The 54,489-nt window shown below is 59.9% G+C and carries 63 protein-coding genes and 2 tRNA genes (1 of these 65 only partly in view); 29 read left to right on the forward strand and 36 right to left on the reverse strand.

Translation table 11 applies throughout. From position 1 onward, the window contains the following. Positions 1-351: 351 nt before the first annotated feature. Together ggt and O3A94_09390 are read left to right on the forward strand one after the other, a co-directional pair. Positions 352-1,941, forward strand: a complete 1,590-nt coding sequence (gene ggt, locus O3A94_09385) for a gamma-glutamyltransferase (GenBank protein ID MDA1356466.1) — start codon at positions 352-354, stop codon at positions 1,939-1,941. 52 nt (positions 1,942-1,993) lie between these two features. After that, positions 1,994-2,380 (forward strand): RidA family protein, encoded by a 387-nt coding sequence (locus O3A94_09390; GenBank protein ID MDA1356467.1) that lies wholly within the window; start codon positions 1,994-1,996, stop codon positions 2,378-2,380. Positions 2,381-2,383: 3 nt separating this feature from the next. On the opposite strand, the gene O3A94_09395 is transcribed toward O3A94_09390, so the two are convergent. The 3 genes from O3A94_09395 to O3A94_09405 all read right to left on the reverse strand — a co-directional run bounded on the left by O3A94_09395 (position 2,384) and on the right by O3A94_09405 (position 5,137). Further along, positions 2,384-3,373, reverse strand: a complete 990-nt coding sequence (locus tag O3A94_09395; GenBank protein ID MDA1356468.1) for a 2-dehydropantoate 2-reductase — start codon at positions 3,371-3,373, stop codon at positions 2,384-2,386. Further along, entirely contained in the window at positions 3,370-4,893 is a 1,524-nt protein-coding gene (locus O3A94_09400) for an acyl--CoA ligase (protein ID MDA1356469.1), read from the reverse strand. Before O3A94_09400 ends, O3A94_09395 begins: the two co-directional genes overlap by 4 nt. Positions 4,894-4,975: 82 nt before the next feature. Next, a complete protein-coding gene (locus tag O3A94_09405) occupies positions 4,976-5,137 on the reverse strand; it encodes a hypothetical protein (GenBank protein MDA1356470.1) in 162 nt (53 codons plus the stop codon). A gap of 81 nt (positions 5,138-5,218) precedes the next feature. Here O3A94_09405 and O3A94_09410 point away from each other — a divergent pair, with 81 nt between their 5' ends. Further along, positions 5,219-5,398 (forward strand): hypothetical protein, encoded by a 180-nt coding sequence (locus O3A94_09410; protein ID MDA1356471.1) that lies wholly within the window; start codon positions 5,219-5,221, stop codon positions 5,396-5,398. A gap of 360 nt (positions 5,399-5,758) precedes the next feature. Further along, positions 5,759-7,540: a GGDEF and EAL domain-containing protein gene (locus O3A94_09415; GenBank protein ID MDA1356472.1), complete on the forward strand. Its 1,782-nt coding sequence runs from the start codon at positions 5,759-5,761 to the stop codon at positions 7,538-7,540. A 55-nt stretch (positions 7,541-7,595) separates the two neighbouring features. On the opposite strand, the gene phaR is transcribed toward O3A94_09415, so the two are convergent. Then, positions 7,596-8,243 (reverse strand): polyhydroxyalkanoate synthesis repressor PhaR, encoded by a 648-nt coding sequence (gene phaR, locus O3A94_09420; GenBank protein MDA1356473.1) that lies wholly within the window; start codon positions 8,241-8,243, stop codon positions 7,596-7,598. 495 nt (positions 8,244-8,738) lie between these two features. Between phaR and O3A94_09425 the strand changes: the two genes are divergently transcribed. From O3A94_09425 to phbB (O3A94_09435), 3 genes are all read left to right on the forward strand, one after another. Then, a complete protein-coding gene (locus O3A94_09425) occupies positions 8,739-9,926 on the forward strand; it encodes an alpha/beta fold hydrolase (protein ID MDA1356474.1) in 1,188 nt (395 codons plus the stop codon). A gap of 83 nt (positions 9,927-10,009) precedes the next feature. Further along, positions 10,010-10,732 (forward strand): acetoacetyl-CoA reductase, encoded by a 723-nt coding sequence (phbB, locus tag O3A94_09430; protein ID MDA1356475.1) that lies wholly within the window; start codon positions 10,010-10,012, stop codon positions 10,730-10,732. Between the two features lie 52 nt (positions 10,733-10,784). Beyond that, the gene (gene phbB, locus O3A94_09435) at positions 10,785-11,507 is read left to right on the forward strand and encodes an acetoacetyl-CoA reductase (protein MDA1356476.1); all 723 of its coding nucleotides are present in this window, start codon (positions 10,785-10,787) and stop codon (positions 11,505-11,507) included. 22 nt (positions 11,508-11,529) lie between these two features. Here phbB (O3A94_09435) and O3A94_09440 read toward each other — a convergent pair whose 3' ends face one another. Next, complete coding sequence (locus O3A94_09440) at positions 11,530-11,958, reverse strand: cupin domain-containing protein (GenBank protein ID MDA1356477.1); 429 nt, start codon at positions 11,956-11,958, stop codon at positions 11,530-11,532. 106 nt (positions 11,959-12,064) lie between these two features. On the opposite strand from O3A94_09440, the gene O3A94_09445 reads away from it, so the two are divergent. Then, on the forward strand, positions 12,065-12,835 hold the full coding sequence (locus tag O3A94_09445) for a methyltransferase domain-containing protein (protein ID MDA1356478.1): 771 nt from the start codon (positions 12,065-12,067) through the stop codon (positions 12,833-12,835). 5 nt (positions 12,836-12,840) lie between these two features. On the opposite strand, the gene metW is transcribed toward O3A94_09445, so the two are convergent. Together metW and O3A94_09455 are read right to left on the reverse strand one after the other, a co-directional pair. Beyond that, positions 12,841-13,476, reverse strand: coding sequence for a methionine biosynthesis protein MetW (metW, locus tag O3A94_09450; protein MDA1356479.1), 636 nt, complete (start codon positions 13,474-13,476; stop codon positions 12,841-12,843). Further along, positions 13,473-14,624 (reverse strand): homoserine O-acetyltransferase, encoded by a 1,152-nt coding sequence (locus O3A94_09455; protein MDA1356480.1) that lies wholly within the window; start codon positions 14,622-14,624, stop codon positions 13,473-13,475. The genes metW and O3A94_09455 overlap by 4 nt, the downstream gene beginning before the upstream one ends. 202 nt (positions 14,625-14,826) lie before the next feature. Here O3A94_09455 and O3A94_09460 point away from each other — a divergent pair, with 202 nt between their 5' ends. From O3A94_09460 to O3A94_09475, 4 genes are all read left to right on the forward strand, one after another. Continuing rightward, a complete protein-coding gene (locus O3A94_09460; GenBank protein MDA1356481.1) occupies positions 14,827-15,219 on the forward strand; it encodes a hypothetical protein in 393 nt (130 codons plus the stop codon). A 94-nt stretch (positions 15,220-15,313) separates the two neighbouring features. Next, entirely contained in the window at positions 15,314-16,210 is an 897-nt protein-coding gene (pheA, locus tag O3A94_09465; GenBank protein ID MDA1356482.1) for a chorismate mutase, read from the forward strand. A gap of 50 nt (positions 16,211-16,260) precedes the next feature. Next, complete coding sequence (gene hisC, locus O3A94_09470; GenBank protein MDA1356483.1) at positions 16,261-17,361, forward strand: histidinol-phosphate transaminase; 1,101 nt, start codon at positions 16,261-16,263, stop codon at positions 17,359-17,361. Between the two features lie 3 nt (positions 17,362-17,364). Beyond that, entirely contained in the window at positions 17,365-18,252 is an 888-nt protein-coding gene (locus O3A94_09475) for a prephenate/arogenate dehydrogenase family protein (protein ID MDA1356484.1), read from the forward strand. A 40-nt stretch (positions 18,253-18,292) separates the two neighbouring features. Here O3A94_09475 and O3A94_09480 read toward each other — a convergent pair whose 3' ends face one another. After that, positions 18,293-19,342 carry a DUF2125 domain-containing protein gene (locus tag O3A94_09480; protein MDA1356485.1) on the reverse strand — a complete coding sequence of 350 codons (1,050 nt, stop codon included), beginning with the start codon at positions 19,340-19,342 and terminating at the stop codon, positions 18,293-18,295. A gap of 71 nt (positions 19,343-19,413) precedes the next feature. On the opposite strand from O3A94_09480, the gene O3A94_09485 reads away from it, so the two are divergent. Next, positions 19,414-19,962 carry a gamma-glutamylcyclotransferase gene (locus O3A94_09485; protein MDA1356486.1) on the forward strand — a complete coding sequence of 183 codons (549 nt, stop codon included), beginning with the start codon at positions 19,414-19,416 and terminating at the stop codon, positions 19,960-19,962. 4 nt (positions 19,963-19,966) lie between these two features. Here O3A94_09485 and O3A94_09490 read toward each other — a convergent pair whose 3' ends face one another. The 5 genes from O3A94_09490 to ftsE all read right to left on the reverse strand — a co-directional run bounded on the left by O3A94_09490 (position 19,967) and on the right by ftsE (position 25,296). Then, positions 19,967-22,273 carry an adenosylcobalamin-dependent ribonucleoside-diphosphate reductase gene (locus O3A94_09490; GenBank protein ID MDA1356487.1) on the reverse strand — a complete coding sequence of 769 codons (2,307 nt, stop codon included), beginning with the start codon at positions 22,271-22,273 and terminating at the stop codon, positions 19,967-19,969. A 116-nt stretch (positions 22,274-22,389) separates the two neighbouring features. Next, positions 22,390-23,112, reverse strand: coding sequence for a lysophospholipid acyltransferase family protein (locus O3A94_09495; protein ID MDA1356488.1), 723 nt, complete (start codon positions 23,110-23,112; stop codon positions 22,390-22,392). Continuing rightward, positions 23,109-23,711, reverse strand: coding sequence for a YdcF family protein (locus O3A94_09500; protein MDA1356489.1), 603 nt, complete (start codon positions 23,709-23,711; stop codon positions 23,109-23,111). Before O3A94_09500 ends, O3A94_09495 begins: the two co-directional genes overlap by 4 nt. A gap of 24 nt (positions 23,712-23,735) precedes the next feature. After that, entirely contained in the window at positions 23,736-24,617 is an 882-nt protein-coding gene (locus O3A94_09505; protein ID MDA1356490.1) for a cell division protein, read from the reverse strand. Position 24,618: 1 nt separating this feature from the next. Then, entirely contained in the window at positions 24,619-25,296 is a 678-nt protein-coding gene (ftsE, locus tag O3A94_09510; GenBank protein ID MDA1356491.1) for a cell division ATP-binding protein FtsE, read from the reverse strand. Between the two features lie 173 nt (positions 25,297-25,469). Here ftsE and O3A94_09515 point away from each other — a divergent pair, with 173 nt between their 5' ends. Together O3A94_09515 and O3A94_09520 are read left to right on the forward strand one after the other, a co-directional pair. Then, on the forward strand, positions 25,470-26,132 hold the full coding sequence (locus O3A94_09515; protein MDA1356492.1) for a zinc-ribbon domain-containing protein: 663 nt from the start codon (positions 25,470-25,472) through the stop codon (positions 26,130-26,132). 9 nt (positions 26,133-26,141) lie between these two features. Then, positions 26,142-26,516 (forward strand): response regulator, encoded by a 375-nt coding sequence (locus tag O3A94_09520; protein ID MDA1356493.1) that lies wholly within the window; start codon positions 26,142-26,144, stop codon positions 26,514-26,516. Here O3A94_09520 and lysA read toward each other — a convergent pair. From lysA to O3A94_09565, 9 genes are all read right to left on the reverse strand, one after another. Further along, complete coding sequence (gene lysA / locus O3A94_09525; protein MDA1356494.1) at positions 26,513-27,790, reverse strand: diaminopimelate decarboxylase; 1,278 nt, start codon at positions 27,788-27,790, stop codon at positions 26,513-26,515. The genes O3A94_09520 and lysA overlap by 4 nt on opposite strands. Before the next feature lie 28 nt (positions 27,791-27,818). After that, a complete protein-coding gene (locus tag O3A94_09530; protein ID MDA1356495.1) occupies positions 27,819-27,959 on the reverse strand; it encodes a hypothetical protein in 141 nt (46 codons plus the stop codon). Beyond that, positions 27,956-29,428: an argininosuccinate lyase gene (gene argH / locus O3A94_09535; GenBank protein ID MDA1356496.1), complete on the reverse strand. Its 1,473-nt coding sequence runs from the start codon at positions 29,426-29,428 to the stop codon at positions 27,956-27,958. The genes O3A94_09530 and argH overlap by 4 nt, the downstream gene beginning before the upstream one ends. A gap of 111 nt (positions 29,429-29,539) precedes the next feature. Further along, a complete protein-coding gene (locus O3A94_09540) occupies positions 29,540-30,091 on the reverse strand; it encodes an SCO family protein (protein MDA1356497.1) in 552 nt (183 codons plus the stop codon). A 98-nt stretch (positions 30,092-30,189) separates the two neighbouring features. Further along, positions 30,190-31,062, reverse strand: a complete 873-nt coding sequence (locus O3A94_09545; GenBank protein ID MDA1356498.1) for a 3-hydroxybutyryl-CoA dehydrogenase — start codon at positions 31,060-31,062, stop codon at positions 30,190-30,192. An 8-nt stretch (positions 31,063-31,070) separates the two neighbouring features. Further along, positions 31,071-32,024 carry an FAD-binding protein gene (locus O3A94_09550; protein ID MDA1356499.1) on the reverse strand — a complete coding sequence of 318 codons (954 nt, stop codon included), beginning with the start codon at positions 32,022-32,024 and terminating at the stop codon, positions 31,071-31,073. After that, positions 32,024-32,773 (reverse strand): electron transfer flavoprotein subunit beta/FixA family protein, encoded by a 750-nt coding sequence (locus O3A94_09555; protein ID MDA1356500.1) that lies wholly within the window; start codon positions 32,771-32,773, stop codon positions 32,024-32,026. Before O3A94_09555 ends, O3A94_09550 begins: the two co-directional genes overlap by 1 nt. 222 nt (positions 32,774-32,995) lie before the next feature. Then, the gene (locus O3A94_09560; protein ID MDA1356501.1) at positions 32,996-33,550 is read right to left on the reverse strand and encodes a cob(I)yrinic acid a,c-diamide adenosyltransferase; all 555 of its coding nucleotides are present in this window, start codon (positions 33,548-33,550) and stop codon (positions 32,996-32,998) included. Positions 33,551-33,555: 5 nt separating this feature from the next. Further along, positions 33,556-33,774, reverse strand: a complete 219-nt coding sequence (locus O3A94_09565; protein ID MDA1356502.1) for a twin transmembrane helix small protein — start codon at positions 33,772-33,774, stop codon at positions 33,556-33,558. Between the two features lie 83 nt (positions 33,775-33,857). Between O3A94_09565 and O3A94_09570 the strand changes: the two genes are divergently transcribed. Then, the gene (locus O3A94_09570) at positions 33,858-34,193 is read left to right on the forward strand and encodes a hypothetical protein (protein MDA1356503.1); all 336 of its coding nucleotides are present in this window, start codon (positions 33,858-33,860) and stop codon (positions 34,191-34,193) included. Positions 34,194-34,220: 27 nt separating this feature from the next. Here the strand turns inward: O3A94_09570 and O3A94_09575 are convergent, their stop codons facing one another. The 3 genes from O3A94_09575 to O3A94_09585 all read right to left on the reverse strand — a co-directional run bounded on the left by O3A94_09575 (position 34,221) and on the right by O3A94_09585 (position 37,322). Next, the gene (locus O3A94_09575) at positions 34,221-35,066 is read right to left on the reverse strand and encodes a cysteine hydrolase (protein ID MDA1356504.1); all 846 of its coding nucleotides are present in this window, start codon (positions 35,064-35,066) and stop codon (positions 34,221-34,223) included. Positions 35,067-35,178: 112 nt separating this feature from the next. Then, a complete protein-coding gene (gene gluQRS, locus O3A94_09580) occupies positions 35,179-36,048 on the reverse strand; it encodes a tRNA glutamyl-Q(34) synthetase GluQRS (GenBank protein MDA1356505.1) in 870 nt (289 codons plus the stop codon). Positions 36,049-36,071: 23 nt separating this feature from the next. After that, positions 36,072-37,322: a CaiB/BaiF CoA-transferase family protein gene (locus tag O3A94_09585; protein MDA1356506.1), complete on the reverse strand. Its 1,251-nt coding sequence runs from the start codon at positions 37,320-37,322 to the stop codon at positions 36,072-36,074. Positions 37,323-37,490: 168 nt separating this feature from the next. On the opposite strand from O3A94_09585, the gene O3A94_09590 reads away from it, so the two are divergent. Further along, the gene (locus O3A94_09590; protein MDA1356507.1) at positions 37,491-38,069 is read left to right on the forward strand and encodes an HNH endonuclease; all 579 of its coding nucleotides are present in this window, start codon (positions 37,491-37,493) and stop codon (positions 38,067-38,069) included. A 27-nt stretch (positions 38,070-38,096) separates the two neighbouring features. Here O3A94_09590 and O3A94_09595 read toward each other — a convergent pair whose 3' ends face one another. Genes O3A94_09595 through O3A94_09605 form a run of 3 tightly spaced genes read right to left on the reverse strand, consistent with a single transcriptional unit; the run spans position 38,097 to position 39,797 of the window. Beyond that, the gene (locus O3A94_09595) at positions 38,097-38,714 is read right to left on the reverse strand and encodes a demethoxyubiquinone hydroxylase family protein (GenBank protein MDA1356508.1); all 618 of its coding nucleotides are present in this window, start codon (positions 38,712-38,714) and stop codon (positions 38,097-38,099) included. Then, positions 38,711-39,199, reverse strand: a complete 489-nt coding sequence (locus O3A94_09600) for a disulfide bond formation protein B (protein ID MDA1356509.1) — start codon at positions 39,197-39,199, stop codon at positions 38,711-38,713. The genes O3A94_09595 and O3A94_09600 overlap by 4 nt, the downstream gene beginning before the upstream one ends. Before the next feature lie 16 nt (positions 39,200-39,215). Next, positions 39,216-39,797 (reverse strand): DedA family protein, encoded by a 582-nt coding sequence (locus tag O3A94_09605; protein MDA1356510.1) that lies wholly within the window; start codon positions 39,795-39,797, stop codon positions 39,216-39,218. Positions 39,798-39,976: 179 nt separating this feature from the next. Here O3A94_09605 and O3A94_09610 point away from each other — a divergent pair. The 5 genes from O3A94_09610 to O3A94_09630 all read left to right on the forward strand — a co-directional run bounded on the left by O3A94_09610 (position 39,977) and on the right by O3A94_09630 (position 45,105). Further along, positions 39,977-40,063 (forward strand) — tRNA-Leu (locus O3A94_09610). A 139-nt stretch (positions 40,064-40,202) separates the two neighbouring features. Further along, positions 40,203-41,543: a tetratricopeptide repeat protein gene (locus O3A94_09615; protein MDA1356511.1), complete on the forward strand. Its 1,341-nt coding sequence runs from the start codon at positions 40,203-40,205 to the stop codon at positions 41,541-41,543. Positions 41,544-41,559: 16 nt separating this feature from the next. Beyond that, positions 41,560-42,393, forward strand: a complete 834-nt coding sequence (locus O3A94_09620; GenBank protein ID MDA1356512.1) for an alpha/beta hydrolase — start codon at positions 41,560-41,562, stop codon at positions 42,391-42,393. Positions 42,394-42,515: 122 nt separating this feature from the next. Further along, a complete protein-coding gene (locus O3A94_09625; protein ID MDA1356513.1) occupies positions 42,516-43,883 on the forward strand; it encodes an amidohydrolase family protein in 1,368 nt (455 codons plus the stop codon). Between the two features lie 49 nt (positions 43,884-43,932). Next, positions 43,933-45,105 carry an acyl-CoA dehydrogenase family protein gene (locus O3A94_09630; GenBank protein MDA1356514.1) on the forward strand — a complete coding sequence of 391 codons (1,173 nt, stop codon included), beginning with the start codon at positions 43,933-43,935 and terminating at the stop codon, positions 45,103-45,105. Between the two features lie 18 nt (positions 45,106-45,123). Here O3A94_09630 and O3A94_09635 read toward each other — a convergent pair whose 3' ends face one another. Together O3A94_09635 and O3A94_09640 are read right to left on the reverse strand one after the other, a co-directional pair. Then, positions 45,124-46,065 (reverse strand): DMT family transporter, encoded by a 942-nt coding sequence (locus tag O3A94_09635; GenBank protein MDA1356515.1) that lies wholly within the window; start codon positions 46,063-46,065, stop codon positions 45,124-45,126. A 192-nt stretch (positions 46,066-46,257) separates the two neighbouring features. Further along, on the reverse strand, positions 46,258-46,455 hold the full coding sequence (locus tag O3A94_09640) for a hypothetical protein (protein ID MDA1356516.1): 198 nt from the start codon (positions 46,453-46,455) through the stop codon (positions 46,258-46,260). Here O3A94_09640 and O3A94_09645 point away from each other — a divergent pair. Then, positions 46,447-47,190, forward strand: a complete 744-nt coding sequence (locus O3A94_09645) for a VOC family protein (GenBank protein MDA1356517.1) — start codon at positions 46,447-46,449, stop codon at positions 47,188-47,190. The genes O3A94_09640 and O3A94_09645 overlap by 9 nt on opposite strands. A 71-nt stretch (positions 47,191-47,261) precedes the next feature. Here the strand turns inward: O3A94_09645 and O3A94_09650 are convergent, their stop codons facing one another. Continuing rightward, a complete protein-coding gene (locus O3A94_09650) occupies positions 47,262-48,176 on the reverse strand; it encodes an NAD(P)H-binding protein (GenBank protein ID MDA1356518.1) in 915 nt (304 codons plus the stop codon). Between the two features lie 118 nt (positions 48,177-48,294). Here O3A94_09650 and O3A94_09655 point away from each other — a divergent pair, with 118 nt between their 5' ends. Continuing rightward, the gene (locus O3A94_09655; protein ID MDA1356519.1) at positions 48,295-49,173 is read left to right on the forward strand and encodes a LysR family transcriptional regulator; all 879 of its coding nucleotides are present in this window, start codon (positions 48,295-48,297) and stop codon (positions 49,171-49,173) included. Positions 49,174-49,212: 39 nt separating this feature from the next. On the opposite strand, the gene O3A94_09660 is transcribed toward O3A94_09655, so the two are convergent. Next, positions 49,213-49,287: transfer RNA gene (locus tag O3A94_09660), tRNA-Gly, on the reverse strand. A 123-nt stretch (positions 49,288-49,410) separates the two neighbouring features. Between O3A94_09660 and O3A94_09665 the strand changes: the two genes are divergently transcribed. From O3A94_09665 to O3A94_09685, 5 genes are read left to right on the forward strand one after another with little or no spacing between them, the layout of a single operon-like run. Beyond that, complete coding sequence (locus O3A94_09665) at positions 49,411-49,923, forward strand: prolyl-tRNA synthetase associated domain-containing protein (GenBank protein MDA1356520.1); 513 nt, start codon at positions 49,411-49,413, stop codon at positions 49,921-49,923. 56 nt (positions 49,924-49,979) lie between these two features. Next, positions 49,980-50,882 carry a thioredoxin gene (gene trxA / locus O3A94_09670; GenBank protein ID MDA1356521.1) on the forward strand — a complete coding sequence of 301 codons (903 nt, stop codon included), beginning with the start codon at positions 49,980-49,982 and terminating at the stop codon, positions 50,880-50,882. Positions 50,883-50,912: 30 nt separating this feature from the next. Continuing rightward, entirely contained in the window at positions 50,913-51,584 is a 672-nt protein-coding gene (locus tag O3A94_09675; protein MDA1356522.1) for an LON peptidase substrate-binding domain-containing protein, read from the forward strand. 32 nt (positions 51,585-51,616) lie between these two features. Then, positions 51,617-51,808 (forward strand): Trm112 family protein, encoded by a 192-nt coding sequence (locus O3A94_09680; GenBank protein MDA1356523.1) that lies wholly within the window; start codon positions 51,617-51,619, stop codon positions 51,806-51,808. A gap of 10 nt (positions 51,809-51,818) precedes the next feature. Then, a complete protein-coding gene (locus O3A94_09685) occupies positions 51,819-52,190 on the forward strand; it encodes a DUF971 domain-containing protein (GenBank protein ID MDA1356524.1) in 372 nt (123 codons plus the stop codon). Between the two features lie 15 nt (positions 52,191-52,205). On the opposite strand, the gene O3A94_09690 is transcribed toward O3A94_09685, so the two are convergent. From O3A94_09690 to O3A94_09705, 4 genes are all read right to left on the reverse strand, one after another. Further along, complete coding sequence (locus O3A94_09690) at positions 52,206-53,078, reverse strand: alpha/beta hydrolase (protein ID MDA1356525.1); 873 nt, start codon at positions 53,076-53,078, stop codon at positions 52,206-52,208. Further along, a complete protein-coding gene (locus O3A94_09695; protein MDA1356526.1) occupies positions 53,075-53,911 on the reverse strand; it encodes an SDR family oxidoreductase in 837 nt (278 codons plus the stop codon). Before O3A94_09695 ends, O3A94_09690 begins: the two co-directional genes overlap by 4 nt. Positions 53,912-53,918: 7 nt before the next feature. Continuing rightward, positions 53,919-54,383, reverse strand: coding sequence for a peptide-methionine (S)-S-oxide reductase MsrA (msrA, locus tag O3A94_09700; GenBank protein MDA1356527.1), 465 nt, complete (start codon positions 54,381-54,383; stop codon positions 53,919-53,921). 84 nt (positions 54,384-54,467) lie between these two features. After that, positions 54,468-54,489, reverse strand: partial view of a UbiH/UbiF/VisC/COQ6 family ubiquinone biosynthesis hydroxylase gene (locus tag O3A94_09705; protein ID MDA1356528.1) — the 3' end only. 1,202 nt of this gene lie beyond the right edge of the window; the window shows 22 of its 1,224 coding nt (coding positions 1,203-1,224); its start codon lies off the right edge, out of view; the stop codon is at positions 54,468-54,470.

A 54,489-nucleotide genomic window follows, 5' to 3' on the forward strand; every position in this document is an offset into this window, starting at 1 on the left:
AAAACGCGCCTCACCAGCTCAAGACGGTTTCCCTTGACACTGCCCGCGCTGCGGTTGGTCGGCCCGGGCAGGTGACGCCACGGCCAAAAAAATCGCAAGCGATGCCGCAAGAGCATAGAAGATGAGTTTTCCTGATCGCCACACTGGCTTTCTCCCATTGTTGTCAAACCACCCCTGTACCCGCCAAAGCACCGTGAGGCCGTCATCGCCAAGCTAATATAATCTACCACAAACCAGAGATAAATTCTCCGTGCGCGGCAATCGATGTGGATTGGCCGCGGCTTCGTTCCGACCGTTGCAATGCCATTCTTGCCGTGCATGATGGCTCGGCTTGAGAACGAGAGGCCCCCTATGCGGAATTTTCAGTTACCCGGGCGCTCCACCGCGCATGGCATCAACGGCATGGCGGCGACCTCGCAGCCACTGGCCACAGTCACCGCCTTGGATGTGCTCAAGGCAGGCGGCAATGCGGTCGACGCGGCGGTTGCGGCCTGCGCCGTTCTCGGCGTTGTCGAACCGCAATCCACCGGAATCGGCGGCGATTGTTTTGCTCTTTATGCGCCCAAGGGCCGCATCCCACCAATCGCCATCAACGGTTCCGGACGAGCACCCCAGGCGGCCAGCGTTGAACGGTTGCAGGGGTTGGGGTTGAACCAGATCGACTATCAGAGCCCACATGCCGTGACGGTGCCCGGTGCAGTCGACGCCTGGTCGCAACTTCTGGCCGATCATGGCAGCAAGGATTTTGCCGAATTGCTGCAACCGGCAATCCGCTTTGCCGAGGACGGCTATGCCGTGTCGCCACGAGTTTCGATGGATTGGGCCGCCAATACGGAAAAATTATCTGTCTGCCCTACCGCCAGCCGCATCTTTCTTCCCGGCGGCCATGCGCCGGTCGCAGGAGAAATTCATCGCCAGCCAGAACTCGCGAACAGTCTGAAAGCGATCGCCAAGGATGGCCGCGACGCATTTTATCAGGGCGTGATCGGCGATGACATCGTTGCCCATCTAAGCGGTTTGGGAAGCCTGATGACGGCTGAAGATTTCGGCCAATATCGGGCGCAATATGTCGAGCCAATCAAAACCAATTACCGTGGTTATGAGATTTTCGAATGCCCACCCAACGGCCAGGGCATCATAGCATTGATCATCCTCAATATTCTTCAGGGGTATGACCTAGCGGCGCTCGACCCCCATGGCTGGGAGCGCCTTCATCTTGAGGCCGAGGCGACACGCCTTGCCTATCGCGACCGCGCCGTGTTGATCGCCGACCCGGACGCCGTCGATGTGCCGAGCGCGCATTTACTGTCGCCCGGCTATGCCGACGGCCTGCGCCGACTTATCGCTCGCGACAGTGCCATGGCCGCGCTTCCGGCCGCCGGAGAAACAGAGCATCGCGACACCGTCTACCTCACCGTTGTTGATAGCGAGCGCAACGCCATTTCTTTCATCAACTCAACATTTCATTCCTTCGGCAGTGGGATTTGTGCGCCGAAAAGCGGCGTGATTCTGCAAAACCGCGGTGCCAGCTTCGTGCTCGACAGTGACCACCCCAACCATATCGCGCCGGGCAAGCGGCCGATGCACACCATTATTCCGGGGATGCTGGCGGAGGGCGAGCGCGCCATCATGCCGTTCGGCGTGATGGGCGGGCATTACCAGGCCACGGGACATGCGCATTTCGTGACGAACATTGTTGATTTCGGCATGGACCCGCAGGAGGCGCTCGACGCGCCCCGCGCCTTCCATTACGAGAACGAGTTGACGGTTGAAAACGGCATCAGCCAAGCCACCGCCGCAGCGCTGGCTGAACTGGGCCATCAAGTCGAAACTGCCGCGGTGCCGCTCGGCGGCGGCCAGGCGATTCACATCGATTGGCAACGGGGCACCCTAATCGGCGGCTCAGACCCGCGCAAAGATGGTTGCGCGTTGGGCTATTGAGAGTGTTCTTCTAGCACCATCCTGCAGAAATTATTTTTAATGGGAGGACGATATGCATAAACGCCACAACCCCGACACCGTCGTCGAGGCCTTCGGCAAAAGCTATAGCCAAGCGCTCGAAGTCGATCCCAATAAGCGCTGGCTGTTTACCGCAGGCCAAGTGGGCGCAGCGCCGGACGGCAGCACGCCGGAATCCTTTGAAGACCAGGTGGCGCAGACCTGGGCCAATGTCCTGGCGCTCTTGAAGGAGGGTGGCATGGGTATCGACGATATCGTCAAGGTCACCGGTTACATTGTCGGCGCAGAAAACTTCCCGACCTATGCTGCCGAACGCAAAAAAGTAATGGCTGACGCCCGGCCCGCATCGACCGCGATTGTCGTCCCTGCTTTGGCGAAGCCGCAATGGTTGGTCGAAATCGAAGTGATTGCCGCCAAATAGCGTTCAGCCCGGATAGCAGCCGGACTCAATAGCGCGCCGGCGTACCAGGGCGTAGACGGCGTCAATTGTCGGCGTCGGGATGCGAACCAGGCGGCCAAGTTCAGCCACCGCGCCGACCAGGGCTTCGATCTCCATCGGCCGGTCCAAGGCGAGATCCTGTAGCATTGAAGTCCGGTGGGAACCAACTTGCTCAGCGCCATTGATGCGCTGATCGACATCGATGGCAAAACGCGCGCCGAGCTTTTCCGCCACGGCCTGGCCTTCGACCATCATTGCCCGCGCCAGCGCGCGGGTCTCGGTGTCGCCGGCGATGTCCTCAAGCGTCGAGCCCGTCAGCGCGCTGATCGGATTGAAGGCCAAATTGCCCCATAATTTGACCCAAATGTCGGAGCGGATATCGCTCCGCACCGGCGCCTTGAAGCCGGCCGTGATAAGCGCCCGGGAGAGAGCCTTGGCGCGCTCCGAACGGGTGCCGTCGGGCTCGCCGATGGGAAGCCGGTTTTGGCTCAAATGGGGCTGCACTTCAACGACACCTGGGGCGGTGATTTCCGCCGCCGGATAGACGACGCAGCCGATAGCGCGGTGCGGGCCAATCCGATCCCATTGCGTGCCATTTGGATCCACCGCCGTCACGCGATGGTCCGCCCATGGGCCTATCAATTTGTGAAAATACCACCATGGAATGCCATTAACCGCCGTCACCACCGCAGTATTGCGCCCGAGCAGCGGCTGCATGGCGTCGCAAACGCCGGCGACTGAATGGGCCTTCAACGTGACCAAGACAAAATCTTGTGGGCCGAGCTCGGCAGGATCGTCGGTGCAACGGGGATGCTCGGTATGCTCGGAATCGCCGACTCGGAGCGTGACGCCGTTTTTCTTCATCGCCTGCAGATGCGGGCCGCGGGCGATCAGCGACACGTCAATGCCGCCGCGCGCCAGTTCAACGCCAAGATAGGCGCCGATGGCACCGGCGCCGAAAATACAGAGTTTCACGATACCAGGCCGAGCTTTTCGGCCAAACCTATCCGCTGCAACTTGCCGGTCGCCCCTTTGGGGATTTCATCCAGGAGAATGATTTTGCGCGGCACTTTGAAAGGCGCAAGATGCTCGGCAGCAAAGTCACGAATGTCGCGCTCACTTGCTTCCGCGCCTTCGCGCAGCACGATTGCGGCGGCGACATCTTCGCCCAGCTTATCGTGCGGTACGGCAAACACGACGGCCTGGGCAATCGCCGGGTGGGTCATCAAGACGTCATCCACTTCGCGCGGCGATATTTTCTCGCCGCCGCGGTTGATGATCTCCTTGAGCCGGCCGGTCAGGGTGAGATAGCCGGCTTCGTCCATCTGGCCCTGGTCGCCAGTGCGAAACCAACCCTGGGCAAAGGCCTCGGCGTTTGCCTTTTCGTTGTTTTCATAACCCTTGGTCACATTGTCGCCGCGAATAACGATCTCACCGATCTTGCCGGGGGGCAGCAATTCACCGTCCGGCGTCATGATGGCAATCTCGGGACCGGCAGCGATGCCGACGCAACCCGGCCGGCGTTCACGTGGCGGCAACGGGTTGCTCGCCATTTGATGGGCGGCTTCGGTCATGCCATAGGATTCGATGACCGGTGCACCGAAGACCTCTTCCAGCTCAGTCATTACCGGACCCGGCAGAGACGAAGAGGAAGAGCGGATCAGGCGCAACGGATTGCGCTCCACTATTTCCCGATTGCGCCCGGCGCGCGCCAGGATCGTCTGGTGCATGGTCGGCACCGCCGTGTACCAGCTGGGCTTGATTTCATCCATCCAGGAGAAAAACTGAAGGGCATTGAAGCCCGGCGTGCAGGCCACGCCAGCGCCAGCGTAGAGCGATGACAGCACCGCGGCGATGAGACCATGAATGTGGAACAGCGGCATCACATTAAGGCAGCAATCTTCAGCCCCCAAATTCAACCAGCTTGAGATATTGCGTGCTGATGCACAGACGTTGCGGTGGCTGAGCGGCACAATCTTGGGTCGCGAGGTAGTGCCGGAAGTATGCAAGATGAGCGCCGTATCATCGGGTCCCGCCATCCCGCCATTTGCGACCGGCGCGGCGGCAACGGGCGCCAGTGAAAATACCCCCGCCGGACCAACTGGCTGCGGCGTGAGGGGAATGAGTGGAATCTTCAGTTTTGCTGCTGCCTCGATGACAGGCGATCCATCACCGTCCAGCACGATCACCGCCTTGGCGCTCAGATCGGACAGATAAAACTCAAACTCTTCAGCCTTGTAGGCCGGATTGAGCGGCGCCGCAGTGGCGCAGGCGGCGAGCGAGATAAAGGCGGTCGCCATCTCCGGCCCGTTCGGCAGCACGATGGCAATGCGGTCATTGCGGCCAATCCCGGCGGCATTGAGAACGCCCAGCGTTGTCGCGCTTAGCGTGCGCAGGCCGCCGTAAGTCAAGGCCTCCCGTCCAGGTGTGCGAATTGCCGGCGCGCCGGTGTCGCCGCGCGCCAACAGTTCGCCCAATGTTGTGCTGTTGGTCATTTTTGATGGTCCCGTTGCTCGGCACGTTGGCAAACGCAATATGCCCGAGCGTCGGGAACGAGGAAACTTGAAAATTCTGCGCTTATGCTGCGGCGTTGAGCGGCAGGGCATCTCTCATGAAAAAGCGCGAACGATCGAGTGTGGCTTGATACGCCGCGGCAGGCAGATGACGCGAAAAGGCAAGCATTTCATTCGGCATTTGAGCGCGCAGAAACCCGCTTTCATGGGCGATGATCTGCGCCACGGCGGGCGCGAAATCGCCGAACTTAGCAGGCGGTGAGAGGCGCTCAAAAAAATTACCCGGTGCGCGGGTCGGATGTGCACCTTGCGCAACGACGACCTCTTGCCCTGGCGGACCGAGGCGGTCACGCGGCGCATGCCGGCCCTGTGCCCGGAACTCGACCTGATGAATCTTTTGCACGGGTTGATCGGTCCGCGCAGTTTTCGGCGCATGCGCCGCGGGCAAGGCAAGATCGCTCCCGCCGACGGGTCTGAAACTGCGTAGGTGCTGCGCCGATGCGTGAAGCGGTATCATTTTATGCAATTATTATTTATGCGACCCGTGGATATCATACTGTATTATACACAGTAACTTAACAAAATTTAAATAAAAATCAGGAAAATTCAGACTAGAAGAATTTGTTACTTATTTCAGTACCCTAACAAATTTCACTAATTACCAATTATGGTTAATTTTTATTAACCGTAATTGCCATATATTTTGATATTGTGAATTAACATTTGTTAAACCAATTCGGCTTACCTTCGAAATACGCGTTGGTGTGTGGTGTCAATTCCTAAAGCTCGGTGCCAGGCATATCCAACGTAGTGCGGGGTCTAATTCGAACGGTTGCTCAGGTAGGGCATGGAAACCGAGCGGACAAATTCTGAAATTGTCAGCGACGCCCTCGAGGCGTCGGGCGACGCAATCTACGATTGGGATCTGCGCTCTGGCGCGATCGAATGGTTGGGCAACGCCTGCGAGGTGCTGGGTGTTCGCGACAGCGATGAGATCGGTCACGCTGAGCGGTATCTGTCGAGGATCAGCCCGTCTTGCATTGGCGAATTGCGGCGCACCCATACGGAGCGCGCGCAGAATGGCGCGCGGTTTAGCTGCAGCTACGAAATCAGACGCAGCGATCAATCGGTTGTGTGGGTCGAAGACCGCGGCCGTTTTTTTTGTTCGCCAGAAGGCGAACCGATTCGCATTCTTGGCACCTTGCGCTGCCTCGACCGATCGCGGCCGAGCGATGTACGCGCAGCCCGCAGCATCAATTTTGACGACCTGACGGGACAATATAATAGAGGCCGGCTGCGCGAATCTCTGGAACACGCGATCGAATATGCGCTGCGCTATGATTCGCCTGGCGCGTATTTACAGCTCGGTATCGATAATTTGCCGCTCATCCACGACACCTATGGCCGCGAGATCGCCGAACAATCTCTCGTTGCGGTGTCACGCGAACTCGACCGCGCTCTGCGCGCTAGCGATGTCGTGGGTCGCATCGCGCATGACCAGTTTGGCATCGTTCTGAGCGGCTGTCTCAGCCAAGACGTCTCGGCCGCGGCGGATAAACTGCTGCTTGCAGTACAGGAATCCGCGGTCTTAACCGACAAAGGCCATATACCGGTCACCGCTTCCGTTGGCGCCGTGCAATTTCCGGAAATTGTGCGTACGTCGTACGACGCCATGGCCAAGGCCGATATTTCGCTGGAAAAAGCCCGGCGTTCCGGAGCCAGTTGCTTCAGCCTGTACGATCTTTCCGAACGGCAAATGGCCGATCTGCGCGATAATCTGGTCGCCGCCGGTTTGGTGCAAACCGCGCTCCGCAACAAAAGCTTTCATCTCTACTTTCAGCCCATTGTCGACGCGGAATTTCATCAGCCAAAATTCTATGAATGCCTGCTGCGTATGTTCGACCAGGACGGCGAATTGCTTCCGGCAGGCGAATTTCTCCCGGTCGCCGAGAAAATGGGATTGATACGCTCTATCGACCGATTCGTTCTCGACGCCGTGGTTAGCGAGTTGAGCGAAAGCCCTAATGTTTGCCTGGCGCTCAATATATCTAGCCTGTCGACAACGGATCCTTCATGGCTTCGGGCACTGACGGCCCAGGTCAAGGAACGTGAGGAGATCGCTCACCGCCTGGTGGTCGAGATCACCGAAACCACGGCACTGCATGACATGCGTGAAACGAAAAGATTTATTGCCGCACTGAAGGAAATGGGGTGCCGCGTGGCGCTCGACGATTTCGGCGCCGGCTATACGTCGTTCCGCCATCTCCAGGAACTCTCAGTCGATATCGTCAAGATCGATGGTTCTTTCGTCAAATCGATCGCCGAAAACGCAAACTCCCAATTGTTTGTCGAAACCCTGCAATCTTTTGCCAGCGGTCTTGGGCTGGAAACGGTGGCGGAATGTGTCGAAACAGAACGCGTCGCTGAAGTTCTGGGGCGCTACGGCGTAACCTATATGCAGGGTTATTTTTTCGGCGCACCCAGCGCGCACAAGCCCTGGAATCCAAATGCGCCGGCGCTTCAGGTGGTCCCCAAAAGCGCGACCACGGAGCAATTTGAAGCGTCAGAACGGCGGCGGCCAATCCTACCGGCCGGCGGCAAGGTGATCAGCCTTGTCACCCGCCACTAAAGTCAGAATTACCGGAAGTACGGCGCGCCCGCTATGCGCGTGGCGAGATCGCCTATTATCCCCGGCCCGTCTTGCGAGCAAGATCGTTCAGTTGCGCCTGCATACTGTCCAACTGGCCCTTTAGGAGGGAAATTTCATCGCTGTTGCCAGCTTTGTGCTGCGGCGGTTCGGTCGTTTCGGGCGAGGGCGGTGGCGGTTTGGCGGCGCGAGACTCACTTGCACCTGCGCTGGCGCCGAGCGGGGAGAACATGTTGAGCGCCTTTTGAAAGGCCGCCATGTTTTGGCGCCCCATTTCCTCGAATTCAGCCATCGGAAATACGCCACCAAATGCGCCCTCTATGCGCGAACGCATGCGTTCCTGATTATGGCTGAAATTTTCCATAGTCAGTTCAAGATAGCGAGGCACGACGGAATGCATCGAATCGTCATAAAGGCGAATGAGCTGGCGTAAAAACCCGATCGGCAACAGGCTTTGTCCCTTGGATTCCTCTTCGACAATGATTTGCGTCAGTACTTGATGGGTGATGTCTTCACCCGATTTGGCGTCACGCACGATAAATTCCGTCCCGTCCTTAACCATCTGACAGAGATGATCGAGGGTGACGTAACTGCTAGTCGCAGTGTTGTAGAGCCTACGGTTCGCGTATTTCTTAATGATCACCGGCTCGCCATTTGCGCCGCCGGATGAATTATCTTCTGTCATGCACTCGCCTGCCACGGCCAACCGGGCCATTATCGAAGATCGCAATAGTTTGGCAGCAATTGCTGCGTTGCGCAATTTAATGTTGCGGCGCGGCATTGCGGGCAAATCATGGCGAACAGGTCATAGTTGGCTAGTCATGGCTGACGAATGACAGGCCCGGGGCAGACCGGTAGGCAAGATTAGGTTATATTACGGCTATGGATGAGCACGGCGGCGGCAGCGGATCGTCAAGCAGAAACGAAAACGAGCTTCAGGCGCTCGCCTCGCAATTCGTCGATTTGTGGCAACGCCAACTGGAAGTCATGTCCGCCGACCCGGCGTTGAGCGAGATGATGGCGGCATTTGCCAAATTCGGCACACAGGCAACCGGTGCGGGCGGCGGCGCGGATGAAAACGGGACTGCAAATGACAGCAGCGGAGACGCAACACCAACCGGAACCGCGACACGGGCCGCGCCCACTGACGCTGCATCTCGGCAGCGCGGCAGCGAGTTGGATGAGCTCTCTCGCCGTGTTGCCGCATGCGAGAAACGGCTCGCTCAGTTGGAACAAGCAACTGGCGCCGGAAGCGGAAGCGCTCGCAAGCGCCCTGGCAAATCACGAACCTGAAGCCCTCGCTGGAGCAATAAACGGCGAAATTCAGCGCCGCATGGCGGATTTTCTCGCCGGTATCGAAGGTTATCGCCAACACCCTTATCGCCGTGGACTAGAGTCGGCCAGCGACGCGCCTGGCGTGCTGTGGCACCAGGGTTCGAGCCGCTTATTGGACTATGGCACCGGCGGCACCGGCGGCTCCGGCGCGGTAGACAGCCGCGCGCCGACCGTGGTGTTCGTGCCCTCGCTTATAAACCGGGCCTATATTCTCGATCTGTCGCGGGATCGCAGCCTCATGCGCTATCTGGCCGCGTCCGGCATACGCCCGATGCTCCTCGATTGGGGTGAGCCGGTTGGTGACGAGCGTGACTTCGGACTCGACGACTATATTGCCGGGCGGCTCAATGCGGCGCTCGACGCGGCGCTCAGCGCTGCGGGGCAGCCCGTCGTGCTCGCCGGCTATTGCATGGGCGGCCTGTTGGTCATGCCGGCTGCCCTGGCGAGACCGTCCGATATTTCGTCGCTGGTGCTGATGGCGACGCCGTGGGATTTCCATACCGGCTCGCAGGGCGACATTATCAATGCCCTCAATCTTCCGCTCGAGACAATCCTCGCCGCTATGGGGGCATTACCGGTCGATGTCATCCAGGCTCTGTTTGCCGCGTTGGACCCGCTTTTGGCGGCGCGCAAGTTCAGCCATTTCGCCAAGCTTGCGCCGAACTGTGCAGCGGCGCGCAATTTCGTCGCGCTCGAGGACTGGCTGAACGATGGCGTTGATCTTTCCGGCGGCGTTGCCCGCGAATGCCTGCTCGGCTGGTACGGCGCAAATGACACGGCGCATGGGCGCTGGCATGTTGCAGGAAAGGCGATTCACCCACAGCGCTTGGTTCAGTCGGTGCTGAATATTGTGCCGCGGCGCGACCGCATCGTACCACCCGAATCGGCGGAGCCTTTGAGCGCGCTCATACCATCAGTGGAAACCTGGCGCCCGGCGCTCGGCCATATCGGCATGATCGCGAGTCCACGCGCCAAACGCGGCTTGTGGCGCCCGCTCGCCGCGTGGATCAAAGCGCACCCATCACGACATTAGAGCCAAGGCCCGGCCGGCATTGGCTTGCATTCGACCGCCCGGCACGCCATATCTGTCGGCGAAAATTCTAACAGGAGCTAGACATGGCAAGAGTCGCGGTCGTCACCGGCGGCACACGCGGAATCGGCGCGGCAATTTCAATCGCGCTACAAGATGAAGGCTATCGGGTGGCCGCGGTTTACGCGCGCGACGATGCGGCGGCCGAGGCGTTCCATAAAAAAAGCGGCGTCGCGGTCTATAAATGGGATGTCGGCGATTTCCAACAATGCCAGAACGGCGTCGCCCGCATCGCAACAGAAATCGGCGCGGTCGAAATCCTCGTCAACAATGCCGGAATCACGCGCGACGCCACCCTGCAACGGATGGCGCAAGAACAATGGCAAGACGTTCTCGACACCAATCTCGGTTCCTGTTTCAACATGTGCCGTTCAGTCATCGAATCCATGCGCGCCCGCAAGTTTGGCAGAATCGTCAATATCGGTTCGATCAACGGCCAGGCCGGGCAATATGGCCAAGTTAATTATGCCGCCGCCAAATCGGGCATTCACGGCTTTACCAAGGCGTTGGCGCAAGAAGGCGCCAGGGCTGGCATTACCGTCAACGCGGTGGCGCCCGGATATGTCGATACCGACATGGTGCGCGCGGTGCCGGAGAACGTGCTGGAAAAGATCGTTGCCAGCATTCCGGTCGGCCGGCTCGGCCGCGCCGGCGATATCGCGCGCACGGTAAAATTCCTGGTCGCCGATGACGCCGACTTCATCACCGGTTCGACGATTTCGGTGAATGGCGGCCACCACATGTATTAGCGGCCGGACACCGGCCCGCCCCCACGAAACGAAATTGAATGAGGATGAAATTATGCCGCGCTTGGCATTGATCACCGGTGGAACCAGGGGAATCGGGGCGGGCATCGCCCGATCCCTAAAGAATGCGGGCTACCGGGTGGTGGTGAATTATCACAGCGCCGACGCGGTCGCCGAGAGTTTCGCCGCGGAAAGCGGTATCCCGGTGTTCAAGTGGGATGTCGGCGATTTCGCCGCGTGCCGTGCGGGCGTGGACGAGGTGCGCAGCGCGCACGGGCCGGTCGATATATTGATCAATAATGCCGGCACGGTGTCGGACAGTAAATTCGAGAACATGGATGAGGCGCAGTGGCACCGCGTGGTGCGCGTCAATTTGGATTCAGTGTTTCATATGAGCCAGCAGGTCTATTCGGGCATGATGGCGCAGAAATGGGGCCGCATCGTCAATATCGGTTCAATGAATGGGCAGGCTGGCCAGCTCAACCAAGTCAATTACGTCGCTGCCAAGGCGGGCATGCATGGATTCACCAAAGCGCTCGCGCTGGAAGGCGCCAAACACGGCATCACGGTCAATACCATCGCGCCGGGTTATGTCGATACCTATCTCATGCGCGAGATGCCCGAGCGGATTATGAATAAGATCATTGAAAAATCTCCAATCCACCGGCTCGGCACGGAAGATGAAATCGGCCATGCGGTGGTCTTTCTAGTCGACGAAAAATCGGCTTGGACGACGGGCTCAACCATCACCCTGAACGGCGGCACCCACATGTATTGAGCGCCGGCGCCAAGACCGTCTTTCAGCCGGAAGGCTCCCAGGCGGGCGGCGCCAGCTCGAAGCCGGAGAATTCGAATGCCGGCGAGACCGTGCAGCCGACCAGCGTCCAATCACCAAGGGTGGCGGCGCTTTGCCAGACGCCCTTAGGCACGATCGCTTGCGGGCGCTCGCCTGCGGCCAAATCCGCGCCGAGGCGGACCTGCTCGGTCGTGCCCGTACCGGTGCTCAGGGAAAGCGCCAGGCCGGCGCCGCCGTAGTAATGCCAGATCTCTGCCGCATCGACGTGGTGCCAATGCGAGCGCTCGCCGGCGCCCAGCAAATAATAGATTGCCGAGCCGGCGCCGCGTTCCCCTTGCGGCACTTGGTCGCGCCAAGTTTCGCGGTAATGCCCACCTTCTGGGTGCGGCGCAAGCGCCAGCATTTCAATAACTTCTTGCGCTGAAACTCTCAAAACCTTCAACTCCCACGAATCCGTAATCGACCAACTCTATGGGCCTTAAAATAGCACGATACCAGAGCGCGATTCGTCCGCACTTAGCGTGTTATAATCCGGCCTTATGCGCCCTCATGTTCTCGAGCTAAAAGAATTTTACGCGACGCGGCGCGGCCAGAACGCGCGCCGCGTTATTCGCCACGCCATTCGTGCCATGTGGCCGACGCTCGCCGGCGAAGCTCTGCTCGGCTTGGGCTTCGCCACACCCTGTCTTGGCATTTACCGCGAAGAGGCGGAGCGTGTGGTGGCGCTGATGCCGGCCAGCCAGGGCGTTATTGCCTGGCCGCGCGAGGCAAATCGTTTGGTCGCGGTGGCGGAAGAATCCGAATTGCCTCTGGCCGACAATTCGATGGATCGAATCCTGTTGCTTCATGCGCTCGAACTGAGCGAGGAGCTTCATCCGATGATGGACGAAGTTTGGCGGGTGCTTCGTCCGCACGGTCGCTTGCTGGCGGTGGTTCCCAACCGGCGCGGGTTGTGGGCGAGAATGGAGCGCACGCCGTTTGGACACGGCCACCCGTTTACCGGCGGGCAACTGACGCGCCTGTTACGCGATCATGGCTTCGTTCCGCTGCGGCAAAAAATGACGCTTTACGTGCCGCCCAGTCGCTCGCGCCTGGTGCTGAGAACGTCCGGCTTGTGGCTAAAGCTGGGGCAGCGTCTCGCCAGGCCGTTCGGTGGCGTGCTGCTGATCGAAGCCGAAAAGGAAATATACGCAGCTCGGCCCGTGGGCAGACGTGCGCGGCGGAGAACCGGGGTCCGGATGCGCGCCAGTGCGGTGCCCGCCAGCGCCCGAAATGCTCGAACGCCGGGCGGCTGTATGGATATTAATTAATAGCGCTAGCGTTTCATCGACAGAAGAAAGACCGCCTGCTCGCCAAACAAGTTGGCGAACGCCCCGGTGCCATGAAAGCGGTTCGCCCGGCCTCTGGCGTCGAGTTGCGCGCGGCGCTCGATAACGATGCCGAGCGTTCGGCACAACATCACGAAATCACGAATGGTGCAGGGGTGTAAATTGGGTGTGTCGAACCATTCTGTGGCGCGCGCGCCCATGTCCGGTATGCGGCCACTGAACAGTAAGTGCAGGCGGTGGCGCCAAAACCCCGAATTGGGAATCGAGACGATGGCGCGCCGCCCGACGCGCAGCAGTTCGAGCAGGATCTCGCGCGGCTGGTGAAGCGCCGGGAGAGTCAGGCTGAGAATGACATAGTCAAAAGCGCCGTCGGGATAGTGATAAAGATCGGTTTCGGCGTTGCCCTGAATGACCGAAAGGCCGCGGCTGACGCAGGCTGCCACGCCTTCTTGGCTAATCTCCACCCCGCGGCCGTCGACATCTTTCTCCCGGCTCAACAGCTCCAACAGCAAGCCGTCACCGCAGCCGACATCGAGAACGCGGGTGCCAGGCGCTACCATTTCGGCGATAAGCGCAAGGTCTGGGCGATCTATTCCGGCGGCAAAGCTCCGTGACTTGGTCATTTACTCTTCAGGCCGCGCAGCTTTGCCGCGCCACTGAGAAAGCCGCCCAAAGTTTCAAACATTTTCGGCTCATCCAGAAGAAACGCGTCATGGCCTTTGTCGCTTTCAATCTCCACGAAGCTGACATTGGCGGCGACCGCGTTGAGCGCCCGTACTACGTCCCGGCTTTCCGACGTCGGGTAAAGCCAATCGCTGGTAAAGGAGATCAAGCAGAACCGCGATTCAACGCCCTGGAACGCATTGGCGAGAATACCGCCATGCTCAGCCGCAAGATCGAAATAATCCATTGCCCGGGTAATGTAGAGATAGGAATTGGCATCAAAGCGTTCAACGAAACTGATTCCTTGATGGCGCAAATAGCTCTCGACCTGAAAATCCGCATCGAAGCCATAGCTGACCTTCGACCGGTCCTGCAGAGCACGGCCAAATTTGCGGTGCAGCGCGGCCTCGGACAGATAGGTGATATGTCCCGCCATGCGCGCCACGGCAAGGCCACGCACCGGAAAACTATCGCCGGCGAGGTAGCCGCCCTCGGACCATTCCGGATCGGCCATGATCGCTTGCCTGCCGACCTCGTGAAAGGCGATATTCTGCGCTGAGTGTCGCGCCGCCGCGGCGATCGGAATGGCGGTAAAACAGCGCTGGGGATGGCTCACTGCCCATTGCAACACCTGCATGCCGCCCATGGAGCCGCCGATAACGCTGAACAGCTGATCGATTTCGAGATAATCGAGCAGCATCGCTTGCGCCTCGACCATGTCCTTGATGGTGATGACCGGAAACTCCAGACCGTAGCTTTTACCCGTCTTGGGATTTATTTCCTGCGGCCCGGCGGTTCCCATGCAGCCGCCCAGCACATTGGCGCAGATCACATAATAACGCTCCGTATCGAGCGTCTTTCCTGGGCCAACCATGTGCTCCCACCAGCCACTGCGCCCGCTGGTCGGATGCGGCCCGAGAACGAATTGATCACCGGTCAAGGCATGACAGACGAGAATCGCGTTGGATTTATCGGCGTTGAGGGCGCCGTACGTTTGATAGGCCGTAGAAAACGGCCCGAGCTCGCCCTCTGAATCCAGACGCAACGGCTTGTCCCGCCCGAGTTCCACGCGGAACCCGTCGGGCGAGTTAGCTGGCTCGAATTCCATCGCGTTAGACTGGCGATCCGTCATTTTGCCGTATTCTGTTGCCGATTTGGAGTGTTTCCGCCACGGCCGGGATATTGCGCTCCGCTATCCCATTCGCCAACAAGAAATAATCCCCGTACCAGAGCCAGATACCTTGTCGCGGATGAGGAACCGGCTGCCGCGCGGGTTTGGTGAGCGGCAGGGGCGGTGGTAGCGTATCGCCATGTTCGGCTTTTCAGCAATATTTGGACGCTCACGCGAGGTGCGGCGGCTTGACGATGCCCTGCGCGCGACCGGCCTGCATCCTGCCCTCGTGCCGGATGCGGTGAAGATTGCGACGCTCAAATTGCTCACAGAAGCGGGCTACGGGTCGAGCCCCGATCCCACGGCCTGCGCGCTGGCGGCGGAAATGCTTACCTATTGCATCCTAGGAGACCAGGGATTTCATGAGGAAAAGGGGCGGAGCGCAGCGCGGCTCCTCGAAGCGCGCTTGGAGGCAGCGCTCGAAGTCGGGGATAGTCTGGATGCCCGCCTTATCTTGCTTGCACTTCATGCCGGGATTACCCAAGGTTCTCTCATTGATCGGTACGACCTCAGCGCCGGGGGCACATCCTGAGCCGGCGACACTGCGTCGCTTTCAATGTTTTCTTTGATTTTGTTTCCCGCTTGGACTACCACTTCTTCTTTCCAATTCATCGCCGCGCGGACTTATGGCCGATTCGAAAAAGAGGGAGCCTTCCCTCAATTCTCTTCGCCGCCAGATCGATAAGATCGATGATCGTATCCACGATCTTCTGATGCGCCGCATCGATGTGGCGCACAATATCGGCGAAGAGAAAAGCCAATCACGGGGGGTGCCCTATCGCCCGGCGCGCGAGGCGCAAATCATGCGCCGCCTAGCCGCGCGCCATGAGGGTCGTTTTCCGTTCCCCGTAGCGGTGCGTATTTGGCGCGAGATCATCTCGGCCTCTCTCGGCGTCGAGGGTAAATTCGTGGTCTCTGTCTATGTGCCAGCGCCGCTCGAAACCGGCCTTGCCTATCTTAACTTGGCGCGAGCGTATTTTGGCGCCGAGACTCCGCTGCTGCAGGCGCAAACCGAGGCCGGTGTTCTCCGGGCGGTGCGCGACGGCAAGGCATCGGTGGGGGTATTACCGATGACGTCCGATACGCACACCATGCGCGCGTCCGCCGAGCCATGGTGGTATACGCTGACTGTCGGCGGCAGCCAGCGGCCGCGCATCGTTGCCGCTCTGCCTTGGCTGTTGCGCGGCGTTGCCGGAAACGACGATACCCGCGCCATGGCGATCGCCCGCGTGATACCGGAAGCCTCGGGCGAAGATATTTCCCTCATCGCATTTGAATCAACGGAAAACATCAGCCGCGATCGCATACGCAAGGAAGCGGAGGGCGCCGGCCTATCGCTTGACTGGGCAGCGACTTGGACGCAAGACGATCAACCCACACGTTGGCAGCTCGCGGAAATCGACGGTTTTATCGCGGATACCGACCCCCGCCTCACCAGTTTGCTCAGCACCCTTGAGAACGAGGTGACACGGTTCGTGAATTTGGGCTGCTTTGCCAAACCAGTCAACGTGACGGAGATCTAGCAGCAAGCGCGCGCCTGCCGACGCAAACAATTTGCCATGAATGACATGCCATGAATACGCGAACATCACATCTGACGCCACGGCCCGGAATCATGGAAATTTCACCCTATGTGGGCGGACGATCCACGCTCGACGGTGGTCAAAACGTCATTCGCTTGGCGTCCAACGAATCGGCGCTCGGCCCGAGCCCGCGCGCCGTGGCCGCGTATGAAGCGCTTGGCGATTCATTGCATCGCTATCCTGACGGCGGCGCTGGTGATCTACGCGATGCGCTCGGCGCCCTCAACGGCCTGGACCCGGCACGTATTGTGTGCGGCACCGGCTCCGATGAAATATTGCAATTGCTGACCAAAGCCTATGCCGGCCCAGGCGATGAAGTCCTGTACAGCCGGCACGGCTTTCTCGTTTATGCGCTCGCCGCGCGCGCGGCTGGTGCCACGCCGGTGGCTGCGCCGGAGACTGATTTGCGGGCCGACGTCGATTCCCTGCTCGAGCATGTCACCGGGAAAACCCGGGTTCTTTTTCTCGCCAACCCGAACAACCCGACAGGCAGCTATCTCTCAAAAGCGGAGTTGCGCCGATTGTGGCGTGGGCTGCCGGAAAATATTCTTCTCGTTATCGATTCGGCGTACGCGGAATATGTGACGGCCGCCGACTATGAGGCCGGCGCGGAACTGGTCGATGCCGCTAAGAATGTGGTCATGACGCGGACCTTCTCGAAAATTTATGGTTTGGCGGCGCTTCGCCTTGGCTGGTGCTATGCCGGCGAAGAAGTGATCGATGTGATGAACCGCGTGCGCGGCCCGTTCAACGTCACCGCCCCAGCCCTTGCCGCCGGCCTGGCCGCGGTGCAAGACCAGGACCATATCGATACGGCGCGGCGCCGCAACGACAAATGGCTCAAGCGGCTTGTCCCGGAGTTACAGAACATCGGCATCGCGGTTTTACCGAGCGTGTGCAATTTTCTGCTGCTGCGCTTTCCCGAAGGCGGGAGTCACGATTCGAAAGCGGCAGATAGTTTTCTGACCACCCGCGGTATTCTTGCCCGCAATGTCGATACTTATCATTTGCCCGATTGCCTGCGCGTCAGTATTGGACGGGACGACGAGATGGACGCACTGCTTTTGGCGCTCAAGGAATTCATGGCGTAAATCATGACAGCTGAATTTATGTTCGAGCGCGTTGCGCTGATCGGCATCGGTTTGATCAATTCTTCGATCGCCCGTTTTATGAAACGCGACAGCCTGGCGCGCGAGATCGTTATTTATTCACGCCGCAAATCAACCTCAGACAAGGCGATGGAGCTCGGCCTGGGTGATCGCGCCGAAACCGACATGGCCACCGCCGTTGAGAACGCTGATTTGGTGATTCTGGGCGCGCCGGTGGGCGCCAATGCCGCCATCGCCGAGGCGATCGGGCCGTACCTGATGCCCGGCGCCATCGTGACCGATGTCGGCTCGGTCAAAGGCGCCGTTATCCGCCACGTTGCGCCGCATCTGCCCAAGGGGGTGCATCTGGTGCCGGCCCATCCGGTGGCGGGCACTGAGCATTCGGGCCCGGAGGCCGGGTTCGCGGAACTCTTCGAAAATCATTGGTGCATACTCACGCCGCCCGAAGGATGCGATCCGGCGGCGGTCGAAAAAATCTCTGAGTTATGGCGCCGCGCCGGCTCGATGGTCGATATCATGGATGCCGCGCATCACGATAAAGTACTGGCCATCACCTCCCATCTGCCACAGCTCATCGCCTACAATATCGTTGGCACGGTGCTCGACATCGAACATGTAACCGATCGCGAAGTGGTTAAATACGCCGCCGGCGGGTTTCGCGATTTTACCCGCATTGCCGCCTCGGACCCCGAGATGTGGCGCGATGTGTTTCTCAACAACCAGGAGGCCGTGCTCGAAATGCTCGGCCGCTTCACCGAGGATTTGGCGGTCTTGCAACGCGCCATTCGTTGGGGTGACGACAAGGCGTTGGAGGAACTGTTCACGCGCACACGCGCTATCCGCCGAGACCTGATTGAGGCCAAGCAAGTTTAGCGTCGGCTGTTACAAAGACGGCTCAGACTATGAGTTGAACTTAGTCGAAGTTCATCGCCGGAATTTTGGCGATGGCGACAGGGCCCACGAAGAGGCCGCCGTCTTGGGCGGTTACGGGAACGCCGCGGAGAACTGGCGGTCCGCCATCTGCCGGCTTGTCGGCCAGCAAGTTAAACGCGACCTTGGCCAGGAAAGCATCCCCCAGCGGGATCATGTTGCTCATGATCAGCGCATCGATCACATCGCCGTAGCCGATGATATCTGCCGTGAGCGCACCGATCGGGCGCATCTCGCTGTCGAGGGCGATGGTCCCCGCCGAATTGATTCCGAGCGGCCCCCAGAGAACGCGGAACGAATCGATCTCCACCGTGCCGCCCTCGTCGCGCCATGCACGTACCGCTGCGTTGGTTTTGCCGGTGGGCAGCGGGCCAAACAGGCTGAGATCAAAATTCAAAAATTCAATCATTTCGCCCATTTCGTCGCCGAATCCCGGCGGCAGCTTGACGCCTTCAAATTCCACCGCGGCAGTTGCGGCCTTAAGCGGCGCGGACGCGGTCTCTGATTCAGATTCCGCCAGGCGCTCGCCTCGTGCCCGCAGCCGTGCAGCGAAAACCGAATCTTCGCCCCACGGGCCCGCAAGGGCTATCTGCTTGAGGTCGAGTAGAAAATTTTCGATTCGCCGCTCATCATCGAGTTGAAGCCAGGCGCTGCCGTCTTCGATATTACCGTGAATATCGTGCCAGGATTCACCATCAAAATAGCGCACATCGTTTCGGCCGTTAAATTTGAGATTGAACTTGTCGAACCGCCAGGGGCGAAAACTTGCGGTGAGGAAGTCACCGCGCCAGGTCCAGCCCTTGGCGCCAGCGTCCACCGACGGATGTTGTAGAGATACCTCGAACTGGAGCGGGTAACCGCTCACTTCAGGAGCGCCGGTCTCGATGGTGAGGCCGCGCGCGCGTTGGTCTTCCGCCCATTCGGCGATGCGGTCCTCGATCTCGCCTGCCGCGACAAACCAATAGGCGGTGTAGCCAATAACGGCGATGGCGATTCCGCCAACGACGCTGACGGCAAGCGGTGCAATTTTCATACGGCCATCTCCTGGCTTGCTCTCACTTCCGCGGGCGCTACACTTCCGGCGCAACGACAATCTTGCAGTTTATGATAGAGACACGCAAAGACGAAATTTGGGTATTTGCATACGGTTCGCTGATGTGGCGGCCAGATTTTGAGTATGTCGAATCGGAACCAGCATTGTTGCGCGGCTATCACCGCGCCTTTTGCATTTATTCTCACATATACCGTGGGTCGCCGAAAAACCCCGGCTTGGTCCTCGGCCTGGACAATGGCGGCTCCTGCGTCGGGCGGGCTTTTCGCCTCGACCCTGACGCCGCGCGCGACATTCTGGCCGCGATCCATGCACGCGAGATGATCTATCATGTTTATGTGGCGCGGCGCCTGCCGATATCGCTGATGCGCGGGCGTGGCGCGCCGCGTGTTATGGCGCACACCTACACCGCCGACCGAGCTGGCCCGCAATATTCCGGAAAACTCGAACCTGACATCATGATCAATCTTATCCGCAATGGCCGCGGCACGGCCGGTGAAGCGCGTGACTATCTGGCGAACACGGTTCACCACCTCCGCCAGTTGGGCCTGAAGGACACCGGTCTCGCCGCACTCTTGCGCGAGGTCGACGCCGACGACTAGACCATCAGGCGCATTTGGAGAAACCGCACGCCGTACACATGTCGCAGCCCTCCTGTTGAATGACGCCGAATTGGCCGCAGCGCGAGCATGTCCGCAAGCGCTCGCGTGGCGGTGCTTCCATCGCGGACGCTCGTTTGTCCACCGGGGCCGCAACGGGGGTAAAGCCGGTGATGCTCAAATGATGCTCGATCACCTCGCCGATGGCAGCCAGAATCGACGGCACATAGCGCCCATCCATCCACTGGCCACCGCGCGGATCGAACACCGCTTTCAATTCCTCGACTACAAACGAGATATCGCCGCCGCGCCGGAAGACCGCGCTGATCATGCGCGTTAGGGCAACGGTCCAGGCATAATGTTCGGTGTTCTTGGAATTGATGAAAATTTCGAACGGCGCGCGCCGGCCATCCCGCATGATGTCGTTGATGGTGATGTAGATGGCGTGGTCGTTCTCGGGCCAGCGAATCTTATAGGTGCTGCCCGGCAATGATTCCGGGCGCTCCAGGGGCTGGGTCATATAGACCACGCCGCCTGCCTCATAGGCATCGCGCGGCTTGGCGACGGGTTGCTTCAGCGGAAGCTCTTCCTGCACTTCGTGTTCCACGACTTCAGCCGCAGAGGTGGTTTCCATGACCGCGCCGGTTATCGGATTGGGTCGATAGGTGGTGCATCCCTTGCAGCCAAGGTCGAAGGCTTCGGTGTAGATATCCTTGAATTCGTCGAAGTCGATTTCTTCTGGGCAATTGATTGTCTTGGAAATCGAGCTGTCGATATATTTTTGCGCCAACGCCTGCACAACGAGATGGTCGGACGGGCGCAGCTGCTGCGCATCGACAAAATAATCCGGCAGCGGCGTATTTTCACCCTTGAGTTCGCGGAATAGACGATAGGCGTAATCGGAAACATTCTCCGCCTTGCGCGTACCGTCTGGCATGAGCACATTGCGGCGATAGGAATAGCTGAAAACCGGCTCGATGCCGGACGAGATATTTCCCGCCAGAAGCGAGATCGTACCGGTTGGCGCGATCGAGGTGAGAAGCGCATTGCGCGTCCCAAAGCGCTCAATTTCGGCACGGATTTCGGGGCTCAAATTAGCCACCGTTTCGCTCGCCAGATAAGGCTCGGCGGCGAACAGCGGGAAAGCACCTTTTTCCCCAGCCAGGCGTGCCGACGTTAAATAAGCGGCATCGCGGAGCGCCGCCAGCCAGCTATGGGTGAGCGCGTTCGCCGGCTCGCTGCCATAGCGCGCGCGGCACATGATCAACGCGTCGGCGAGACCGGTCACGCCGAGGCCGATGCGTCGCTTGGCAATCGCTTCGTCCTTTTGCGCTTCGAGCGGAAAGCGCGAAACGGAAATGGCGTTGTCGAGCATGCGCACGGAAGTGGCGACAAGCCGGCTGAGCGCTGCAATATCTAGCGCCGCATCTTCCTCAAACGGCGCCTGCACCAGGCTGGCCAGATTGATCGAGCCAAGCAGGCACGCGCCATAGGGCGGCAGTGGTTGCTCGCCACATGGATTGGTGGCGAATATCTCCTCGCAATAGCTCAAATTATTGGCTTTGTTGATACGGTCGATAAAGATCACGCCGGGCTCGGCAAAGGCATAGGTCGCGCGCATGATCCGGTCCCACAGCTCGCGTGCCGAAACCGTTTTGTAGCAGACGCCGCCAAAGCTCAGCTCCCACGGGCGATCAGCTTTGACTGCGACCATAAAATCGTCGCTCACCAGCACCGAGAGATTGAACATACGCAGGCGCCCCGGATCCTGCTTGGCCTCGATAAAGGATTCGATATCGGGGTGATCACAGCGCAGGGTGCCCATCATCGCGCCGCGCCTGAAGCCGGCGCTCATGATAGTGCGGCACATTGAATCCCACACATCCATGAAGGTCAGCGGCCCCGACGCGTCGGCGCCGACGCCGACAACCGGTGCTCCCTTAGGCCTGAGCGTCGAAAAATCATAGCCGATGCCGCCGCCTTGTTGCATCGTCAGGGCGGCTTCTTTGAGTTGATCGAAAATGCCCGCCATATCGTCGGGCACACGTCCCATGACGAAACAATTGAACAAGGTGACATGACGGTCTGTCCCGGCGCCGGCAAGAATGCGGCCTGCCGGTAGGAAGCGAAAATCTTTGAGCGCTTCGTAAAATTCCGCCTGCCAATGCGCCGGATCATCCTCGGGCGCGGCGAGAGCATTTGCGACTCGGCGCCAACTATCCTCCATGGTCTTGTCTATTGCCGTGCCCTCGCCCGTCTTGAGGCGATATTTCATGTCCCAGATTTGGCTGGATATGGGTGTCATCGGGGTCATAGCAATAATTTACTGCCTATTTCTGGTCGACGAACGAAGTCGCCGTACCACCAGGAAGGAACCGGATAGTTTAAGGCTGCGGGGTTCTTGCGGTCAAGGGATGTTCCGCTGATGTTCTAATTCACAGGTCTCGTTTCTGCTATCAGTTCGTCGGCGGCATTTTCCATGGTGTTTTCGAGGCGCGCCATGAATTCACGCCGCTCGAGGCCGGGCTCGATCGGCTCAAGAAAGTGAATGACGATAGTGCCGGCATATTTGCGGAAAGACTGTTTCGGCCAGCACAGGCCGGAATTATGCACCACCGGTGTGACCGGCACATCGAGTGCGCCATAAAGTGCGGCGATACCGGGCCGATACGGCAATTTCTCGCCCGGCTCAACGCGCGTGCCTTCCGGGAAAATGACTAACGCGCGGCCGGTCGCGATGGATTTCTGCGCGGCCTTGACGAGCTTGCGCAATGATTTGGAGTAGCCGTCGCGATCAATGAAGATCATTTTCATTTTGCGGGCGAACTGGCCGTACCCTGGGATATAGGCGAGTTCTTTTTTCATGATGTAGACGGGATCGTGCAGCAGGCGCAGAAAAATGAGAGTCTCCCATTCGGACTGATGCTTAGACGCGATGATCGCCGGTCCCGCCGGTATAAATTCACGCCCGCGGACTTCCACGCGGATGCCGACGACAACGCGAAAAATGAAAAAATTGCCTTCCGACCATAATTGTACGAACCACCGGAATATCGGGCGCGGCGTCAGCAACATGGGAAACATCACCAAGGCCATGACGATGGACCATGTGTAAAAGCACGTCGTGCAAAGCGCCGAGCGGACGGTGTTCATGACGGATTGCTTGGCGAGTCGGCGCGGCTGAACGGCGTTCGAATGAGCGCCAGAAGATACTTCGCGTACTCGCTCGCGATCAGGCCCGCTGTTCCTCTGTAACGCCACCAATTCTCGACCCTCACATGTTGCGAAAAGACCGGGTTGGCCACTATTTTAACATCTGGCATGGCGCTGCGAAACTCAAGGATCGCCCTTGGCATGTGGTAATTTCCGGTCACCAGCCGGAGGCTGCGATAATCCCGTTCGGCCATCCAAGCGGCGGATTCCAGTGCGTTTTCGAACGTATCGCGGGCACCGTATCCGAGATCAACGCAACAGACCGTCGCCGCGCCAGCGTTTTCGCCGACCAGGCTCTGCATGGTGACGCCATCATTGACGCCCGTTATTAAAAGCCGCTCGGCCAGGCCTGCGCGCAGCAGTTCCAGCCCGGCACCGAGCCGCCCTTGACCACCAGTTGGAACAACTATGGCGTCCGTATGGCTCGACGGATCATCAATGTCGCGTGGCAAGGCCGCGGCAAAACTCACCAGGCCGACCGACCAGAGGATCGCCAACACGAAGATCGTGCCGCCAAAAATGCGATAGGTAACTGTCATGCGCACACACCTATTGTCGTGCCGTCATGGCATCTTTGCGAGTTCCCTGAGCGCCGTGAGGCGGGCCGTCACCATGGCGATCAAGGCAGTGGCGACCGGAACGGCGGCCAGCAATACCCATGCCCAATTCGCCACCGGAATGTCCGGCGCCAACGGCGTTTCCAGGCCACCGGCGACTTGGCCCAAGCCATAAAGCGTGGCCGCCGCGAAGACAATCCCGAGCACCCCGCCGCGCAATCCCAGCATCATCGCTTGGCGCTGAAACTGTGCAGCCACATAACCGTCGCGCGCACCGATAAGATGCAACAATTCTATGACGTTGCGATGAATTGAAATACCCATTCGCGTGGTGAATATGACGGTTGCGACGGCGGCAAGGCCGATCAAGATGACCACAGCAATGGCGAGAAATTCCAGAGAACGGCCAAGATCGGCCAGCCGGTCGAGCCAAAGTTTAGCGTCATCTACAGTGACGCCGGGCAGCGATGCCTGAAGGCGAAGGGCCAGACTTTCGGCGTCGAGGCCGTATCCAGGCGCAACATCGACATCAATGAGCCGTGGCAATGGCAAATCCGGCGGCACATTTCCGGCGCCCAACCAGTGCTCGATCAGTTCGATGGTCTCCGACTGCGCGACCACGTGAATTCCCGTCACGCCGTCCACGCCGCCAAGCAATTCCCGCATTTCGGTGATTCGCGCGTCCTCGCTCACGTTCTCGATCGGCATGAGCTGCACAGTGAGTGTATCCACTTCACCGCGCTGCCAGCGATCCACGGCGCTATGCAATATCAGCACGCCGGCCAGGGCCAAGACAGCCAAATAGACCATCAGTGCAAAAACCCAGGGCAAGAACCGGCTCGGCGCGTCGCGACCGAGCGGAACAACTGCCGGCGCACGGCGTGCCATCTCAGCTCTCCTTGACGATCGGTGCGTCGAGTCGAAGCTCGCCGGAACTGAGCGTCATCACAGGGTGGGGATTGCGCGCCACCATGTTGTGATTATGGGTGGCGATGATCACCGTGGTGCCGATCCGGTTCAATTCCTCAAACAGGCGAATCAGGCGCTGACCAAGCGATTCATCGAGATTTCCCGTCGGTTCGTCGGCCAATAACAAGCGCGGGCGGGTAATCACGGCGCGGGCGATCGCGACGCGTTGTTTTTGTCCGCCGGACAGCGATTCGGGCAGCGCGTGGATATGATCGGCAAGGCCTACCCAAGCCAGCAATTCAGACACATGCTCTTGCACCAGTTCTTCCTTGGCGCCGGCGACGCGCAGCGGCAGCGCCACATTATCAAGCGCCGAAAGATGCGCAAGCAGGCGATAATCTTGGAAAACCACACCGATTCCGCGGCGAAGATCCATCAATTGCTGACGTCCCGCCGCGATAACGTCGGCGCCAAACATCGATATCAAGCCGCGCGACGGGCGGTGCGCAAGATACATCAAGCGCAGTAGCGACGTCTTTCCGGCGCCGCTCGGCCCCACAAGATAGCGGAATTCGCCGGGTTGGACCTCGAAGGTGACATCGTGCAGCACCTCCGGGCCCATGCCATACCGCATCCCCACATTTTCGAATCGAACCACGAGTAAAAGTCTCCAGGCCTTGAAATAGTTGCCGGATCGGCAGTCCTCCAGCATTCTACATGCACGCCGGGCTGTTTGCGCAATCGCTATGGAGAGGAAGCGCAATTAGCGGTACACTGCGGACTGTTCGGCATCCGCCAACGCATACAACAACAATTGTTTGATTAAAACGTATGATTGTCAGCTGCCCGTCCTGCGCGACGCGCTATCTGATCGATCCCACGGCACTGGGCGGAGAGGGGCGCACGGTTCGTTGCGCTAAATGCAGCCATACTTGGCACGAGCAGCCGCCCGCCGACATGCCGAAACGGATCGATATCCTACCGCCTGATGATGAACCCAGGCCGATTCCGTTCGGCTCGAACTTGCCGGCCATCGTGGCAAAGCGGCGGCGTGCAAACCGCTTGGGCTGGCTCGCTGTGGCTGCTGCGGTGGTGATAATCGTCCTTGGCGGCATTCTGGCGCGCGGGCCGATCGTCGACGCGTGGCCCCCCGCCGGCAAACTTTACGCGGCGATCGGCTTAGGCACAGACACGGTGGATACCGCTGATCTTAAATTCCAGAATGTCACTCAGAACCAGGTGGTTGAGGGCGGCGTTCCGATTCTTGTGGTACGCGGACGAATTTATAACCTGGCTGACGACAGCCGGGCCGTTCCAGCGGTTCGCATCGGATTGCTCGACGCTGCCAATATCGAACTGCATCACTGGACTTTCGCCGCCGAGCAAAGCGAGTTACCGGCGCAAAGCTACACGAAATTCGAAACCCGCCTCACCAGCCCGCCGATAGGCGTAGTAAGCTTGCGCATCGGTTTCGCCGGTGAAGACGCAAACTGAGCAAACCCGATGGCCCGCATCCTAATCGCCGAAGACGAGGATGCCGTGCGGACATTCCTGGTTCGCGCCTTGGAGAGCCAGGGCCATGAAATCAAAGCGGTGGCGGACGGCGTTCAGGCCCTACAAGCCCTGCAAAAAAACACATTCGATCTGCTGCTGAGTGATATCGTCATGCCCGAATTGGACGGCATCTCACTGGCGTTGACGGTGAGCCGGGATTGGCCAGACATGCCGATTGTCCTCATCACCGGCTACGCTGCGGAGCGCCAACGAGCGCACAATCTGGAGGCCCTTGTGCATAGCGTCGTGCCAAAGCCATTCGACCTTCAGAAAATTTGCAGTGTCGTCATAGAGGCATTGGAAGCGGGCCCACGAAGCGGCTAGGCGCTGGCCAATCCGCTCAGCCAATCCGGCACTGTGTCGCGCGCAATCAGAGCGTCATAATCGAGGCGCGGGCGAACTAGAGCGGCCTCACCGCCATGCACCATCGCCTCGGCAGCGGGCAGGCGGCTGTTGTAGTTTGACGACATCACCGCGCCGTACGCACCGACGTCCCGCACGGCGATGAGATCTCCGGCACGCAATTCGGGCATTGGGCGGTCGGACCCGATCACATCGCCGCTCTCGCAAATTGGGCCGACGATATCGACCGGCGACACCTCGCCGGGACGCGGTGCGACGGCCTGAATCTCGTGCCATGCGCCATAGAGCGCGGGGCGTAAAAGATCGTTCATCGCCATATCGGCGATCACAAATTGCTTGTTGCCGTTCTGCTTTACGCGAATGACGCGAGCCAGCAACAACCCGGCGGGAGCCGCCATCCAGCGCCCCGGCTCGAGTGTGACTGCTGCTCCAAGAGCGCGACCGGTGCGCTGCACCAAGGCACCATATTCGTGCAAATCCGGCGGCGCTTCGCCGCGATAAGAAATGCCGAGCCCGCCGCCAAGATCAAGACGCGAAACCGCATGTCCGTTGGAGCGCAGCCGGAGGAAGAGCTCGCCGACGCGGGCGAAAGCGGCCTCAAACGGCGCGAGAGACGTCAGTTGCGAACCGATATGAATCGCTAGGCCCACCATATCGACACCGTCCATGCCAGCGGCGCGGGCATAGAGCGCCTCTGCCTGATCGAATGCGATGCCAAATTTATCCTCGGCCCGGCCGGTCGAAATCTTGTCATGGGTTTCAGCGTCGACATCCGGATTAACCCGCAGCGAAATCGGCGCGCGCACGCCACGCGCCGCGGCAAGCGACGCCAGCAAATGCAGCTCATCCTCGGATTCAACATTGAACTGGCCGATGCCGGCATCAAGCGCGTCGGCCAATTCGTCACCGGTTTTGCCAACGCCGGCGAAGACGATCTTGGCCGGGACGATATCGGCCGCAAGTGCCCGGCGAAGCTCGCCGCCGGAGACAATATCCGCCCCGGCACCGGCGCCAGCGAGACAGCGAACCACCGCCTGATTGTCGTTTGCCTTCAGGGAATAGCATACCAAGGCATCGCCCACCGCCTGGCTAAAGGCCTGGAAGCGCGCGAGCAGCGCAGCGCTCGAATAGACGTAGCACGGCGTGCCGAATTGCTCGGCCAGTTGACTAAGCGCGACATCCTCGGCGAATAGCTCGTTGCCACCGGTGCCGTCCCGGTACGTAAAATATTCCATGCCGTCTTTTTCCGAAGTATGGCCGCCGTCAGGCCGATTGGCGGGGCAGCTCTAGAGTGGATTCTTGAGGCGGCGCCTCAAGCGCGCCCCGCTTGCCGCATCCCACCAACGCCACAACCAAACCGAGTGCGGCGAGGATGGTCAACAGCAGGCTGAGCTTGCGAATCATAAGAAGCGCTGCCGCGCGCGCGTCACTTGCGCACGCACCTGATTGGGCGCCGTTCCGCCGTAGCTGGAGCGGCTTTCGACGGCGCGGACGGGATCCAACACATCGCGCGCCGCTGCCACGATGCGTGGCTCAACAGCTTGCAGTTCCTCAAGCGGTAACTCGTCCAAGCGGCACGCCAATTCATCGGCGCGGCGAACGACGCGCCCAGTGACATGATGCGCATCGCGAAATGGCATACCCAGCTCGCGCACCAGCCAATCTGCGAGTTCGGTCGCCGTGGCATGTCCCTTCCCGGCGGCGCTGGACATGGCGGCGGTATCCACCTGTAAGTCGCGTATCATGCCGGCCGAAGCGCGCAGACAAAGCGAGAGCGAGTCGAATGCATCGAACACCGGCTCTTTGTCTTCCTGCATGTCCTTGGCGTAGCTCAGCGCCAAGCCCTTCATCACCGTCAAAAGCGCCACCAGCGCGCCAGTGATGCGCCCGGTCTTGGCGCGCACCAATTCCGCCGCGTCAGGATTACGTTTTTGCGGCATGATCGACGAGCCGGTGCTGAAGCCATCGGAGAGCCGGATAAAAGCGAATTGGGCGCTTGACCAAATGACCAGTTCCTCGGCCAAGCGCGACAAATGCACTGCGGAGATGGCGGCGGTGCTCAGCGCTTCAAGGGCGAAGTCGCGGTCCGACACCGCATCGATGGAATTGGCCGCAACACGATCAAAACCGAGCGCCGCAGCACTTGCCTGGCGGTCGATCGGAAACGAGGTGCCAGCCAGCGCCGCGGCACCGAGCGGGGATTCGTTGAGCCGGCTGAGACAATCGCTAACACGGCCGCGATCGCGGCCGAGCATTTCGACATAGGCCAGCAAATGATGACCGAAGGTCACCGGCTGCGCCGATTGCAAATGGGTAAAGCCCGGCATCACGGTCGCCGCATGCTCTTCAGCGCGGTCAATCAGCGCGGCCTGCACATCGCGCATTTCCCTGTCAGTCACTTCCAGCGCCGCACGCACCCAGAGACGGAAATCCGTCGCCACCTGGTCGTTGCGCGACCGCGCCGTATGCAGGCGCCCGGCGGCGCTGCCGATGATGTCACTCAGGCGCGATTCGATATTCATGTGGATGTCTTCCAATTCGCTTTTAAAGGCGAACCGGCCGTCCTCGATTTCATCCCGGATGGTGTCGAGCCCGGCTTGAATTTTGAAGCCATCTTCTGCGGGAATAATGCCCTGGGTGACAAGCATTTCGGCATGCGCTTTGGAAGCGGCGATGTCTTGAGCGTAGAGCCTGCAATCAAAACTGACGGAAGCGTTTATCGCCGTCATGAGATCATCAGGCGCGGAATCAAAACGCCCGCCCCACACGGTATTCACGCCTTGGGGTTTTGCATCACGGGGATTCGCCGATTTGGCGGAGGCGCCGGACACCGCCGCGTCGCCGTCCTGCTTGGTCTTTGGGTTGCCGCTCATGTTCCGATTCCGCGTTGGCGTTTCGCGCCGTTTTCAGGGGCGACTCGTGCCCCATCGGTTCCGCACGGGCGCATAATGGCGCTATTTTTTCGGCAATCAACCGTTTCGTTGTTATTCCGTCGCCCTTGCGTCATCGCGCAAAAACTCGGCCAGGCCGTCAGCGACGTCGTTTGGAGGGGCCAGGGAATCGATCGAACCGCGATAATCCCCGCGCGGGCCGAGCAAATATGTGTTGGCAGAATGGGCATAGATATAGCCGCCGCCCTCTTCCCGTTGCCTGATCCGAATGACACCAAAGGCATCGAGGATGCGGGCTATTTCCGCTTCTGATCCGGTGAGACCAATAATCGCCGGGTGAAAATTATCGACATAGCCGGCCAGTACGTCTGCGCTGTCGCGCGCCGGATCAAAAGAGATGAAGAGCGGCTGGACTTTCTCGACCTCTGCTCCTAGTCGGTCCAGAACCTCCGCCAACAATGCCAATTCCATCGGGCATACATCCGGGCACCATGTGTAGCCAAATTGAATCAGCAGATAGCGCCCGCGAAAATCCTGCTCGCTCACGCGTCGCCCGTCATGGGTGGTCAGCGAAAAATGCATGACCTCGCCGTCGGTTTGCGCTCGGGCGCCGGCGCTACCGATGGGCAACGAGGCGAACAGCATTATCCCTGCCATCAGGACGGCAGCAAAAGCAATTGCTGGAACAAACGTTGAAATAGTGGAGGGCCGCATGATCCGTTGCCGCAAACGTCAAACCAGCATCAGCGCGTTGGAACGGGCGTCTCGCTGGAATAATCGTAAAAACCGCGACCGGTTTTGCGGCCCAGCCAACCGGCCTCGACATATTTAGCGAGCAGCGGGCAGGGGCGATATTTGCTGTCGGCCAGGCCTTCATAAAGGACCTGCATGATGGCGTGGCAGGTATCGAGGCCGATGAAATCAGCGAGCTGCAGTGGCCCCATGGGATGATGCGCGCCTAGGCGCATGGCGGTATCGATGGATTCCACCGTGCCGACACCCTCATACAGCGCGTAGATCGCTTCGTTGATCATCGGCAACAAAATTCGGTTTACGATGAAGGCCGGGAAGTCCTCGGCCATAGCTGTTTTTTTGCCCATCTTCACCGCGACGTCGCGCACCTGCTCATAGGTGTCCACGTCGGTGGCAATGCCGCGCACCAGTTCAACAAGTTCCATCATCGGCACCGGATTCATGAAGTGCATCCCCATGAACAGGCCGGGCCGGTCGGTGCTGGCGGCAAGCCGCGTCACCGAGATGGAAGAGGTGTTGGTGCAGATGATGGCGTCAGGCTTAATGATGCCCTTGAGACTGGCAAAAATTTCTTTCTTGATTGTTTCGTTTTCCGCCGCCGCCTCGATTACCAGATCCGCATCCTTCAGATCCGCAACACCGGCACCGGTTTTGATCCGCCCCAACGCCCCATCGCAGGCAGCCTGGTCAATCATTTGCTTGCGCACCTGCCGGCTCATATTTCTGTGGATCGTCGCCATCGCGGCCTGCAACACCGCATCGTCAACATCTAGGAGCGTCACCGTAAAACCGTTCAGCGCCGCGACATGAGCGATACCGCTGCCCATTTGGCCCGCGCCGATTATGCCGATGTGTTCAATCATGGCCGGCCTCAGTTCTTAGATATTTTTTGTTTGTCCAGCTCCTCAGCGAGCTCGGGGAGCGCCTTAAACAAATCGGCAACCAAACCATAATCCGCAATCTGAAAAATGGGCGCCTCTTCATCCTTGTTAATGGCGACGATCACCTTGCTGTCTTTCATCCCGGCGAGATGTTGGATCGCGCCCGAGATGCCGACGGCGATATAGAGGTTGGGCGCCACCACTTTTCCGGTCTGCCCGACCTGATAATCGTTTGGCACGTAGCCCGCATCGACCGCGGCGCGCGACGCGCCGACGGCGGCGCCGAGCCGATCGGCGACGGCTTCAACCAAAGGAAAGTTTTCGCCGCTCTGCATCCCGCGCCCGCCGGAAACGACGATGTCCGCGCTGGTCAATTCGGGCCGCACTGAGACGCTCAATTCATGGCGCTCGAAGCGCGACAGGCCCTGGTCTCCGGGGCCGCTAATCGCTTCAATAACCGCCGACCCGCCGTCCACTGCGGCGGCATCAAACGCGGTCGCGCGTACTGTGATAACTTTGCGGGCATCCTTGCTACGCACGGTCACCATGGCGTTGCCGGCATAGGTCGGGCGAACAAAAGTGTCGGCCGAGACGATTTCAGAAATCTCGGATATCTGTGCGACGTCGAGCAGCGCCGCCACGCGCGGCATCACATTTTTGCCGGATGTCGTGGCGCAGGCCAGCAGCGAATCGTATTTCTCCGCCAGACCGACAATCAGCGGCGCCAAATTCTCGGCCAGATCATGACCATATGCGGCATCGTCGGCATGCAGCACCTTGGTGACGCCGGCAACGGCTGCCGCGGCTTCGGCCACGCCGGCGGATTGCGCGCCGGCAACCAGAATATGAACCTCGCCGTCCAACTGCAACGCCGCGGTAACCGCGTGCAGCGTGGCGCGTTTCAACTCTATATTGTCATGTTCGGCAAGGACGAGAGAGGCCATCACAGCACCTTGGCTTCGTTTTGCAATTTGTCGACCAACTCGGCCACGCTTGCGACCATCACACCGGCTTCGCGTTTGGGCGGCGCGGTGACGTTGAGAATTTCGAGGCGCGGCGCGGCATCCACACCCCATTCCTCGATCGTCTTGGCGTCGATCGGCTTCTTCTTGGCTTTCATGATGTTAGGCAGCGACGCGTAGCGCGGTTCGTTGAGGCGCAGATCGGTCGTCACCACGGCGGGAAGCTTGATGGTGAGCGTCTCCAGCCCGCCATCAATTTCCCGTGTCACTTCGGCCTCGCCGTCGCCGAGCGTGATCTTGGAGGCGAACGTCGCCTGGGGCCAACCAAGAAGTGCCGCCAACATCTGCCCGGTCTGATTGCTGTCATCGTCAATCGCCTGCTTGCCGACAATCACCAAACCAGGCGATTCCTGCTCAACCACCGCCTTCAGCACCTTAGCCACGGCGAGCGGTTGAATATCCTGTTCCGCCAACACATGTACGGCGCGATCGGCGCCGATGGCGAGCGCGGTCATGAGGGTTTGGCGCGCTTCTTCAGGGCCTGCCGTCACCACGACAATCTCCTCGGCGATGCCGGCCTCCTTCATGCGCACCGCTTCCTCGACAGCGATTTCACAGAATGGATTGATCGTCATTTTGACGTTGGCCGTCTCTACGCCGGTGCCATCCGCTTTAACGCGAACTTTCACATTTGCGTCGATCGTGCGCTTGATCCCGACAAGCACTTTCATATTGCGCGGGCTCCTACTGGATTAAATCAAACATTTGCCGTGGCGCCAGGCGCAGCAGGCATGAAATCAGCGGCGTGGCCCTTGCCTTTCGCATTCGCAACAAACCGACCGTACCGATCAAGAGGCGCAGCGTAATGCCCCAACAGCGCGGCGTCAACGGTCCGAAAATTCAAGGAAATGTCGCTGGATTGGCTAATTATGTTGCAACGCAGCATAAGCCCTTCAGCGCGTCGCTCCAGGCACCCAAAGCACGTCGCGTGCACCGCCTTCATTGTTGACGCGGGCGAGTTGAAATAGGTGATCGGAGAGGCGGTTAAGATAGTGGATCGCCACCGGATTCAGCTTCTCCTGTTGGGCCAAAGCCACAGTTAGGCGCTCAGCGCGACGCACTGTAGTACGCGCGACGTGAAGTTCGGCTGCGGCGGGCGAGCCGCCAGGCAAAACGAAGGATGTAAGCGGTGCCAGGACGCTGTTCATGGCGTCAATTTCCCGCTCCAGTCGCTCGACCTGGGCGGCGACGATGCGGAGCGCTTCGGCGCCATCTTCTGGCCGACACAGATCTGCACCGACATCGAACAGATCGTTTTGGATGCGCGCCAGCATCTCGTCGCTGTCGGCGGTACAGTGGAGCCGCGCAACGCCGATGGCGGCATTTGCTTCGTCCACCGCGCCATAGGCTTCAACGCGGAGGTCGCATTTGAGCACGCGCGCGCCGCCGCCCAGCGAGGTCTCACCTGCATCGCCGCCACGCGTATAGATTTTTGTCAGAAGAACCATCGCTGTCAGTCTTTCTTGACGACGAAAACGAGAATCGCCAGCAGAGCAATGGCGATAAACTGAATGCCAACCCGCCAGCGCATGAATTTGTTGCTGCGATCGGATGTTTTTTTGCCTTTGCGGCCACCGGACATCGAACCGATGCCGAGGACCAGAACAATTACCACCGCGCCCATGGCGATATAAACGAGGATTTCGAGAATGCTGGCAATCGAATCAGACACGCGTCACGTCCTTGGTGAGGCTCCAATCATAAGCCGCTTGGCGGCAATTGAATATGTAAATTCGGCCAAGTAAACTCTGCCGCATGGCTGTTTCCGATAGAGATACTGGCGAACCCGCCTCCCGCACGCCTGACACCGCCGTTCCGGTTGCGTGTTTTTCCGTGCTGACGGAAGCCGATCCTTCCGCCGTACCGAGGGTGCTGGAGATATTCGCGCTACGCGATCTCATTCCAAGCCAAATTCATGTCACCCGGAGCGGCGGCAACAATGTCCGGGCGCCGGAAGCCGAACTGACCATCGACGTCCAAGTCCCCGGCGTGGGGCGCGAGGCGAGCGAAGCCATCGCGCGCAAAATACGCGCGATAATTTGCGTGCACTCTGTTTTGACCAGCGAACGCCTGCCGCATGGGTCGGTGTGAGCCGCCCGGGAGAATTATCCCGGGCGCTCAGGCAGCGCCGGCCATGCGCGCCACTGCCTCCTCGGTGCTCCAGACAGCGTTTGCGATATAGCGGAAATTTGTGATCGCCGCCAAATAACCGTCGCCTTCGGGCAGTTTCGCCGCCGCCGTCGCATCCTTCACCACGGCAACCTCGAAGCCCTGCTCCAGCAATTCCCGGAGATGAGACTCGGTGCAGAGATTAGCCGACATGCCGGCCAATATGATTTGATCCACATGGTTCTTCCGCAGTTGAAGAACGAGATCGTTGGCCTCCGGCCCGTACATCTTGTGCGGCGACGTGACGATGGTCTTTCCGTCATCGATGTATTTCTTGTATTGCGGCATGAAATCGGCGCCCGAGTTTTCAAAGCCGTCCATGGTGTATTGGCTGGGGCGGTCGAACATGCCGATCGCGTGCATGAGCTTTTCCAGCGCTCCCTCGAAACGCCATCCCTTATCGGTAGGATAATAATAGTGTGGCGATACCGCGACGGTCAGGTTGGCGGCTTTGGCGGCGGCGAACAGGCGGTCAATATTGGCCACCGTGTTGTGCTCGGTCACGCTCTCTCCGACGACGCCCCATGTCACGCCATCGGGGCTCAAGAAATCGATCTGCGGGTCGGTGATCACCAGCGCCGTGCGCGGCAGGTCGAGCTTCATGTCCGATGGCGGCAGGGCCGGATTGTCCGGCGGTGCATAGGGATCGCCCGCGGCATGGGCGGAAGTCGGGGCGATCGAACCTGCCGCCAGCGCGCCTGTCGCAGCCGCTACGGCCACTCCACCGGTGAGAACTTTCCGCCGGCTTATGCCTTCATCTTTGAGCTCTGGATCTTTTTTATCGCTACTGCACATTTACTTCCCTTCCGATTGTGTAATTCCGAATCGTCTCTCCTGGTAACATTGGGCTGATCGGTCCGCAATCGGCGTCACAATGCTGTAACGCATGCTCATAGTTTAGTGAGAATCAAAGAGCGTTGAGAAAGGCGGATAATTCAGCCGGCGCATCCAACATCTCTCGCAAGCGATCGGGCGTGTGGCCGGCGGCGCGCAATTCCTGCAACGTCAAAGCGCGGTCGCGCTTGGCGAAGCGCCGACCCGACGCATCGCGCAACAGCGCGTGGTGCGAATATTCGGGCGTGTCGAGGCCGAGGAGCGCCTGCAACAGGCGATGAATATGGGTGGCCCCGAACAAATCTTCGCCTCGCGTAACCAGGGTGACGCCCTGCAGATGATCGTCGAGGGTCACCGCAAGATGGTAGCTGTTCGGCGTGTCCTTGCGCGCCAACACCACGTCGCCCAGAGGCGCCGGATCGGCGGCGATATCGCCGCGTCCCTGCTCATGCCAGGTCAATGCGCCAGCCGCGGCAACGGCTGACGCCATATCGAGACGGAGCGCATGCGGCACACCGGCGGCCATGCGCTCGGCCCGAACGGCAGCCGAGAGGGCACGGCAGGTGCCGGGATAGATGGGGCCCTCTGGGCCATGCGGCGCTGCGCCGGCGCGGGCGATCTCGGCGCGGATGTCACGGCGTGAACAAAAACACGGATAGATCAGACCCTCTGCCTCTAGAGTTTCGAGCGCCTTTCGGTAATCCGCCAAATGCTCTGATTGGCGGCGCACCGGCTGTTCCCATGCGAGGCCGAGCCAGGCGAGATCCTCTCGAATGGCGTCTTCGAATTGCGGCCGGCAGCGCGCCACATCGATGTCCTCGATGCGCAGCAGAAACCGCCCGCCCGGACCCTCCGCCGCGGTGGCGGCGATCAGAGCCGAATAGGCGTGGCCTAAATGCAGATAGCCTGACGGGCTGGGCGCGAAGCGGGTGACTGGAGGCATCCCCGGCGCTCGCACTGCCGATGCTATACGGCGCCGCTTTGGCGGAGCGCGGCGATGGCGGTATCGTCGAGGCCGAGCCATTCCTCCAACACTTCATCGGTATGCTCACCGAGCAACGGCGCGGCGCGCGGATAGTCTACTGGCGAAGCGGAGAAGCGAATCGGATTTCCGGCATATTCCACATCAACTCCGAGCGCATGGGGTATTTTGACGCGCATGCCGCGCGCCTTAATCTGCGGATCGTCGAACACCCGGTCGAGCGTGTTGATCGGTCCGCAGGGCACGCCGGCGGGCTGCAATTCGGCCAGCCAATCGTCGAGATCGCGCATGGCTGTGATGCCGCCAACAATCGCCACCACGGCCTCGCGATGTTGCACCCGCAAGGTGTTCGTCTTGAAGCGCTCGTCTTGCATGAGCTCGGCGCGCCCGGCAACTTCCAGAAACTTGGCCAATTGGCTGTTGTTGCCAATGCCGAGAATCATATGGCCGTCGCGCGCCGGAAAAACGCCATAGGGCACAATATTCTGATGCGCGTTGCCGGCGCGCCGCGGCACGTCACCACCGACCAGATAATTCATTGCCTGATTGGCAAGCCAGGCGACTTGAGTATCCAGGAGGGCGAGATCGATATATTGGCCGGCGCCGGATTTCTCGCGCCACGCCAGAGCGGCCAAGACTGCGACCGTGGCGTACATACCGGTCATCAAATCAGCCACCGCGACGCCGCCTTTCTGCGGCCCGCCGCCGGGCAAATCGTCACGCTCGCCGGTGAGACTCATGAATCCACCAGCGCCTTGAATAATCATGTCGTAACCGGCGCGGGCGGCGTAAGGGCCGGTTTGGCCGAAGCCGGTGATCGAGCAATAGATCAGCCGCGGATTGCTCGCTTTCAGGCTATTATAATCGAGGCCGTATTTGGCCAGGCCGCCGGCCTTATAATTTTCCAACAGGATGTCGGCACGCCCGGCCAGGGCGGCGCAGGTTTCTTGTCCCTCGGGTTTTGATATATCCAGGGTAAGCGAGCGCTTGGCGCGATTCGCCGACATATAATAGGCTGCCTCGCCGGTCTCGTTGCCGGCGGCGTCCTTAAGATAGGGCGGACCCCAGCCGCGTGTATCGTCGCCCACATCAGGACGCTCGACCTTCACCACATCGGCGCCAAAATCAGCCAGCAATTGCCCCGACCACGGGCCGGCCAAGACCCGGCTCATGTCAAGTACGCGCAGCCCCGAGAGCGGGCCGGTGCGCGCTGAAGAAGAAAACGAGTTGGACATTTTGGCAACTCCGGTAGCGATCTAAAACGGGCGATAACCTATCCCGTCGACGCGCCCGGGCCAAGCTCGCCGACGCCCGAACCGGGGGATTGACCCTTGCCTGTCATCCAGCGGTGCTTATGATGATAGGCGGAATACCATCACCGTTTCGTTGAGAAGCGTATCGCGATGAAGGGAGTAAGCGTGTCGACGCCGCTTGAGTCCTGCCACGCCTTGGTACTGAACGCCGATTATCGGCCGCTCAGCTATTTTCCGCTTTCGCTCTGGCCGTGGCAGTATGCGGTTAAAGCGGCCTTTCTCGAGCGCGTGAATATCGTTTCGGAATATGATGTCGCGGTGCATTCGCCGAGCTGCGAAATCCGCCTACCCAGCGTCATCGCGCTCAAGCAATATGTACCGCTCGCCAGGCGCCCGGCATTCACGCGCTTCAATGTTTTTTTGCGCGATCGCTTCTCCTGCCAATATTGCAATAGGCGGTTTGCCGTCGAAGATCTGACCTTCGACCACGTCGTGCCACGATCACGCGGCGGACACACCAGTTGGGACAATGTCGTGGCGGCATGCAGCATTTGTAATCTTGCCAAGGGCAACCGGATGCCGAACGAATGCGGTCTGCATCCGCACTACGCGCCGCGCCCGCCAACCACGCATGATCTGCATGAAGCCGGCCGAGAATTTCCGCCGCGCTTCTTGCATCAAAGCTGGCGCGATTATCTCTATTGGGATTCCGAACTGGAAGAACACTGACGCTGCCGCGTCGTCAGGCGCGTGCCGCTAGATCCTCTCCGAAAGCCAGATCGCAAGACGCGTGCCACGCTTGACCGCGGCGCTGAGCGGCTCGAATCCCGGCGCCATTTCCGCTTCATGCGCCAACCCGATCTCCTTATGCCGGCTTTCCTCGGCGCCGAACTCGATCAGCGTTTCACGTAATTCCTTTTCGTCGTCGCCGAGCTTATCGACTTGCGCCGCATAATGTTCTTCGATCACCTCTTCAACCGCGGCTGTGCACGCCATTGCCGCGCGCGGGCCCAACAGCGCACTGCCCGCGCCAAGCGCGAAACCGGCGGCATGCCAGAACGGCGCCAGAAGGGTCGGCCTGACGCGCCGCTCGCGCAGCAACCGATCGAAAGTCTCCAGATGCTTGCGTTCGGCATCGGCCATTTCGCGAATGACCGGCGCCACGGCATCGCGCCCGAGCACGGCGAGCTGGCCTTCATAGATGCGCGCGGCGCCATATTCGCCGGCATGATCAACGCGGAGGATTCGCTCGATGGTCTGTTCCGGCCCAAGATCGCCGGGCAACCGGTCGTCACCGGTGCGCGCCGGGCGCGAGGCTCGCTCAACGGCTTGCTCTGCGGCTTGCTCTGGCACTCGCTCTGCGTCGTCCGTCATTTGGCGCGCTCCATCATAAATGCAGCATATAGCGCGCCGGCGCCCAAGGCGAGCGACAGCAACGCGTTCCAGCCGGCCATGGAAATTTGCCACAGCGACCAGGCCACCTCGTCACAGCGCACGCGAGGCGCGGCGAGTAGACTGGCGCGCAGCTCTTCGATGGTATCTCCCTTGACCGGCGCGGCACAGCTGCTCTCCCACCAGCTCTGCTCGACCCCGACTTGGTACCCAGCGATGGCTGCTCCGACGAGCATCGCCAGCGCCGCAGCCATCGAAAGCGGCACCGAAATGCTAGCCTGCCGCTTGAAATAAAGCGCCGGCGAGGCGATCGCCAAGACGGCCATATGAGCATAGCGCTGATACCAGCAAAGTTCGCACGGGGCGAGGCCACCAACATGCTCGAACAGGAAAGCGGTGAGCAGGACGGCACCGCTGACGGCAACCAGCGCCAACGCCGGCAGCCAAGGTTTGTCAAACAGCGTCATCGCCAGAATATGCGCATCATACCAGGAGCTTGACCAGCAGGAACGCGCCGACCAGCATGACGAAGAACAGCAGTGCCAATTTTCCCAGATGGCGTTCGATGAATTCGCGCACCGGCTCTCCGAAGCGCCACAACAGCGCGGCTTCGATGTAAAAGCGCAAGCCACGGGAAACGACCGAGGCGAGAATGAAGATACCGATATCGAGCCGCGTGACGCCGCTGGCGATAGTGATCACCTTATAGGGCAGCGGTGTAAATCCGCCGGCGCCGACAATCCACCCGCCCCACTCGTTGTAATAGTCTTGAAACTGGCTGAACTTTTCTTCGGAACCATAAAATTCCAGCAGCGGCTGGCCAACGGCTTCGAACAGCCAAAACCCGATGGCATAGCCGAGCAAACCGCCCAACACCGAGGCCAAGGTGCATACCCCGGCGATGCGCCAGGCGCGGCGGCGGTTGGCCAGGACCATTGGGACCAACAGGATATCCGGCGGAATGGGAAAAAAAGCGCTCTCCGCGAACGAGACCCCCGCTAACCACCAGATGGCGTGGCGCTTGCCAGCCAGCGCCATTACCCAATCGTATAGTTTTCTCAGCATCCGCCGAATATACCCGCCATTTGTGTGGCGCAATTGACGTGCCAGAGGGGAGCCGCAAAATCAAGCGTGCGAAGCGACGGTCGACGCGACATATTCTATACTGGCGTCGCTTCAAGCTGGCTTGGCACGGCCACAGGCTTTGGCCTATAACGTTAAACTCAGTTCGAATGGAACTGCTTGCCTCTGTGGCGGAACTGGTAGACGCGACAGACTCAAAATCTGTTATCCGTGAGGGTGTGGGGGTTCGAGTCCCTCCAGAGGCACCAATTTTGTTCGCTGGGTCGGGCGTATGCGTCGCGTTGGGGCAATTTATGCTGGTGCTCGGATGCGCTCGGGGGTGGCTCTCCTACCCGCTAGCGGCACTTCCCCTTATTGCTACAATGGCTCAACAATAAGGACCGGCATATGCAATACCTGTTGAGGGCGGCTCTTCTTTCCCTGGTTCTCGTGCTCGCCGCGCCGGTGACGGCAGCTGACATGGCGGCCGGACAGGAGGCTTATCAGCGCGAAGACTATACGGCTGCGCTCAGCGAATGGCAGCCACTTGCCGAACGCGGCAACGCCGAAGCGCAGACCAACCTCGGCGTCCTGCATTATCACGGCCAAGGCGTGGCGCGCGATCGTGTGGAGGCCGCAAAGTGGTATCTCAAGGCCGCCAACCAGGGTCATGCCCAGGCCCAGACCAACCTCGGCGTGATGTACTACCATGGCCAAGGCGTAGCGCAGGACTTTGCCGAGGCTGCGAATTGGTATCGCAAGGCCGGCGAACAGGGCGTCACATTTGCCCAGACCAGACTGGGCTATATGTACGCCGAAGGCCGCGGTGTTGCGGGTGACGATGCCGCAGCAGCGACCTGGTACCGCCGGGCCGCCGATCAAGGCCACGCCCAGGCTCAGACCGATCTAGGCGATCTCTACCTCCAGGGACGTGGCGTGGCCGAGGACCATGGCGAGGCGCTGGCATGGTATCGTCGTGCCGCTGATCAGGGCTATGCCGAAGCGCTATTCCAGCTCGGCTACATGTATCAAGAAGGCCTGGGCGTGTCCCAGGACCATGGCCAATCGTTGAAATGGTACCGCAAGGCTGCCGATCAGGGGCGCGCCGGGGCGCAAGCGATGCTCGGCGTTATCTATGCCAACGGTTTAGGCGTGACCGCAGACTATGTTCAAGCCCATATGTGGTGGAGTCTCGCGGCCAGCCAAGGTCACGACGGGGCACTCAAAAACCGCGACACTGTGGCCGGCGTCATGACCTCCGCGGAGCTTGACGAAGCCAAGAAACTCGCGCGCGACTGGGGGCCAGAGACGGCCACGATCAGGGTTGCTTCGGCGTCAGCGGCGGAGGATTTCGCGGCTGGATTGGAAGCGTACAAGAGTGGCGACTACGCGGCGGCGCTGGATAAATTTCAGCCCCTGGCGGGGGACGGCCATGCAGAGGCCCAGTTCAATCTCGGACTGATGTATGTGAACGGTCAAGGCGTGACGCAAGACCATAGCAAGGCGGTGAAATGGTATCGCGAGGCCGCCCAACAGGAACTTGCCGGCGCCCAATATAATCTCGGCCTCATGTATGGCCTCGGCCACGGCGTAGAGCAGGATTTCATTCTTGCCCATGTGTGGTGGACCCTTGCCGCCCGCAAGGGTCACGCCGGTGCGGTCAAGAACCGCGGCATTGTGGAAGGCGGCATGTCCGATGCGCAGCTGGCGCAAGCACAAAAACTGGTGCGCGAATGGAAGACGAAATGACGCAGGAAATTGGCTGATGGTATTTACGGAACAGGATATCGAATTCGAAGGAACGTCGGTCCATTTTTGGGAAGGCGGTTCAGGATTTCCGATCCTGATGCTGCACGGCTCCGGGCCGGGCGCCGGGACGATGGGCAATTGGCGCTTTGTGCTTGAGCCGCTCGCGGCGTCGTATCATATCCTCGCCACCGATCTCATTGGCTTCGGCGAATCGGGACGCAAACAGGAAGAACCCTATTTCGATATCGGCCTGTGGCGCCGCCAAGCGCAGTTCATGCTCGATCGTTTGCTCCCAGGGCCTGCTGGCACACGGGGGGGGCCGGTCGGTATTATCGGCCATTCGCTGTCGGCATCGTTGGCGCTGGGTCTCGCCGCCGCCAATGAGCGGGTGACCAAAGTGCTGACCACCGGCGCGATGGGCGGGCATTTTGAGGTCAACGAATCGACCAATCTGTGCTGGACCTTCCCCGAGACGCGCGCGAACTTGCGCGAAGCGGTCGAATGCCTGGTCTATGACCGCTCCGTGGTGACCGACGCGCTGTTGGACAGCCGCATGGAAATTCTCCATGACGGCGAATACGGACCTTATTTCCGTTCCATGTTCGCCGGCGGCAAACAACAATATGTCGATGCTGCGGTGCTGCCGACGGACATGCTGAACGCACTCACCTGCGATGTGGTGATGATGCATGGACGCGACGACCGGCCCTTTCCCTACGCGGAAAACAGCCTCGCGCTGAGCGCCGCCATTTCCCATGCCGACGTGATTTTAGTTGGCCGCTGCGGCCATTCGCCGGCGTTGGAACATCCGCAAAAACTTCTAAGCGCGGCGAAACTGCTATTCGGCTGAGGCCGCGGCGGAGAAGGCGGCGCCCTATATATTGCGCTGGGGCTTCAATCGCCGCTACAGTCTAGCGAGCAAAGAATTGGGACGGTCCGGCTTCGAGGCGGGACGTCAAAGGAGTCCACGTCATGGCAAGACATATCAGCTGCGGGAAACTGTTCACCGGTCTCGGCGATGGCGCCGAAGCGGAGCAAACCCTAGTTCTCGACGGCGATACCATTCGCTATGTCGGCCCCAGCGCGGGCGCGCCGGCGCCGGCGCCGGGCGACGAGATGATTGATCATTCAAATCATTTCGTGCTGCCCGGCCTGATCGACATGCATGTTCATCTGTCTTATGGCAACGCCAAGTCGGAAGAGGATATCGATCTCTACGCATCGGTTGAGTTTCGCGCGCTGCGCGGGCTGGAAGCGGCGCAGCGGGTGCTGGCGGCAGGCTTCACCACGATTGCCGATCCCACCACCACCGGGCGCGTCAGCCTGGCGATCCGCGACGCCATCGATGCCGGCTTGTTCGCCGGCCCGCGCATCTCGTCCTCGGGCCGGCAAATCACCAACCGCCAGGGCTTGTCGGACTGGTACCCGAGCTGGGTCGGCGTGCCGGAAACCTCGATCGGCGTGTTGTGCCGCGACGCAGCGGAGGGCATTGCGGAGATCCGGCTGGAAGTCAAAGACGGGGTCGACTTTATCAAGATCGCGATCGACGGCGATTCGATGAACCCGTCTTCAAACGTGTTGGTCGCGGGTTACGACCAGGACGAGATGACAGCGATGGTGCGCGAGGCGCATCGCCTCGGCAAGAAAGTGGTGGTGCATGCGCGCGGCGCCGAGGGTGTGCTCTATTCGGCACGCGCCAAAGCGGATGTGATCTTCCATGCCGCTTGGATGGATGATGCCGGGCTCGAGGCGGTGATCGAGAATGGCTGCGCGTTGTGTCCGAGTCTAAGCCTGGTGGTCAACGATATCGATTTCACCCGGCCCGGCGACGGCTGCTATCCGGCGTTTCCCGAAGCGCATCAGCGCGAGCTTGATCGCGCCCGCGAAAGCCTGCCCAAGGCGCGCCAGGCGGGCGTGAAATTCATGCTCGGCAGCGATGCCGGATTTGCAGTAACGCCTTACGGCGAATGGCACGCGCGCGAGCTTGAGCATTATGTCAAATATCTCGGGTTTAGCCCGGCTGAAGCGATCAAATGCGCGACCGTCAACAATGGCGATTTCGTCCGTGAAAATGGAAAAGTAGGCGCGCTCGAAGTTGGACGATTGGCGGATATTCTGATCATCGACGGCGATCCGCTTGCCGATATCTCGGTGCTGCAAGACCGCGCGCGCATCCGCGAGATCATTCAGGGTGGCGAGACGGTGAATATCGAGATCAACAAGAACACCAGGCGCCTGCGGTCCGAGTTTTCCTACGACATGTGGAGCGATGTCTATACCCAAGCGCGCATCGAAGAGATCGGTATGGCGCGCGGCGTCGCCCAACGCGCGGCCGAGTAAGACGCGCGAGCCGCCAAGCCGTGCAAGCCGACAACGAATAGCCCGCGGGATGTCAAAGCCATCCATTACGCCGCCCGAATTGCGCGACCGTATCGAGGCGCTGGTCCCGGTGCTGCGCGAGCGCGCACCCGCCGCCGAGACATTGCGCCGCCTGCCTGACGAGACCGTCCGCGACCTGGTGGAACTGGGATTGATCCGCGCGACCTTGCCAAGCCGGCTCGGCGGCGCGGAAATCGATTACCGCACCATGATGGAACTTGTCGCCACCTTGGCGCATGGCTGCGGCTCGACCGCCTGGGTCGCGTGTAACTTCATGAGCTGCACCTTCCTGCTCGCGCTGTGGCCGCGCGAAGCGCAGGACGAAGTTTGGAACGAATCGCTCGACGCCATTCTCACTGGGACGTTGGTATTTCCCGCCGGCCGCGCCAAGCGCGTCGAGGGTGGCTATCGTTTGAGCGGGCGCTGGCCATTTGGCAGCGGCATCGATCACGCCGATTGGAACATATTTGCCGCGACCGAAGAGGACGCCGGGACGCTCCGAATGTTCGTCCTGCCAAAATCCGACTTCACGATTATTGATACTTGGCGCGCTGCGGGCCTGCGCGGGACCGGCAGCCAAGATGTCGCCGTGGACGATGTATTTGTGCCGGACCATCGGACGCTCCGCGCTGCGGATACGCGCGATGGCACCAGCCCGGGATGTGCCGTCAACCCGGCGACGGTTTATCGCGTACCGTTGTTTGCCTTGTTCTACAGTTGGGTCGGCGCCGCCTTGCTTGGGCTCGCCGAGGCGGCGGTCGATGACTATGTGGCGGCGACACGAAGCCGGATCGCGCGCTATAGCGGCCAACGCATCGCCGACTATGGCACCATACAGGTGAATCTCGCTGAAGCGATTACATCGGTCGATGTCGCGCGCCGTCTCTATCTGCAGAATTGCGACGAGGCGATGGCCATTGTCGAGGCCGGCGATCTTCCGACGTTGATGCAGCGTGCGCGCTACCGGGCCGAAGGTGCACATGCCGCGACGCTCTGTTGCCGTGCCGTGGATCTGGTCTTCACCGCGAGCGGCGGCGGCGGAGTCTATGACGAGAATTCATTGTCACGCGCGTTCCGCGACGTGCATACCGGGCGCGCCCACATCACCCAGAACTGGGAGGTCAATGCGACCACATTTGGCCGCGTCGCACTCGGCCTGGAGACCGACAATCCGCTGCTCTAAACTTGAAAGCTCGGCTCGTTAGGGGCGCACCGACGCCGACTTTGCCCGCGTGGTGACCAGAAACAAGCCAGCGAACATGAGTACAAGCGCGCCCCAAATCCAGGGGCTGTGGCGTTCGCCAAAAATCAGCACAGCCCAACCGATGCCCGCCAGTGGAGAGATGTAATTGTAGCTGGCGAAAAAAACTGGGCCGGCGAGACGAATTATCTCGAAAAATAGAATCCAAAATATAGCGTTTAGGAAGGTGACACCTATCAGGGCCAAACCGCCATCGTCCAGGCCGGCATCAAAAAACCACCAGCTATTGGTTGCCGCCATGACCACAAAAAGTAGTGCGGACGCACACAGTAAAAGCCCCGCGGCCAGGGGAATGGAAATTGACTCGGGAGGGCGCAGGATGGCGACCAGCGCATTAGCAAAACCGTAACAGAGCGGCGCAATCAAGGCGAAGAGGACCCAGCCGACCATCTCGGGCTGCGGCAAACTGGATTTCGGCAAGACCACCAAAAGGACGGCCGCAAGCCCAATGCATAAACCGGCGAAACGCAGCGTGGTGTAACGCTCGATGCGAAACATGAGGGCAAAGCCAAACGTCAGCGCCGGCACCAAGGCCTGCCCGAGGCTGACGACCCCGGCGGGCAGGCGGTCTGCAACATAATTGAGCGCCAGAAATGGGACAACGAACTGGAGCACTGCGGCGACGCCATAGAGCCTCAAATAGGGCCAGCCTAGCGGCACGCGCTTTGCCGTGGCGAAGGTGACGATCAACAGAATCAAACCGGCGCCGAGACTTTGCCAAAACACATAGGCGACGACGGGAATGCCGGAAGTGATAGCAATTTTGTTGAGAGAGAAACTCAGACCCCACGTGATGCCACAAGCAAACAGCAACGCCGATGGCAAAAGCGGCACGCGCGCCAAACCGCCTGTCAGGCCATGCCAGTTTCCTTTCCGTGTCATCAGATTCAATTCCACTCAATATGGTTGTGATGGATCTTAATGCATCAGACCGGGCAACTCCGCTGCTATATCTGCCTCGGAGGCGCGCCGGTTGCAGCCTTACGTATCCACGAATATCTTACGAAGCACCGGCCCCGCCGGCGTGAGGGTGCGGGTCGCCAGCAAAGTTTCTTAACATGATTGCAGAGCATCTTAGGGAAGAGGGCCATGGCCGTTAAATCGTTGCAGCATTTTTGCCTGGCGGTTCCCGACCCGGCGCTCGGCGGAAAATTCTATTAAGATTTCGGACTCGAAGCCGACGACCGAGGAAACAGCCTCGCACTGCGCTGCGCTGGGCGGGATCAGGATCAAGTCGTCCTGGTCGAGGGCGCGCGCCGGAAGTTGCATCATATCAGTCTTGGCACCGACACAGCCGGGCTCGAAACGCTAAAAAAGGAGCTCGAAGCAAACGGCACCAAATTGCTCGACCCGCCGGCACTGGTGTCCGGCGAGGGCCTGTGGTTCCGCGACCCGGAGGGCGTGCTCCTTAACCTCTCGGTCGCCGATCCGGCGCCGTGGGCCGACGCACCGGAATGGCGCATCAATAATCCGGGGCATTACGACCGCCGCGGTGTGCGTGGATTTCCGGCCCGCGACACCGTGGTCAAGCCGCGCCGCCTCGGTCATCTGCTCTCCTTCACGACAAATATCGAAGACAAAATCGATTTCTACACCCGCGTACTGGGCATGCGGCTGAGCGACCGCGCACAGGATATGGTAGCGTTTTTACATGTCCCCGGCGGCAGCGATCATCATGTGCTGGCGTTTCTGGCGGGCGAGCGGCCGGGCTTCCACCATGCCAGTTTTAAAGTCGCGAACGTCGATGAGGTCGGCCTTGGCGGCTGCCAAATGATCGCTAAAGGCCATCGCAATGGCTGGGGACTGGGCCGCCATGTGATTGGCTCAAACTTCTTTCACTATATCCGCGACCCGTGGAACGGGATGGCCGAATATTTTTGCGATATCGACTATATTCCTGCCGATGCGGTGTGGCAGCCCAAGGACTGGCCGCTGGAAGACTCGCTTTATGTATGGGGCCCGGATCTGCCGGAAGATTTCCCGATCAATTTCGAAGAGCCCGCATAGCCACCGACGCCATTATTGGCGCCTGCGTTGATGAATGCGATCGCCTAACTCGCCCATTTGCCTGGTTTGAACTAGGCAAGAGCATCGGCGATGGCGACTTGGTACGGCGTTTCGCGGAACTCCGGCAATACTGCGGTGAGCTTGGCGCCGTCAATGGCGTGCGGCCGGCGCCAGAGATACGACATCTCCGCGACTTCGCGCATTTCCGGCATGGCGAGTCCGAGCAACCAGATCATCGGCCACGACAACCCTTTGACCTTTAATTTACGCCCAACGGAGCGCGACATGGCATCGACCAGCATCCGTCCGGTGAGCGCATATCCTGGAAAGCCGAATTCTTCGAAGGCGGCAAAGCCAACCCGCTTGTCCGCCAGCCCCGTCATTGCGCGTGCCATATCAGGCAGATAGGCCCAACTGTGGGTGCAGTCTAGCGGGCCGGGATACATCACCCGGCCTTTGGTTACATGGGCTGCGATATGGCTGTCGAACCAATTGCCGGTCTTTTGGCGCTCTATGAAATCTCCGGCGCGGAGGATGATCGTGCACACACCGTCGGCGACCGCATCGGCATAGGCGCGTTCCATCTCGGCGCGCAGGCGGCCCTTACGGGTTGTCGGAGCGGCCAGCGTATCTTCCGCCAGGCGCGCCGGCATCGCGGCGCCATAATGATAGACGTTGCCGGGGATCATCACTGTCGCGCCGGACGCCTGGGCGGCGGCAATAACGTTGGCCGTCAAACGCGGTAGGTCGCGCTGCCATCGACTGTACGGCGGGTTCAGCGCATTGACGATGACATCACATCCCCGAGCAGCGCCGGCCAACACCGATGCATCGAAGGCATCGCCGGCAATCCACTCGATCGCCGCCGGTCCCTCCGCGCTGGAGCGGGCAAGGCCGCGCACCCGCCAGCCGGCGGTGAGAAAGGCGTCAGCTGCGGTGCGACCGAAACGACCCTTGGCGCCGAGAATAACGACTCTTGGCGGCATATCACTTCCCTTCCTATTTTCGATTGGCTCGATTGAGCTAAGTTAGCTATTTGTTTTTCGATAGAAAACAATATATTTTGCCTATCTATTATTCATTTTTGAATTGATCGGTGAAATTATGGCGTTCGAGTGGAGCCTGCTGCAAAGCTTCATCGCCGTCGCGGAAGAAGGCTCGCTATCCGGCGCAGCGCGTGCCCTTGGCGGCAGTCAACCGACCATGGGCCGCCATGTCGGCGCCCTCGAGGCAGCGCTCGGCGTGCGCCTGTTCGAGCGCGCCGCCGGCGGGCTGGAACTCACGGCAACCGGTATCGAACTGCTCGAGCATGCCGCGCTGATGGCCGAAGCCGCCCATCGGCTTTCGCTCGCTGCCGAGGGCCGGGCTGAAGCGATCGCCGGCACCATCCGCCTCACGGCCAGCGAAATCGTCGCCACCTATATCCTACCCGATATTCTTACTGCGCTGCGACGGGCCGAGCCTGAGATCGAAATTGAGTTGGTCGCCTCCGAACGCACGGAGAATCTGTTGCAGCGCGAAGCCGACATTGCGGTGCGCATGTACCGGCCGACCCAGGCGGATGTCTTTACGCGCAGGGTCGGCGATCTCCGGATTGGCATGTTCGTAGCTGAAAGCTATGCAGCGCGGCGCGGCGTGCCGCAATCAATCGAAGATTTCCGCGACCACGACATCATCGGCTATGATCGCGGCGACCAGATAATCCGTGGCTTTCGTGAAGCGGGGCTGGATATCGGCCGCCGCTTCTTTTCGTTCCGTTGCGACAATCAAGTTGTCTGCTGGCGCATGGTCGTCGCCGGCTATGGCATCGGCTTCAATCAAATCTCAATCGGCGAGGCCGAACCCGGCGTCATGCGAATTCCATTGAAGACCGAATTGCCCACCCTGCCGATATGGCTGACCGCCCATTCGGAACTGAAGACCAGTCATCGCGTGCGTCGGGTTTTCGACTTTCTCGCCGACGCGGTCGGCCGGGCCACATGAACAAGGGCTCAACCAAATTCGGCCAAGCCCTTGAAAAATTGGAGCGGGTGATGAGATTCGAACTCACGACTTCAACCTTGGCAAGGTTGCGCTCTACCCCTGAGCTACACCCGCGTCTAAGCCTGTCAGGCTGGCAGGGATATTACGTCATGCAGCGGGTCATTCAAGTCCCGTCTCGCATTTCAATGTTATCATGGCAAAATACCGATTCGTTAACCGTTGCGAACGCATAGAACCATGCCACTCGACAGTGAACAATTGTTCAGCCGGTTTCGCCAGTTGGGCATCTCCTTTGAGACGCACAGCCATCCGGCCGTGTTCACGGTTGAAGAAGCCCAACTCCATTGCGGCCATTTTCCCGGCGCGCATTGCAAGAATCTTTTTCTCAAGGACAAAAAGGGCCAGCTCTGGCTGGCGGTCATGTTGGATGGTCGTGAGGTGAATATAAAAGCGCTGCAAAATGCAATGGGCGCGGCGCGGCTTTCGTTTGGCAGGGCCGAGTTGCTACATGAAGTGCTCGGCGTCATTCCCGGTGCGGTCACGCCGTTCGGGCTGATAAACGATACCGAGCAGCGGGTACGGGTTTTCCTCGACGCCGACATGATGGCCGCCGAGTTGGTCAATTTTCACCCTTTGCGAAATGACGCGACGACGGCGATGGCGCCGGCCGGCCTGCGTCGCTTCATCGCCGCTTGCGGCCACGACGCGCACGACCTGGAATTTCCGCTTGGCCGAGAAACCGAGCCGTAATTGCGCCTGTGATAAAATAGCGCTAACAACGGGACGATGAACATTATGGAGCAAGCATGGAAGAGCTAATCGGACAGGGTGCGGGCGCGCCAAGCGCGGTCGTGGACAGCACCACGCAGACATTCGTCGCTGATGTCGTCGAAGCGTCAATGGAGCAGCCCGTCATCGTCGATTTCTGGGCGCCATGGTGCGAGCCCTGCAAAACCCTCGGCCCGACCCTGGAAAAGATCGTCAACGCGACCCAGGGTAAGGTCAAGCTGGTCAAGGTCGATATCGACCAAAATCAGGAAATCGCCGCGCAGATGCGCATTCAATCTATTCCCGCGGTATTTGCGTTTAAGGACGGCCAGCCGATAGATGGCTTTGTCGGCGCGCAATCGGAAAGCCAAATAAAGACTTTTGTCGAGCGGCTGACCGGACCGATTGGCCCGACGCCGGTGGAACAAGCCATGGAGCAAGCGCAACAGGCTCTCGCAGAACAGGATTTCAACAGCGCCGCCAATATTTATGGCCAGGTGCTTAAACATGCGCCGGAAGAAATCGCCGCCGTGGCCGGCATGGCGCGCAGCCTGTTGGGCATGGGCGACGCACCGGGCGCGCGTGAAATACTCGACGCCGTGGATGAAAAACTCGCCACCCACATCGATATTGAAGGCGCCCGGGCAGCCTTGGAGCTGGCCGAGCGGGCGGAAGAATCCGGCGACGAAGCGGAAATGCGCGCCCGTCTCGACACGAACGAAAACGACCATCAGGCCAGATATGACCTCGCCATGGCGTATTACGCCAAGGCACAAAACGAAGAAGCCATCGACGAACTGCTCGAGATCATACGGCGCGACCGCGCCTGGAACGAAGAGGCGGCGCGTGTGATGTTGCTGCAAATCTTCGAGGCTCTCGGCCCAAAGCACGAACTCACTGCAGGCGGCAGACGCAAACTTTCCTCAATTCTGTTTTCCTGACGTGCCGCCCGATTAAGGACGACATACGGCATGGGCCAAGAATTGAACCAGTGGACGACCGAGGAACTGCCGACCGTCATCCCCATATTTCCGCTTGCCGGCGTCTTGCTGTTGCCCGGTGGGCGCCTGCCGCTAAATATCTTTGAGCCGCGTTATCTTGAAATGACCCAGGACGCCATGGCATCGCATCGCATCATCGGCATGATTCAGCCGGCTGATCCCTATAGCCGTGACTTCGAACCGGAAACTTATGAGACCGGTTGCGCCGGCCAGGTCACGGAATTCGAGGAGACGGCAGACGACCGGATACTCGTCACTCTCACCGGGGTGTGCCGTTTCGCGGTGGCGAACGAACTTCCTCGCGAGGAGCTTCTTTACCGCCGCGTGACCGCTCGCTATCAACCCTACGCCTGCGATCTGATCCAGGAAAATGCGATCGCGCTCGACCGTGACTGCCTGATCTCAGCGCTCAGAAAGTTTTTCGCAACGCGGGGCATAAGAGCGGATTGGTCAGCGATTGACGATTTAAGTAACGAAGACCTGATGACAAACTTCGCCATGGCCTGCCCATTCGGGCCAAGCGAGAAGCAGGCGCTCTTAGAATGCCGGGAAACGAGCGAGCGCAGCGCCATGTTTCAGTCCCTGCTGGAAATGGCGGCGCATGAGCGTAGCGGAAAGGCGCGGCCGAGCGCGCCGCAATAAGATTTTATGCCTGCACAATCGGAGTATCGGATATGAATGAAACCAGCGCCGGGGTAGACCCCAAGCTCCTGGAAATCCTGGTTTGCCCGGTCACCAAAGAGCCGCTTATTTACGACGCAGCGGCGCAGGAATTGATCAGCGAGAAAGCCAAGTTGGCCTATCCCATCCGCGACGGCATTCCGATTATGTTGCCGGACGAAGCGCGTCACCTCGACAAAGATTGAGCGGAAGAATATGGCTTCGCCCCACGAGACAGTCCACTGGCCAACGGAGATCCGTTACAAAAGTGGCGAGAAAGCGCTGGAGATCGATTTTGACGACGGCGAATGCTTCCACTTCCCGGCTGAATTTTTGCGCGTCGAATCGCCTTCGGCTGAGGTTATGGGACATGGCGAGGGCAAGACCATCATCGCTGGCCGGCGTCATGTCGGAATCATGGAAATCGAGCCAGTTGGCAATTACGCGGTGCGCATCCGCTTTGACGATATGCACGATACCGGCATCTATTCTTGGTCGTACCTGCGCTATCTCGGCGACGGGCAACCTGAAGTTTGGGCGCAGTATCTGGCCGCCCTGCAGGAAAAGGGCCTAAGTCGAGATCCTTGATTGCCAGCCCGAGCCTCAGGCCAGAAAGGCGTTGACCACCGTGTTGAACTTGGCCGGGTTCTCATAAAACATGAAATGCGAGCCACCTTCACTGGCACCGAAAATAACGCATTCCGCGCCGGGTATTTGCTCGGCGATCCATTCCTGCGTGTGTGCCGGAAAAATACTGGCGTGCCCGCCGACGACCAGCGTCGGCAAGCGGATGGCACGAACCACGTCGCGCCAATCGATCATCGCATGATGGTAGACGAGGTTTGCAGCGTGGATGCGCGGCAGTTTGAGATTCTCTGCGGCGATCCACAGCAAATCGTCGCGCGCCACGCCTGCAGTGAACATCCCGGCAAGGAGATCAGCCGTCGCTTCAGCATCGGTCGCGGTTAACACTTTATGGTATTGCGCGGCGAGGTCCAGGGGACCCGCAAAGAGACAATCAAGTGCCTTACGTTCAGCCTGAGGCCAACTCGGATTGCCAGTAACCGCAGCCGCCTCATCAACCAGGATCAGGCGTGACAGACGCTCCGCGCCAAACAGATCGAGATAGCACCAGCTCACCGAGCAGCCCATCGAATGGCCGAGCAGATCCACATCATGGAGATCGAGCGCGATCAGAACTTCGTGCAAGTCGGCAGCTAGCCGGCTGATGCGGTAGCCGCCAGCTGGCTTGTCAGATTCGCCATGGCCGCGCATATCGAGAGCAATCACGCGTCGGCCTTCAGCCAGGGCGCTCATTTGATATTTGAACTCCGCCGCGCTCTGCGACCAGCCGGGCAGCATCACTAATGGCTTTCCGGCGCCCGCCTCCTGGTAGCGCAGTGTCACACTACCGGAAATAGTGACGGCCTTCTGGATCACTTCTCTGGCCATGCCGAACTTATTCCGTGCGCTCAAGAACTGGCGAGCGCCTCGACGGGCTCCGCGGCGGATCCCCTGTCGCCGCTTCCCGGCACACAGCCGCCGCAGACGGCAAGTGTTTGCGCGGTAATGAAGCGGCCACGATCGCTAGCCAGAAACACCGCCATGTCGGCGATCGAATCTGGGGTTAACAAAGCGCCGAGCATGTTGCCACGCATGTTGTCGTTGTAGAGCATCTCATACGGTGCGCCAGATGCGTCAGCCATGCCCTGGTGCAACTGCTGCGCCATCTTCGTCTCGACCCAGCCAGGCGCGATGGTGTTGACCCGCACGCCGTGCGCGCCAAGCTCATCGGCCAAACAGTGCATGTAGGCGTTCAGGCCGTTCTTCGATGCGGCATAGGCGCCCCAGCCAGCGGCATGCGCGTTCGCCGCGATCGACGAGATGAATATCACCGAAGCATTGGCGCCGGATTGTACGAGCGCCGGATAGACCGCGCGGGCGACCAAAAAGGGTGCCGTCAAATTGGTGGCGAGGATCGCCTTCCACGTTTCCGGCGCCATGTTTGGCGTAGGCTGCAAGCTACAGATACCAGCATTGTTGACCAAAATATCGAGCCCGCCGAGAGCCTCGAGAACATCGGCGCACATGGCGCCGATGGCGTCTTCTTCGGTCAGGTCGGCAAGCGCCGGAACCGCGCTGCCGCCGGCGCTCTCAATGGCCGCGAGTGTGGCGGAGATCCGCGCCGCGCTACGGCCATGCACCGCGACCACAGCGCCTTCGCGCGCTAGCGCCTCCGCGATTTCTCGCCCGATGCCGTCTCCGGCGCCGGTGACCAGCGCGCGCTTGCCCTTTAGCGACGTATCCATGGTCCGGCTACCGCGCGCCGAAGCGATGGCGCTGGCTTTTCTCAAAATATTGCTGGTGATAGTCCTCGGCAGGCCAGTAGTCCCCCGCCTGAATAATCTCGGTCGCCACCTTGCCGGCGCCTGAGAGCTTGGCCCGCGACGCCTCGGCAGCTTCCTGCTGTGCCGTCCCATGAGTAAATACTGCGGAGCGGTACTGCGTGCCCACATCCGGACCTTGCCGGTTCAACTGGCTGGGGTCGTGCGATTGCCAGAAAATCTCGAGCAATTCCTGATAGCTGATGCGCTCTGGGTCGTACTCGACCTGGACCACTTCGGCATGGCCGGTACGCCCGGTGCACACCTGTTCATAGCTTGGATTGGTGACGTCGCCGCCCATATAACCGACAGAGGTGGAAACCACCCCATCGACCTGGCGGAAGACATATTCGGGTTTCCAAAAACATCCCGCGCCAAACGTTGCTTTCTCACTCATGACAATACTCCTTCTTTTTCCTAGCTGAATTTATAGCCATTCCCGCGCGTCGCCGCGAGCCTGCTGTTGGGCGGCGCGCCCGCGCTACAACGGCTCGCCACGCGTC

Source organism: Pseudomonadota bacterium, assembly GCA_027624955.1.
In the GTDB taxonomy this organism is placed as follows: domain Bacteria; phylum Pseudomonadota; class Alphaproteobacteria; order UBA828; family UBA828; genus PTKB01.

What these genes read in the sequence shown, in the direction of transcription:
- O3A94_09620 (MDA1356512.1), top strand. Translation starts at nt 41,560, where the DNA reads ATGGTATTTACGGAACAGGATATCGAATTCGAAGGAACGTCGGTCCAT.
- O3A94_09400 (MDA1356469.1), bottom strand. Translation starts at nt 4,893, where the DNA reads ATGACCAACAGCACAACATTGGGCGAACTGTTGGCGCGCGGCGACACC.
- O3A94_09600 (MDA1356509.1), bottom strand. Translation starts at nt 39,199, where the DNA reads ATGACGCTGTTTGACAAACCTTGGCTGCCGGCGTTGGCGCTGGTTGCC.
- O3A94_09625 (MDA1356513.1), top strand. Translation starts at nt 42,516, where the DNA reads ATGGCAAGACATATCAGCTGCGGGAAACTGTTCACCGGTCTCGGCGAT.
- O3A94_09595 (MDA1356508.1), bottom strand. Translation starts at nt 38,714, where the DNA reads ATGACGGACGACGCAGAGCGAGTGCCAGAGCAAGCCGCAGAGCAAGCC.
- trxA (MDA1356521.1), top strand. Translation starts at nt 49,980, where the DNA reads ATGGAAGAGCTAATCGGACAGGGTGCGGGCGCGCCAAGCGCGGTCGTG.
- metW (MDA1356479.1), bottom strand. Translation starts at nt 13,476, where the DNA reads ATGACCAAGTCACGGAGCTTTGCCGCCGGAATAGATCGCCCAGACCTT.
- O3A94_09495 (MDA1356488.1), bottom strand. Translation starts at nt 23,112, where the DNA reads ATGAACACCGTCCGCTCGGCGCTTTGCACGACGTGCTTTTACACATGG.
- O3A94_09650 (MDA1356518.1), bottom strand. Translation starts at nt 48,176, where the DNA reads ATGCCGCCAAGAGTCGTTATTCTCGGCGCCAAGGGTCGTTTCGGTCGC.
- msrA (MDA1356527.1), bottom strand. Translation starts at nt 54,383, where the DNA reads ATGAGTGAGAAAGCAACGTTTGGCGCGGGATGTTTTTGGAAACCCGAA.
- O3A94_09675 (MDA1356522.1), top strand. Translation starts at nt 50,913, where the DNA reads ATGGGCCAAGAATTGAACCAGTGGACGACCGAGGAACTGCCGACCGTC.
- O3A94_09460 (MDA1356481.1), top strand. Translation starts at nt 14,827, where the DNA reads ATGTTCGGCTTTTCAGCAATATTTGGACGCTCACGCGAGGTGCGGCGG.
- O3A94_09540 (MDA1356497.1), bottom strand. Translation starts at nt 30,091, where the DNA reads ATGCTGTTCGCCTCGTTGCCCATCGGTAGCGCCGGCGCCCGAGCGCAA.
- O3A94_09505 (MDA1356490.1), bottom strand. Translation starts at nt 24,617, where the DNA reads ATGGCACGCCGTGCGCCGGCAGTTGTTCCGCTCGGTCGCGACGCGCCG.
- O3A94_09530 (MDA1356495.1), bottom strand. Translation starts at nt 27,959, where the DNA reads ATGATTCGCAAGCTCAGCCTGCTGTTGACCATCCTCGCCGCACTCGGT.
- O3A94_09520 (MDA1356493.1), top strand. Translation starts at nt 26,142, where the DNA reads ATGGCCCGCATCCTAATCGCCGAAGACGAGGATGCCGTGCGGACATTC.
- gluQRS (MDA1356505.1), bottom strand. Translation starts at nt 36,048, where the DNA reads ATGCCTCCAGTCACCCGCTTCGCGCCCAGCCCGTCAGGCTATCTGCAT.
- O3A94_09425 (MDA1356474.1), top strand. Translation starts at nt 8,739, where the DNA reads ATGAGCTCTCTCGCCGTGTTGCCGCATGCGAGAAACGGCTCGCTCAGT.
- O3A94_09500 (MDA1356489.1), bottom strand. Translation starts at nt 23,711, where the DNA reads ATGACAGTTACCTATCGCATTTTTGGCGGCACGATCTTCGTGTTGGCG.
- O3A94_09455 (MDA1356480.1), bottom strand. Translation starts at nt 14,624, where the DNA reads ATGGAATTCGAGCCAGCTAACTCGCCCGACGGGTTCCGCGTGGAACTC.
- O3A94_09490 (MDA1356487.1), bottom strand. Translation starts at nt 22,273, where the DNA reads ATGACCCCGATGACACCCATATCCAGCCAAATCTGGGACATGAAATAT.
- O3A94_09480 (MDA1356485.1), bottom strand. Translation starts at nt 19,342, where the DNA reads ATGAAAATTGCACCGCTTGCCGTCAGCGTCGTTGGCGGAATCGCCATC.
- O3A94_09485 (MDA1356486.1), top strand. Translation starts at nt 19,414, where the DNA reads ATGATAGAGACACGCAAAGACGAAATTTGGGTATTTGCATACGGTTCG.
- O3A94_09575 (MDA1356504.1), bottom strand. Translation starts at nt 35,066, where the DNA reads ATGTGCAGTAGCGATAAAAAAGATCCAGAGCTCAAAGATGAAGGCATA.
- pheA (MDA1356482.1), top strand. Translation starts at nt 15,314, where the DNA reads ATGGCCGATTCGAAAAAGAGGGAGCCTTCCCTCAATTCTCTTCGCCGC.
- O3A94_09560 (MDA1356501.1), bottom strand. Translation starts at nt 33,550, where the DNA reads ATGGTTCTTCTGACAAAAATCTATACGCGTGGCGGCGATGCAGGTGAG.
- O3A94_09680 (MDA1356523.1), top strand. Translation starts at nt 51,617, where the DNA reads ATGAATGAAACCAGCGCCGGGGTAGACCCCAAGCTCCTGGAAATCCTG.
- O3A94_09515 (MDA1356492.1), top strand. Translation starts at nt 25,470, where the DNA reads ATGATTGTCAGCTGCCCGTCCTGCGCGACGCGCTATCTGATCGATCCC.
- O3A94_09615 (MDA1356511.1), top strand. Translation starts at nt 40,203, where the DNA reads ATGCAATACCTGTTGAGGGCGGCTCTTCTTTCCCTGGTTCTCGTGCTC.
- phbB (MDA1356476.1), top strand. Translation starts at nt 10,785, where the DNA reads ATGCCGCGCTTGGCATTGATCACCGGTGGAACCAGGGGAATCGGGGCG.
- O3A94_09545 (MDA1356498.1), bottom strand. Translation starts at nt 31,062, where the DNA reads ATGATTGAACACATCGGCATAATCGGCGCGGGCCAAATGGGCAGCGGT.
- ggt (MDA1356466.1), top strand. Translation starts at nt 352, where the DNA reads ATGCGGAATTTTCAGTTACCCGGGCGCTCCACCGCGCATGGCATCAAC.
- O3A94_09570 (MDA1356503.1), top strand. Translation starts at nt 33,858, where the DNA reads ATGGCTGTTTCCGATAGAGATACTGGCGAACCCGCCTCCCGCACGCCT.
- O3A94_09390 (MDA1356467.1), top strand. Translation starts at nt 1,994, where the DNA reads ATGCATAAACGCCACAACCCCGACACCGTCGTCGAGGCCTTCGGCAAA.
- O3A94_09635 (MDA1356515.1), bottom strand. Translation starts at nt 46,065, where the DNA reads ATGACACGGAAAGGAAACTGGCATGGCCTGACAGGCGGTTTGGCGCGC.
- O3A94_09585 (MDA1356506.1), bottom strand. Translation starts at nt 37,322, where the DNA reads ATGTCCAACTCGTTTTCTTCTTCAGCGCGCACCGGCCCGCTCTCGGGG.
- O3A94_09415 (MDA1356472.1), top strand. Translation starts at nt 5,759, where the DNA reads ATGGAAACCGAGCGGACAAATTCTGAAATTGTCAGCGACGCCCTCGAG.
- phaR (MDA1356473.1), bottom strand. Translation starts at nt 8,243, where the DNA reads ATGACAGAAGATAATTCATCCGGCGGCGCAAATGGCGAGCCGGTGATC.
- O3A94_09555 (MDA1356500.1), bottom strand. Translation starts at nt 32,773, where the DNA reads ATGAAAGTGCTTGTCGGGATCAAGCGCACGATCGACGCAAATGTGAAA.
- O3A94_09605 (MDA1356510.1), bottom strand. Translation starts at nt 39,797, where the DNA reads ATGCTGAGAAAACTATACGATTGGGTAATGGCGCTGGCTGGCAAGCGC.
- phbB (MDA1356475.1), top strand. Translation starts at nt 10,010, where the DNA reads ATGGCAAGAGTCGCGGTCGTCACCGGCGGCACACGCGGAATCGGCGCG.
- O3A94_09590 (MDA1356507.1), top strand. Translation starts at nt 37,491, where the DNA reads ATGAAGGGAGTAAGCGTGTCGACGCCGCTTGAGTCCTGCCACGCCTTG.
- O3A94_09630 (MDA1356514.1), top strand. Translation starts at nt 43,933, where the DNA reads ATGTCAAAGCCATCCATTACGCCGCCCGAATTGCGCGACCGTATCGAG.
- O3A94_09655 (MDA1356519.1), top strand. Translation starts at nt 48,295, where the DNA reads ATGGCGTTCGAGTGGAGCCTGCTGCAAAGCTTCATCGCCGTCGCGGAA.
- O3A94_09665 (MDA1356520.1), top strand. Translation starts at nt 49,411, where the DNA reads ATGCCACTCGACAGTGAACAATTGTTCAGCCGGTTTCGCCAGTTGGGC.
- O3A94_09475 (MDA1356484.1), top strand. Translation starts at nt 17,365, where the DNA reads ATGACAGCTGAATTTATGTTCGAGCGCGTTGCGCTGATCGGCATCGGT.
- lysA (MDA1356494.1), bottom strand. Translation starts at nt 27,790, where the DNA reads ATGGAATATTTTACGTACCGGGACGGCACCGGTGGCAACGAGCTATTC.
- O3A94_09640 (MDA1356516.1), bottom strand. Translation starts at nt 46,455, where the DNA reads ATGATGCAACTTCCGGCGCGCGCCCTCGACCAGGACGACTTGATCCTG.
- O3A94_09550 (MDA1356499.1), bottom strand. Translation starts at nt 32,024, where the DNA reads ATGGCCTCTCTCGTCCTTGCCGAACATGACAATATAGAGTTGAAACGC.
- O3A94_09695 (MDA1356526.1), bottom strand. Translation starts at nt 53,911, where the DNA reads ATGGATACGTCGCTAAAGGGCAAGCGCGCGCTGGTCACCGGCGCCGGA.
- hisC (MDA1356483.1), top strand. Translation starts at nt 16,261, where the DNA reads ATGAATACGCGAACATCACATCTGACGCCACGGCCCGGAATCATGGAA.
- O3A94_09445 (MDA1356478.1), top strand. Translation starts at nt 12,065, where the DNA reads ATGCGCCCTCATGTTCTCGAGCTAAAAGAATTTTACGCGACGCGGCGC.
- O3A94_09685 (MDA1356524.1), top strand. Translation starts at nt 51,819, where the DNA reads ATGGCTTCGCCCCACGAGACAGTCCACTGGCCAACGGAGATCCGTTAC.
- argH (MDA1356496.1), bottom strand. Translation starts at nt 29,428, where the DNA reads ATGAGCGGCAACCCAAAGACCAAGCAGGACGGCGACGCGGCGGTGTCC.